Raw genomic sequence first — 54,676 nt, forward strand, 5'->3', positions numbered from 1 at the left:
CTGGCATCCGCTTCGACGTTAGGAAGATCGCCGGCATGCGGCCCCTTCTCATTCATTAACCCGTGATCCTTGGATAGTGGATTAAAGTGATTACCTGCTGTTTGAAAGTCCGGCGGCTCACATTTAGGAAACTCGTGAATATGTAAACCGTGCGGACCAGGTTCAAGTCCTTCTACCTTCAAAGTCACTTGAACACCCTCCGGCGTTTCCTTTAATGTGGCCGTACCAATTTTGTCGCTCTCTGCATTATAGATCGACGTATCAAGCGGCGACCTCTCTTCTCCTGTGCACCCGGCCATTAATATTAGCAATAAAGCTGTTCCTATCCATTTGTTTACCATCTATATCCGCCCTTCCAACATAGTTATGGATAGTATCTCCCTATACACACAAAATATGAGGAAGGAACGGGATCATAAAAAAAAGCCGCTCAGGATTTCCCTTCCCGCGGCTTTTGATCTTCACGATTCATGGTATCGGGTGTTTGTTCTAGCTTGTCCCACTTCTTCTCTTCTTTCTGAGAGGCCCTGATAATCCAAATCATAGCGAGCGATGCCAACACGATGAAAAGCAACAGCATGAATACAGCCGGGATGTATTCCGACTTGTCCTCTGGAAAGTACAAAAATTCCATCATAGCAAAACCACTTCCTTCCATTTCATTATAACAAAGACACAAACCCTGTTCTTACCTCCCCGTCATTTTTTCCAACGAATAGGACCTTTGCTATAATGGTGTAAAAGATATATGGAGGTCTAATAATGACGGAGATAAAACAGGGAAGCACCGTTAAAGCCCATTATAAATCAGGAATCTACATAGGCGAAGTCGTAGAGGACCGAAATCGATTTTTCCTGGTGAAAGTGTTGGCCGTGGCAAAGCACCCCATGCAGGGAGACCTGCACAATCCAGGGAAGACCGAGGACGTCTTCTTTCACCAAAGGAAGGCCTTGAGCTATACGGAAAAAGCAAACGTTCAGAAAGAAGCCGTCCATCTGTACGAAGGGGATATCCCGGAGTACAAGCAGTCATTAAAAGACTCCGTTGAAGCATTAAAGGAAAAGTTAATGCGCAGGGAAACGACGTTTAACCAAAGCGCAAAAGATAGACTCGAAGATCTTGAGCGCCAGTATTTCGAATGAGGGAAAACCACCCTTCAAAGCCAATGAAAGCGCATTTGTTTTCTCTTATGCGGTGTGGTAATTTAAAGTAGTCTTAATTTATGAGGAGGTCATACCTATGACAACACACATCGGAGCCAATCCTGGCGATATCGCTGAAAAGATCCTGCTGCCCGGGGATCCACTGCGAGCTAAATATATTGCAGAAAATTTCCTGGAAGATGCAACGTGCTACAATGAAGTTCGCGGGATGTACGGATACACTGGTACATACAAAGGCGAACGCATTTCTGTACAAGGTACAGGCATGGGTGTCCCTTCTATATCCATCTATGTCAATGAGCTGATGGAAAGCTACGGCGTACAGAAGTTGATTCGAGTAGGTTCCTGCGGCGCACTGCAAAGCGACGTAAAGGTAAGAGATGTCATCCTTGCTTCGACATCAACGACCGATTCCCAAATGAACCGGATGGTATTCGGCGGCATCGATTATGCGCCGACTGCTGACTTCGAACTTTTGAAAAACGCCTATGATGCCGGGACGGAAAAAGGTCTGAAACTTCGTGTAGGGAACGTCTTCACAAGTGACAGCTTCTATAGGGAAAACGCAATGGAAACGTTCGAGCTGCTCGCTAAGTACAATGTACTTGCCGTCGAGATGGAAACAACCGCGTTATATACACTGGCAGCCAAATATGACCGTCAGGCCCTGTCTGTTCTTACAGTCAGCGATCATATTCTGACAGGAGAAGAAACAACTGCTGAAGAGCGCCAGACAACGTTCAACGAAATGATTGAAGTAGCATTGGAAGCTGCTATTAAAGAATAAATGCAAACGCACCCGTTCCGGGTGCGTTTTTTATAGAACGGACCGGACATCATTTCGTCGTATTTCATGGAGATCCTCTCCTGTTCGAATAAACAGCATACTACCCGTCACTGCCTCCAATTTTCCTGTGTACCATTCTGTAATAGTAACAATACTGCATATGGTACCTACTTTTTGATGCGTGGGGACCCCGAATAAAAAGGAAGTAAGATTATTGGATTTCTCCTTCATCAGCCTGCCTCCTGTCGACTGTTATCTTTTATCTTATCTTCCTGGAAGAGCATCGGGCAGGGCTGATGCCCAGATATCCATCTTTAAAATACAGAACACGGCATGTAGGACGGAGACCGTGCTCCTATGGTATAATGCTTAATAATTCATTGGTACACATTCCCATCACATACCGCAGGAAGAAAGGATGTCACCATGCTGTTAGATCTATTGCATAACTTCCCCTTATGGGCGGCCATCGCCTCCATCGTATTCGCACAAATCGTCAAAATACCCATCCAATTCATCGCATCCAGAAAGCTGAACGCAAGCCTTGCTTTCAGCACCGGCGGTATGCCCTCGAGCCACTCAGCTGCTGTTACCGCACTTGCGACCGGTGTCGGAATCGAACAGGGATTCGGCTCCTCGATTTTTGCGGTCGCCTGCGTTTTTGCCATCATCGTTATGTTTGACAGCACTGGTGTAAGACGCCAGACCGGTGAACAGGCGATTATGTTAAACATCCTCTTAAAAGACTTTAATCGTTTCGTAAGTGAAGCGAAGAGCTGGCAGGCGAAGGAAGAATACCAGAAAAAAGAAGAATTGAAGGAACTGCTGGGTCATCAGCCGATCGAAGTATTCTTTGGCGGTTTGACCGGCGTGCTGCTCACCTTTTTGTTCCACACACTCCTTTATTAATGACTGTAAAGATAGAAAAACTAAAAAGAACCCTTCTCCAACGTGTGGAGCAAGGGTTCTTTTTCATCGTATCATTTGGGAACGGAATACCTGCATGGACTCCTGTTCATTCATCTTGTTCAAGTCTTCTTCTGACAATTCTCCATTACCTTCTTTAATGACATAGACGTGAAGTGTTTGTTTCCCCCACTGTTTGTACACGTCCTCAACCGAGGGATAATAAAGATCCAATCGGTCCCCTTTAATGGCACCGCCTGTATCTGCGACCACTCCATAGCCATAGCCCGGAATGAAGAGAATCGTACCAAGCGGAAACAGCTCAAGGTCTGCTGCGATGGTGGAATACAAGTCCCTCTTCACCGTCACTCCTGAATACGTAACTCCGTAGGCCGGATGACTTTCGTCCTTTCCCGTCGACTCTACTCCTGCCGTATAACCCGTAGCCGTCACCTCATATCGGTCGTACTGAGCAAGATCCAGAGAAGCTTCCAATTTCTCGAGTGCCTCCGCATTGGCAGCGCTCGCTACGTGTTTCGGGCGCAGCATGGAACCGGACACTTCTTCTGCCGGCTCTTCCCCGTCCATTTTTATTTTCAGCCAATCATCCACATCTTTGATCGATAGATTCGTTATATTTGTGACCGTACTGTACCATGCAAATAGAAACAAAACGGAAAAAAATATATAGGTCGTCCACTTTTTCATGAAATCACCTCTAGGTGTCATCATGTCCAAGCTGGTAATAATTATACAAAAAACAGCTGCCTCCAATGGGGGCAGCTGTCCGTTCAAAACATCTGATATCCGCTTCGTCGCAGAAGACGAATGACGACTCCGGCAAGGATGGTACCTGCAAAGCCGCTGGTAAGAATAACAATATCGACAACCTTAAGGTTCATCAAGTGCTCCCATACCGCAGGAAATGCCGTACCGGCATCTGTGAAATACTGCGTCCACGGATGATCATCCACAATTAACAGGACAATAGCCGGATACACGACTGCCATGAGCCAGGATGAACGCAGGATCATGTTGAGTAGAAAGGAAATACCGAAAAACAATACGAAAAATAACAGAATGGATACGACAAACTGAACTATATTCACCGCTTCTTCCCCCTAAATCTTACAAGCCGATCAGTATGTACCATTTTATAACGCTTACATCAAATCCGCAAGCTCACCAGTCGAAGCATATAAAAAAGCGGAGAATTGTTCTCCACTTTTTTATACCTAACTATAAATTGAACCCGGCCAAGGCTTTCTTCTTAAAAATGGAAAAAGTTTAATTTCCCTTTCTTTAAGACGAGCCCGATGCCGCCAAGCTTTAAGAGGTAGCGGTTATCAATGACCTTCTTCATCGCCGTTGCCGACCAACCGTACAGCTTCTTGTCGTCGAAAACAACTCCAATGGCATCTGAATCGCCGAGCGAAGCAACCGTTCCTTTCAGATCCGGGACGAAAGGCTCCAGGTGCCGCTCCCCCTTGATAAGACGTTCCAAATTACCAGCCGTGTGCTCCGCTTCCTGAATAGCAATTTGAGCTGTTGGAGGATAGGGACGCTCTGCTTCTTCGTTCATGACCAAAGCACAGTCCCCTACAATGAAGACATCATCATATCCTTCCGGCCGAAGATCCTCACGCACAGGAATCCGCCCTCGATTGGCTTCAAAACCAGACTCTTCGACGATTGAATTCCCGCGGACACCTGCTGCCCATACAACTGTATTCGTCCCAATCTCTTCACGCTGGTCATCCTTCTCAAATACCAGCTTGTTCTCTGTCACTTCTTTGATCATAGCACTCAGTTTGAATTCTACTCCACGTGCTTCCAGTGAATTCATGGCGTACTCTACGAGCTGGGGATCAAATCCCGGGAGTGCAGTAGGTGCAGCTTCCACACAGATGATCCGAACTTGATCGCGAGGAATATCATATTCCCTGCACAGGTCGGGAACACGGTTTGCCAACTCTCCGACAAACTCGATCCCTGTAAACCCGGCACCGCCGACGACGATATTTAAACGCTCCGGCTTTTTATCCGGCTCTGTATTATATTTGGCAAAATTATATTCGATATGCTGACGGATGAGACGGGCACTATTTATACTACCGATAGTGAAGGCATGCTCTTTCAATCCTTGAATTCCAAAAGTAGCTGCTTCAAAACCGAGCGAAATGACGAGGTAGTCGTATGTTACTTCCCCATCCTCCAGAAGTACACGCTTTTCAGATGGTTTGATTTCGAGGACTGTGTCTTGAATCAACTTAATTTTGCTTGTATCGATGACGTCTTTGATAGGGATACGAGTCCGATCATGATGCAGTGTACCTGCAGCATTTTCGTGAAGCCAGGTGGTCTGGTAGTGATAGCTGTGCTTATTAACCAACGTTACGTTCGCATCATTGACTCCTATGTTCTTCTGCAGCTTGACGGCCGTCATCATGCCGCCATAGCCGGCACCCAGAATAACGATATTCGGTTTTTTCATCTTTCATCACTCCATTCCATTCATATTCTGGATAAATCGTCACATTTTTGTCATTATTCCTTCTTCTCATTTATGATAAAACTGATTATAACTGCTTTCAACAAAAGGAAGCACATTAGAGAACATAGGAGTAACTTCAATTGGAACGGCTTACATGCCTTCAGTATTCCCACTTGAAATTTTTTTATGATAGAATATGTATTAGTGTAATTTTGAACAGGAGGGTAATTATGAGTGATAAGATATACGATATAACCGTCATCGGCGGCGGCCCGGTCGGGTTGTTTACCGCTTTTTACGGCGGTATGCGCGATGCAAGTGTAAAGATAATTGAAAGCCTTCCCCATCTGGGCGGACAGCTGACTGCACTGTATCCGGAAAAGTACATTTACGATGTTGCAGGATTCCCTAAAGTTCGGGCACAGGAACTCGTGGACAACTTGGAAGAGCAGGCGATGGCTTTTGACCCTACGATTGCGCTCAGCCAGGAAGTTCTTTCCGTGGAACGCATGGAAGATGGTTCGATCAAGCTTACCACCGATAAAGAAGTCCATTATACGAAGACAATCATTGTCACAGCCGGAAACGGCGCTTTCCAGCCAAGGAAGTTGAAGATTGACGATACAGATAAATTCGAAGGAACAAACCTTCATTACCACGTAAGTAACATGGACCGGTTCCGGGATAAGAATGTTATGATTGCCGGCGGCGGCGACTCTGCTGTCGACTGGTCACTTATGCTGGAGCCGATCGCCAAGCAGGTTACGCTAGTTCACCGCCGTGATAAGTTCCGGGCACACGAACACAGCGTGGCACAGCTGCATGAATCCAATGTAAGAGTTTTGACACCTTACAACCCGGAGAAACTGATCGGTTCTGATCGGATTGAACAAGTGGAACTTCATGAAGTTAAGGGAGACCGTGTAGAAACGATCGACGTGGATGACGTCATCGTCAACTACGGCTTCATCTCTTCTCTCGGGCCTATTAAGGACTGGGAACTGGAAATAGAAAAAAACAGCATTGTCGTCAATTCCAAAATGGAAACGAACATCGAAGGCATCTATGCTGCTGGAGATATCTGCACCTATCCCGGCAAAGTTAAATTGATTGCCTCCGGATTCGGCGAAGGACCAACGGCGGTTAACAATGCAAAAGCATATATAGATCCAGATGCACGCGTGCAGCCGAAGCACTCCACAAGCATGTTCGGATAAACAAAAAGACGCCCGATAATTGAACTATAACCCGAATAATGGACACTTATAAAAAAGTGCCCCGTTATTCGGGTTATTTCTGTTTCAAGGAAGGAAACCCGTTTATAATCAAAATAAATATATGAACGGAGTGTGACTATGAGTAAACATCTTTATTCAAATACGGAAATGAAACAATTAGAGGACAATCCGAATGTCGTAAAGGTATCGGAACGTTCTATCACATACCATCCTTTATTTAAGAAAGCTGCAATTCAGGAATATCAGAATGGAAACTTTCCATCTCAAATATTTGAAGAGCACGGATTTGATTTAGTAGTGATTGGGAAGGATCAACCCAGAAGATGCTTAAAGCGCTGGCGTAACACATTTGAAAAGTACGGAGAACTTGGTCTGGAGGGAGACCGTCGTGGAAAAGGAAGTAAAGGTCGACCTTCTTCAAAGAAGATGTCTGCGGAAGAAGAACTTGAGAAAGCGGAAGCTCGTATTAAGTACTTAGAGGCTGAAAATGATTTTTTAAAAAAGCTAGACAAACTCGAAAGGCAGGCGTTGAAGAAGAAACGAAAATAACTCCATCAGAAGTCTATCAGCTTATTTATGAAACAATCCATAATTACTCCTTAAGGAGTATGGTCTCTTATTTATGTGAATTCACAGGAGTAAGTCGAAGTGGATATTATGCGTGGATAAATAGTGATTCCAAAAGACAAGTGAAAAATCAGAAAGACGAAAAGGATATACAAATTATTCAAGTTATCTTCTCACAAAACCATGAGAAAGTAGGAGCTCTGCAAATTAAGTTGATTCTCGAAAATGATTATGGGGTCATCATGAATCATAAAAAAATTCGAAGATTAATGAAGAAATTTGATCTTTCGGCAAAGATCAGACAGGCTAAACCATACAAACAAATGTTGAAAGCCACTCAAGAGCATCGTACGTGCCCAAACCATCTTAACCGAGAGTTCACACAACTAGAACCCGGAAAAGTCTTTTTGACTGATATCACTTACACGTATTTTGGGAAAGGTCAAAAAGCATATCTTTCTTGCGTGAAAGATAGTACAACAAAGGAAATTGTAGCTCACCATATATCTACTTCCCTAGGGATGGATATTGTTTACCGAACGTTAGAGAAACTTCAAGACACCGTAAAATCTTTCCATCCAGAAGCAATGATTCATTCGGATCAAGGGTTTCATTACACTCACCCCAAATTCCAATCTAGAGTGAGAGAAGCTGGCCTTCGTCAGTCCATGTCCCGAAAAGGTAACTGTTGGGATAATGCACCTATGGAATCATTCTTTGGTCATTTAAAGGATATGGTGGATCACCAATCATGTGAAAGCTTAAGCCAACTTAAAGAAGAAATTAACCAGTATATAGCAAAATATAATAATAAAAGATATCAGTGGAATTTAAATAAGATGACCCCGGTGCAATACCGAGATCATCTCCTAGCCGCCTAAGGTTCTTTTTATAAACTGTCCGAATTATAGGTTACAGTTCAAATCGGGCGTCTTTTTTCCAATGTAAAAAAACCTCCCCACAAGGGGAGGTTTGTCGTCTATTTAACAGCTGGGATCCGGCACACCTGCATTTGTCGCCGTTTTGAAAGAAGATCCACACCCGCACGAAACAATCGCGTTCGGATTGTCGATCGTGAATCCTCCACCCATCATGTTCTGTTTGAAGTCAATCGTCGTACCTTCAATGATCGGTACATCCTGGCGGTTGATGACGACAGGAATCCCTGCCGATTCATCGATCACATCAAGTTCTTCATTGATGTCATCTTCAAACCCCATGGCATAAGACAATCCACTACAGCCTCCACCCTTTACTCCGAAGCGAAGACGGACATCTCCTTCTTCTTCCTTCATCATCTCCTTGATCTGGTGACCAGCGGCTTCCGTAATGTTCAGAATCATCCCAAGCCTCTCCTTTCTCTTCTTACAGTCAGTATACTAAACTGCCGATCGCTTTATCAAATGGCGCGACCCGCTCGCCATAAGAAAAGGCATCCCTTGAATTTGGACACCTTCCCTTAATCTGCTCTATAGGATTTCGTCCAATTGTTCATACACTTTATCCACGAGTTCTTCCGGCGTATCTGCGATTACCCGTTCCCCCTCCACCAGTGCATACAAGGTTTGAGAACATAAGCCGCAATTTCTTAAACAACCATATTCAAGAACATCCAGATCTGGATCTTTCTCAAGCTCAGCCATCGCCTGCTGGGAACCATTAGCTAAATTATTGATACAAAACTCTACAGTCGGATTCATCCGCATCACCTCTTTATATGGATGAAACCCTATATGTGCTTTAGTTTACCATAAAACAGGGATTTCGTGTCAGGTAGAGGAAGGCTCTGCAATCCCATGACTTTCCAAGGCCTTATAAATCGGCTTCAACCGGGGACTTCCCTCTCCAACGATTTCTTCTTCCACGAGGACGAGCGGATAAAAAAGTTCATCCGACTGCAGCTGTTCCAGCAGTGTGTCATCCGCATCCGGCTGGTCATCCCTGTTGATATCGAAATAAGAATAGCTGATTGCTGCTTTCTCTCCATACTTCCGTGCAATCGCTGCCTGGATCCACTCATACGTTTCCTTAGAACCGGGTGCATTCACACAACTCGCACATCTGACATCCGATCCGTACACTGTTACTTTTACCCCCATTGTATCCCACCCCTTGAAATTGATACTTTTATTTTATTTTACAAAAGAATTGAAAAAAGATAAAATGATAATAGTTCTCATTATAAAAATGGACTTAACGACGCAACCATAGATTTTTTGCTGCTTTCGTTTTATACTATTACTTAGAAAGGGGAAGATGAAGATGCATGAACAAGTACAGGAAGTACTCAATAAACTTCGCCCATTTTTACTTCGTGACGGTGGGGACGTAGAGCTTGTAGATGTGGAAGACGGCATCGTACGCCTTCGCCTGATGGGCGCCTGCGGGAACTGCCCGAGCTCAACCATCACGTTGAAAGCTGGTATCGAGCGTGCGCTTGCACAAGAAATCCCTGGCATTTACGAAGTAGAACAAGTTTTCTGATCAAACCATTAGAAAACCGCACACCTTTATGAGGGTGTGCGGTTTTTTTATTGGACAGGGCTGATCAGTGTTTCTCCCCGGAAATGGCGGCAGATATTGTCTAAACACAGCCTCATCATTGCATAGCGCGTTTCTTTAGACGCTGAGCCGATGTGTGGAAGGCAGACAACCTGCGGCAGCTGAAGGAGGGGGTGATCTTTTGAAATCGGCTCGTTTTCAAACACATCCAGTCCTGCAGCCGCAATTTCTCCTTCTTTAATTGCATGTTCCAGTGCTTTTTCATCAACGACTGCTCCACGTGAAGCATTAATGAAAATCGCATCATCCTTCATCATGGCAAAAGCTTGTTTATCAAATAATCGATGGGTTTCTTCTGTCAAAGGGGTCAGACAAACAACGAAGTCGGAACGACGCAGAAGGTCATCAAAATCCACATAAACTGCACCGAGTTCTTCTTCCGCTTTCCTGTTTCTCGAACGATTGTGGTACAAAATATCCATCTCAAAACCAGTGGCACGCTTCGCTACCGTTTCACCGATTCTCCCCATCCCGACAATTCCTATTGTCTTATGGTGAATATCGTGGCCTGCCAGCAGCAATGGGGACCAGTGCTGCCACTTCCCTTCTTTTATGTACGTATCTGCTTCGACGATCCTCCGTGCCGTAGCTGTCAGCAGGGAGAATGTCAAATCTGCGGTCGTATCAGACAGGACATCCGGAGTATTCGTTACCGCTACGCCTTGCTCCTGTGTACTTTTCAAGTCGATGTTATCATAACCGACGGCCAAGTTAGCGACAATCTTGAGACTCTCCGCCTCCTTCAAAAGTGCTTCATCAATGGACTCCGACAACATCGTCACGAGACCGTCCGATTGACGGGCCTTTTCTATTAAAAGCTCCCTGTCCACCGCTTTCTCCGCTTCCGGCCACATCTCGATATCCAGTTCATTTCGATACGGCTCCACAACTGCTTCCGGTAAAGCCCTTGTAATATAAACTTTTGGTTTCCCCATTAGTCCCACTCCTTCCCTGTTAATTATCAGTGTATCACAAAGGATTGGAAGGACTCTGCATCTCTGACTGAATTCTCTGATATAATAAGGATATAACCATCCGTTTGTGCCATATTCATGACGGGTATCGAAACAGGCAATGATATGAGGAGTAGGAGGGTTTCTTTATGACAAATAACAAGAAAATATCCAATCTCGAGAAAACAGCACGGGAATGGCTCAACGATCGCGGAGTATCCATTGATGATATCGCTGAGCTCGTCCACTACCTTCAGTCGAAATATCACGAAAAACTGACGATGGATGAATGCCGATACAACGTCAACAAAGTGTTGACGAAGCGCGAGGTTCAAAACGCGATTATTACCGGGATACAATTGGATATGTTAGCAGAAAAGAAAATGCTGGAAGAACCGCTGCAATCTACTATTGAAGTGGATGAGAGCCTGTACGGCATTGATGAAATCATCGCTTTCTCCATTGTAAACGTATACGGTTCCATAGGTTTTACGAACTACGGGTATATCGATAAACAAAAGCCTGGTATTCTTCAGAAGTTAAATGATAAATCGACTGGTGAGTGCCATACTTTCTTAGACGATATTGTCGGGGCTATAGCAGCCGCTGCTTCAAGCAGGCTCGCTCACAGCATCGCAGGCGATCCAGAAGACTAACTAATTTTCTTAAAAACTGTGCCGAGCGCACAGTTTTTTTATTATTCTGAAACTTATTAACTATTATATTCGTACATATGTTATAGTGAATTCCGTATTATGGAAAATAAAGAAAGGAGAAAGGACCAGATGAAACAGAAAATAGTATGGATTGTGCCGGCACTTCTTGTGCTGTTAGGAATCGGTTTGCTCTTTGTTCGTAATTTTGAGGATGTGACCGAACCACCGGACTCGGATTGGAGCCGACCACTGGAATTAGGGGAAACGGTGACTTCCGACTCTCCGGCTGTGTCGTCGGCGACGAATGGTGCGAAGATCGCATACTTGACGGAAGAAGGCGTGAAACAAACAGGTTATGACCAAGAGTACTCCAGCACAGAGGAAACAAACATTGATATTCCTGTTGATAAGTTCACTTCCATTGCTACACCAGGAAATCAACTCGTTTATTCCGACTATCATCAGTTATTTACCGAAAAAAAGGAAAAGATATCCGATCTGGATACCTTTCTCCCTTTACAGAACGAAGTTATATTTACAAAAGGGACAGATGTGTATGTGTATGAAGAGGATGGCAGCCTTACTTCTATATTGACACTGCCTGATGAGAAAGCGGAAGTACTTACATATGAGAACCACGATGGCACTTACCTGGCCACCCGAATAACGGAATCGTCAGGAAATCACCTGACATTCTACCACCTTAAGGATGGTACACTGGAAAAAGTGCGGGAAGCGGACATTCCCTTGCAGAGCGGGGAAGAATTGAAAGAGATGCATTTTGCAGCTGCGGAGAACGACATACGACTGATTCAGTCTACATTACAGAAACAGTCGATGACGGGTAAGAAGAAGCAGCTGCATTATTATGCTGCCTTCCCGGCAGAAGAAGAGGCGTCGGCACCGAAAATGAGCCGTGTTACTTTTTCAGATCCCGTAACAGGAAAATCATTAGAGGAATTATCAGATATAGAACTTACGGTACGCGGAGACAAATCTCTTCTTTTATTCAAAGCTCTCGGCAAAACTGACACGATGTTTAACAAGGAGACCCAATTTAATATTTATCAGGCGCAGGTGAAAGAAAAGGGTGTGAACAGAGTAACGCGTATCAGTAATACTCCCAGCCCTTCTCTCACTCCTCAATGGATCGATTCTCATTCCATCATCTGGTTGGATAAAAAGGGAGATCATTATCAGGTCCTTCTTGCTTCCGACGAGAAAGCAGTTATAAGTAAAACCGATGGAATTTCCAGCGGGAATTTGCTTCAGGCAGGAGGGAAAACCGCCGGCATGCTTTCATTTGGAATGCTTATTGTTCCTATTTCTTTAGTTTGGATCATCTGGCCTTTAGTCTTTCTAACCATTTTAATGTTTACGAAAACGAAAGCCATGGATGAAGACAGAGCATGGGTGTTTTATACAGGCGCTGTCATCTACCTCGCCGCCGTCTTCTTATTCAAGGGCCCCGTCTTTTCGGAACAATTGTTGACGCGCACCCCGGATTATTTGAATTTCTCCGGAAGTACTTATATATACCTTTTGGCATTCGCCTTAATCGCTTATGTGTTGGTCCGTGCATTCCACCGTGTCAAAGACTGGTCCCCATTTATACAACTCTCTTATTTCATCGGTGTACATGTTGCTTTTATAACCGTATTCTTTGGCCCCTACCTCCTATAAAGAAAGAGCGCTTGGATTAGTTAATCCAGGCGCTCTTTCCTGTCCATTCAACCTTTCATCCATTCATACAAGTCCCGGCACTTATAGGTCGGTGCAGGATCCGTTTGTTTCAACTCATCAAAAGAACTGACTCCTGTCTCCACCATCAATGTGTCGATCCCTGCACGAATACCTGCAAGAATATCGGTGTTATAATTGTCCCCCACCATGAGGACTTCGTCTTTCCCATATCCAATCCGCTTTAGAGCCCGATCCATGATCAATGATTCCGGTTTTCCTACAAAAACCGGGTCCACCCCTGTACTAACCGCGACAACAGATGTAAGTGCGCCGTTTCCCGGAAGCATCCCTCTTTCGGTCGGAATAGCGATATCCCCGTTGGTACTGATCAATTTCGCTCCATTTCGAACTTCCAAGCATGCCCTTGCCAGCTTTTCATATGTAATCTCCCGGTCAATGCCGATAACTACATAATCCGAGCGGCTTTCCACTCTGGTCAATCCTTCCCGATCAAGGGCATCCAGCAGCCCGTCTTCTCCGATCACAAAAACACGGGCTTGGTGATTCTCGCTTTTGATGTATTCCGCTGTGGCAATACTGCTCGTGTACACTTGATCAGGATTTGCCGGTATTCCTAAATCCGTCAATTTAGCGGCGACCTGTTCCACCCTTTTAGAAGAATTGTTGGTCAGAAAGAGGAAGGGGCGTTCCTTGTCAACCAACGCTTGAACAAATTCCCCGGCGCCGTCTATTTTGTCCGTTCCTTTGTACATCGTCCCATCCAAATCAATTAAATACGCTTTATAATCCCTGTACATGTTGATAACACCTCATCCCTGAATCAATCGTTATTCGTAAATGTGGATACAGGGCCAAGCTCTGTATCTAGATAGCTCCTGACCTTTTCAGGAAAAGAAAGAATGACTGCTTTATACTGATTCCATATTCCGCTGATCTCTTGATGATCAACAGCTGTGTATTCCTGAACAATCATTTTCCTCAAACCGATGAACGCCTTATAGGCTTCCTCTTCCCCCTTTGGAAGCACTTGTTCATCGGTCAGTATGTCAATGATATCTTCGTAACTGCCCGGATCGCGCATGATAAAGCCGTCGATCATCATATTTCCCACATCCAGAATAGCTTCAATAGTTACATGAGTGGTTCTCTCCAATAATAGACGGTCTGAGAACGTTTCATAGCGGTTCTCCGTCACCTCTTGCAGCACCGTATTCATATAATTTAAAATTTCTTCTAATTTTTTTCTGTCGACGAAATACATGTTCCTACCTCCCGTGTATTTTTCTTTGTTAAGAATAACATAAATTGCTATCCGATCCCTCGCCCAGCCATGGAAACCGCGCATATTTTCCAACATCCCGGGCATACTTATGTGGACGAATATACCAGCCGCCGACATAGGACAGGAGGTGATCATTCATGGCGGAACGGCCACTTTTAGAGGATTTCACACAAGACACCAGCACCCGGTTTGTCTCCTTCACCGCAGGCAGCCATCGTTTTGAGCTTGCCTTAATGAAAGCAGACTGCTTCGATAACCAGACTATGGTCATCAACCTGCCCAAAAACCGTCAGGCTCTGCTCGATTTAGAAAATATAAACAGGGCCGGACACTTAGAGCATATGTTTCAGCTGAGTACGATGGAAGCAGAAGAGCTTCGAACCTATCTCCCCGACTTACTATGAAAGAATAAGAAACCTCCAACGGGCGAAACTATTCCTGAAGGAGGTTTTTTAAATGCCCGAAGATAAATATTCCGACTTCGCTAACGTGGAAGCACAACGGAACTACCTTGTTCCAGAACAGCTGCCGGAAGGACCCTATGGTGCTCCAAGAAACAAATATGAGCCCGTTTCCAACGAAAAAAGCTCCCCTTGGACAGATAAGCAAAGGTACTATAGTGCGTTCAATTATGAATTTAAGGCTTTACACCAGGATCTGCCGCGCCAGGAAGCCGGCGCCCACCCTACTCATGACGAAAAGGACCAGGATGTAAAGCCGTCAGAGGAACAATAAAATATTGCCCAGGTAATAAAAAACCGGCGTGCTTTTCTTCAGCACGTCGGTTATTGTCGTATCCGCTTTAGAACAAAATAGGAACAGCCGAAATTACAGTATTCATATAGATAATCCTCTAACGTACTAATTTTGGTATCAAAGCTGGCCTTTGAATTCTGGTCATCATAAAAGCCTTTAAGGCGAAGCTGTCCGTAACCCCAGTCCCCTACGATAAAGTCATACTTATTAAGAATATCACTGTAGCGGCTTTCCACTTCTTCCTGCTGAAACCCTTCCTGATGGTCTTCAAGCAGGTCGTACGTCTTCCCGTTTAATTCAACCATATCATCACCTCTATCTTCTATAAGTGTACCACACTTCCGTATATGGACGGAATTGCCGCTTTTCAAAAACCGTATGATTCTTCTAATAAAAGTCCAACCTAACCATACCGTCACCGACTAACGAATAAGGAGGAAATACTGTGAATAAGCGATGGAGTACTGTATGTTTGACCGGCCTCCTTGCACTGACAATGGCAGGGTGCCAGGAAACAGATGAATCAGCTAAACAAAATAAACGAGCCGATGATCCCCTAAACGGAAATGCTATGGACGGCTACAATGAAGATGGATCGGACGGACAGGTAGGCTATGTCCGCTTCAATCAGACGCAGATGGAACGGGATGACGAAGAACACCATGAAATCAAAGTGAACCGCGAAGAGATGGCAGACATGATTTCCCGCATGATTTTACGATATGACAATTTTGACGATGTAGCGACTGTCGTAACCGATAATGAGGTGCTTGTCGCTTACAGTAAAGCAGACGATACGGATCGAGAGACGGCAGCAGATATGGTTCAAAAGACCGCCTATTCGCTTGTGCCGAGCTTCTACCACGTCTATGTGTCCGACAATCCAGCTTCTTTTGGAGACATTCAAAGTTTGAGCACATCGACCGTATACGACGAAAACTATAATGAGAATATCGACAGTATCATTAAAAAAATGAAAAAAGCACCCCAAGGTAAAGTGAAGCAGGATGACCCGAGACAACCGGATGTAGGTCCGAACATGAACACAAAAGAAGAAACAGGCATGGAGAACTGATATTTCCAAACATAACATTCTCCTGACTGCCTCATGCTAAAGGTATTAAAAAGTTGTAGGTGAGTATATGATATACTTCAGGCTCTTATTAAGCGTCGTTGTGGCTGGCGCCTTACTTTTTCCGTCACCGACATACGCCGATAAAGAAAGTGATGACCGGATGGCCTTGTATAAGAAGACAGCTGCCCTTACTGACATTCCTTGGGAATATTTAGCAGCTATCGATCAATACGAAAGACAGGTCAACGGGGACCCCGAGAAAGACAGGGTTACCGCTATAAAACCGGATCCAATGTTCTGGACAGGGACCAATGGAGAGATGCCTGCCGACTTGTTTCCCGAAGGCTGGGGCTCTGACGGAAATGGAGACGGTAAAGTGGAAATAGATCAGGATGATGATCTGCTCTGGTCCATTGCCGATTACGTCAAATCATATGGAACAACAGAAGAAGATATAAAAATTGCCCTATGGGATTATTACCAGCGTGATCTGACTGTGCAAACGATTATGAACACCGCCCAAGTTTTCCGAAACTTCGGAACCGTTCATTTAAAGAACAGGGATTTTCCACTTCCGTTGGAGGCAAACTTCAGCTATCGCAGTACTTGGGGGGACGCACGCGGCTTTGGTGGCCGCAGAGTTCATGAAGGTACCGATATCTTTGCCAATTACGGAGTGCCTGTGAAATCGACCACCTATGGTGTGGTTGAAATGAAAGGCTGGAACAAGTTCGGCGGTTGGAGAATCGGCATCAGGGACATTTACAATATTTACCACTATTACGCACATCTTCAAAATTTTGCAGAGGATATAAAAGTGGGAGACGTCGTAAAACCTGGTGACGTTATTGGTGCCGTGGGTGCTTCCGGCTATGGACCGCCCGGTACTTCCGGAAAATTTCCACCGCATCTCCATTATGGCATGTATCAGGATAATGGGAAAAATGAATGGTCCTTCGACCCAACTCCTTATTTAAAACGATGGGAACAGATGGTCGATTAAAAAACCGCCGCACATGATTGTGCGGCGGTTTTTCTGCTTTTTATTGTTGTTTGGATTTGCGAACTGCATTCGTTATGCTCGCTGCAAGTCCACCCCATATGACAACGATGCCGATAATCATCATAGCTATTGCACTACCTGTCATATCAGCTTACCTCCTTTTTTACTTCTTCCAATGAGTTCGTATGCCAGCGTTTGAATGTCATAAGGAAACCTGCGACTAAAGCAAACGCCGCGACGAACCAGCCGCCGTATAAAATGAAGGTATCCGTATATCCTTCATAGTTCCCTGTCGGCGTATCGAATGCACGCTCCAGGTTGGTTCTGAAAAGATCGAACATCATGTAACCAAGGACAACAGGTGTGACCAGTCCTAAACAGACTTTCCACCAGCCGCCAAGACGGATATCAGAAATGGCATTGGCATGGTTTTGGAAGTCGTTCAACTTACGAAGGAACCAGGCGATCACAACGACTTCGACAAGACCGACGAAGGCGACCCCAAACTGGTTGATGAAGTAATCTGCTGCGTCCAGGAAGAATAGTCCTCCTTGGGTAGCAAAGAGCAGCGATATGATGGCAGAGATCCCGCCACCGATTCCAACAGCAGCTTTTCTTGATATACCAAACTTCTCCTGAATACCCGCTACGTATGTTTCGGAAATGGAGATTAGAGAAGACAACCCGGCAAGAACTAAGGACAGGAAGAACAGGACTCCAAAAAGTCCATTCAAAGCGGGAAACTCATTGATGATCTGCGGGAATACGACGAATGCAAGACCAACCCCGCCGCTCACAACCTCTTCCACCGGGACATTACTTTGTGAAGCCATGAATCCTAAAGCTCCGAAAACCCCGATACCGGCTAACAACTCAAAGCTCGAGTTACTGAATCCTGTAATAAATGCGTTGTTCGTAATATCCGATTTCTTCGGAAGATAGCTGGAATAAGTAATCATAATGGCAAATGCAATGGAAAGACTGAAGAAGATCTGACCGTAAGCAGCTACCCAAACCGAACCGTTCATGATTGTTTCAAAATTCGGAGCAAAGAATGTCTGTAGACCTTCCGCGGCTCCTGGAAGTGTGACCGCGCGGATGACAATGATCAGGAAAAGAATAACAAGCGTTGGAATGAAAATCTTGTTCGCTGTTTCGATTCCTTTTTTGACACCTGCGAACAGTACACCAAGGGTAATGATCCATACAAGTACGAGCGGAATTAAAACGCCCGGGACAAGGCTGCCTGTCTGCCCTGGAGTAATGGATGATAATTGCAGGTAATCACTAAATAAGAACGTTTCTGTATCGGATCCCCAAGAAAGATTTAAGGAAAAGACACTGTAGGACATTGCCCAGGCGATGATGACAGAGTAATAAGTAGAAATGACGAATGCCACCAATACAGCCCACCAGCCGAGCCATTCTGTTTTACGGCTCATTTTGAAGAAGGATAGTGGAGCAGATCCACGGTACTTGTGACCAATGGTAAACTCCATGATCAGCAACGGTATCCCGGCTGTCAAAAGAGCGAATAGATAAGGAATGAAAAATGCTCCTCCTCCATTCTCATAAGCTACAGATGGAAACCTCCATATGTTCCCAAGACCAATAGCCGAACCGACAGCAGCCAGAATGAACCCAGCCCTCGTACCCCATTGTGCACGATTCTCCATGTGAAAGACCTCCCTGTTTTGAACACGTTTATAAATTTTATGAAAGAATAGTGTTCAAAATTTTTATTTTTTTCTGATTATTTCTGTTTAAATTATAACCACCGCGCTACGGCTTGTCAAAATAATTTTATAATTTTCAGATAATAACAGAAGAGGTAGTCTCAGGAGGATGTTCCATAGGTTAATCTTCCTACCTTTATATGGAGGTATTTACATTTTTAATAATATCCAGTCATCCTCTTATGTCTATCGGCCCTATTCATCCATCACACCAAAGGCTCAAAAAAAGAACAGGGATGGCGTCATCCCTGTTCCTCTTATACTTACTCTGGTTCAATTTTCGGATTTACTTTATGAATGACCATGGCAATGACAGCTACTATAGCCATAGCGAGTACCAGCGGAATCCAAACCTGTCCGGTAAACCCAAGGACAAGATACCCGACTGTCGCCCCTAAGGCTGCGAGCAGCGCATATGGAAGCTGGGTCATGACGTGATCGATATGATTGGAACCTGCCCCGGTAGAAGAAAGAATGGTCGTATCTGAGATCGGTGAACAGTGGTCACCGAAAACGGAGCCGGCAAGAACCGCGGACAAGGCCGGTAGAATCATGGACGGATCGGTAACAGCTGCTATTTCTCCTGCGATCGGGAGCATGATACCGAACGTTCCCCAAGATGTACCGGTAGACAGCGCCATAAAGCCGGACAATAAGAAGATGATTAAAGGCAGGTAAGCAATATCAATGCTTGCCTCTGTAAATTGATTTGCCAAAAACTCTCCTGTTTGAAGCTGGCTGATGACATCCCCGATCATCCAGGCGAAGACCAGGATATAGATAGCCGGAAGCATAGCTTTGAGTCCTTCTGTAAATACGTGGCCAAGCCCTGATTTCGGTTTAGGCTGGCTGATGTAAAGACCGCCTGCAACCAATACAGAGACCAAACCTCCGGTGAACAGGGAAATGTTTACATTCGTATTAGCAAAAGCATCAAGCAGTGTGGCGCTTCCCTCTGTTGCCTGAATACCTGTGTAGAACATCATGGCTACCGTACCGACGACAAGCGCAACAATCGGCAGAATCAAGTGCGAAATCTTCCCATTATTGTGCTCTTCGAATTCGTCATTCAGGTCTCCTGGAATGTCACCCTTTTCCGGATTCGTGAGCTCTCCTGTCTTCTGCGCACGGATTTCGTGACTGCGCATCGGCCCGAAATCAAGGCGCATATAAATTGTCAGGAATACGAGAAGTAAAGCTGCGAAAACGTATAAGTTCGCTGGTATCATCAAAACAAACGCTTCAAAAGCACCATATTCGGTAATTTCATTTGCCGCAAGGATACTACCGATGGTACCGATGATATATGCTCCCCAGCTGGATATGGGAGAAATAACCGTGATTGGTGCAGAAGTCGAATCGATATAATAGGCCAGTTTTGCTCTTGAGACGCGGTACCTGTCCGTCACCGGTTTTGCCACCTGCCCGACAGCAAGTGCATTGAAGTAATCATCAATGAAAATAACAATGCCGAGCAGAGCAGGTACGAGTGTAGCACCCTGACGTGTACGGATCCGCTTCACCGCCCACTTTCCGAATGCCTTGCTGCCTCCGGAGGCTGTCATAAATGCAGTGGTAACTCCTAGTAAAAGTAAAAAAGATAGCAGGTAAATATTACCTGAATTAAGTGCACCTTCACTGTAGAAAATAGTGGAAAAGATGGACCAAATCAAGCCGATACCGGCTCCAATGTCCATTTGTGTAAGCATGAATGCTCCGACAATGATCCCTATACCAAGGGATAGGATGACTTTCCTTGTAACAAGGACAAGGATAAGCATAAGTATAGCTGGAATTAATGAATAGATCGTTCCTTCCATGTGGTTCCCCTCCGTTAATCTAATGGTGTAACGGGATTTGGAAGGCTACTGTGGATTAAAATTGAGGAATAAAAAAAGACAATGATAGAAAATAATCTACCACTGCCTCAGCGGCAATTGGATTATCCTCCATTTCGATCAGTAGCGCTCCATGCACCCAAAAAGCATGCATGACAGTGTATCTCCTGTTCAGATGTACACCAGCGTTAAACAGCCCGACTCGCTGTCTTACACTTCGGCAGACACCCCCTTCACCAATGATCCTCGCTTGTCATACTCCCATTGACTACTCATGATGTCTGCGCCTCTACCTCACCGATCTGATAAGGTCACGCATATTCAGTTCTTAGCCATTCTACCAGTAGATATGCATTATTGCAAGGGATCCATTGGATAGGAAAAAGATGGGTCCTGACCGTCTACACCGCTGTAGAAATTGGGAACCTTTCCTAAAATAGTCGCCGTATCTATCGGAATATCGTTCTTTACGACCGTTGTCTCCGTAGAGAACGGGATAACGATTCGGAGACTTACTTCAAAATGGATGGAAATCTCAAACAAGGCGGCATTCAAACCATATTCCGTAATTTTACTTTTCACCTGAGACTGAACGTCGCCGATCACCCTGAGCTGCACGGGAACTTTCGGGCCAAGGTTTGCAAGCAGACTGTTTCCTGTGGCAAGCCCTACCGGCACTTCAATCAAAGTGGCCGGCTGCTCCCCTAACTCCTCTGCCGTCATATTCGGATCGATGGACGGCTCGAGTGAGGTATCCTCCATCGGTAACTCTCCAAGCTCCATCCGCTTCAGGAAATTCTGCACCCGAATCGTGGTGTCACGCAGAGCACGGTTTACCATGACGGAATTCCATCCCATATAAACGACGTTTCCCTGGTTATCCTGCTCCATTTTTACAAGATCATTGAACTGAAGGTCTTCGGCTATTTGTTTACTGACCGCCTCATTGATTGCATCCCTCGCCAGCTGCTGCGCCTTCGTCTCAGCAATATCTACAAGTGCGGGCGTGACTCCCCTGTTTATAAACCATAGGCTTAGGGCTGTGAATACAGCGAAAAACAGTAGACTGATGACGACCCGTTTTCCGATCGACGACCCGCCCGTCACTCTTTTCTTAGACATGAAACAACCCTCCTCACCTATCTATATGTAGGCGAGAAGGGTTTTATTTGAATAATTCTCACGGACTCCCGTATGTCTGAAGCGCTTCAGACAGCAGATCACGCAGCAGTTCCGGCATATAATACTTTTTCTCTGAGGCATAGGCGATCTCAGGAAAGAATCGACCGAAAGTAAACGTATCCGCTGTAGCGAAACGATAGACTTTATCAGGATCAAGCGGACGGCCGTCGAAAGTAACATCCGTCACCTGAAGCTCCCCGTTGGACGCCTTCCGTACATTAATGTCCACTCCGGAAAAGACCATTTTCCCGATTACCTCTCCACGGAAGCCCAGACCTTTCAATTTGGTTTCCATCAATTCTTTCGTATGGGCAGCCCGGATCACTTCCATTATTTTATCGCCCTCAAGCTCGACCCTGCAGGGATTCATCGGGTGTGGGCAGATGCGGTGGACCTCTTCGTACGTGATTTCCCCCGCCGGTAAATGATCAAGAAGGACCCCCGCATTTAACATCGCGATATCGGATGATGTCCATTCCCTTAATTGGTCCGTAAGACTTGTCATTAATTCGTTATCCTTGAACCATGTGATGTGAAGAGGCTCTCTCAACCTTGTAACAGGTGTGTTTAAGTGATCCATCGCTTCTTTTCTTATACGAAGCAGATCATCCGTTGTCTGTTTGTCCTTGCCTAAATGCTCCGTCGGAACGGCATAGGCTTCTTTATTTACAAGCGTATGGGTATCATTGTCCCATTCAATCATCACTTCACCAAGATGCGTTCCGTGCTTTCCTACGGCCGTTAATAATGATCCGTCCACGATCTCGCCTGTCTTGAACAAGTGATGGGTATGTCCGCCGATAATGACATCGATGCAGGAATAGCGCCTGGCGATCTCTTCGTCGTCATGGATGCCGAGATGCGATAACAATACAATGATATCTGCTTCCCGCTCCACTTCCGGAAGCAGGCTGTCCAGTATGTCATAAGGCGATTCGACATCCCAGCCTAACTGTTGATAAAACGGACGGAAAGGAGCTGTCAGTCCAATAACACCGATTTTCGTCCCTTGTTTAGACGTCTCAATTTTATAATTTTGGAGCCATGTAGGAGCCTCTTGATGATGACAAACGAGGTTGGCACACACGACACCGAAGTCTGCTTCGTCATACAAAGAATGAAGATCTTCCTTAGCCAAGGTAATTCCTTCGTTATTTCCCAAGGTAGCGACATCATATGCAGCGCGATTCATAAGCTCCACGTTCCCTTTACCCATTAACCCTTCCGTAATCGGGTGGAAACGGTCTACGTGATCCCCGTTGTCAAACAACCAGTAATCTTCCTTCCTTCTGTCATGCTTCTCTTTTTTTTCTTGAAAATAGCCGACGATCTGCGGCCAATTTTCAAAATGGCTGTGCAGATCGCTTGTATAGTAGAAATACAATCTCTCTTTATTCATCGTATCCTCACCCTATTCCTTGCCAGATTAAGCGGATGCCGATCAAAATCAAAAGGATCCGCAAGAACCATTCGACCGCCTGTCCACGCAGTTTACGGTTCATCCAAGCACCGAGCGTGCCACCTATATATGCCCCAGGGATGAACCACAGCGTATGAGCCCACTCAACATGCCCGAGAGCAATATGAGTCGCAGAGCTGGATATACTAGCAAAAAAGATCATGAACATGGATGTAGCCGTGGCTATATGTGCCGGCAAGCCGAGCAGCAGGATCATTGCAGGTACCATAAGCGACCCCCCGCCGATACCAAGCAGTCCGGACAATAATCCGACGGCGAACGATAAGACCAGCCCAAACATGACGGGCATCTGATACGTATAGGTTTCTCCATCCACGACTTTCTCTCTTTGAATACCTGTTGTAAATAGTGGATTATCAGGCCGTCGTCTTGGAATAAAGAACAAAAGCGAAACGGCAATCATAATCACGCCGAAAAACAGCGAGAATCCATCTGATTCAAAAAATTGATTCAGCCACGATCCGACTATACCACCGGGAATGCTTCCATAAAGGAAAATGACGCCGATTTTCTTATCGACGCGCTTGTGTTTAATATAGGAGATGGCGGATGCCATCCCGGTAAAGATCATCACGACGAGCGATATACCAACGATCGACTGCGGAGTGACCCAGTCAAAAGACGCATAGTGATCGCCGAGGAACAATAACGCGGGCACCAGAATGACGCCGCCGCCAAGTCCAGCGACGCTCCCGATAATTGCTGTCACTAAACCAATGAAGAACATAATCAGAAACATGGTAACCTTCCTTAACCTTTGATAGATACTATTATAGTATCACGTTTTGTATTCATAAAACATGACGCCTGCTTGATTCGTTATGCATGATTCCACCAGGGATATTTACCTTCTATTTATTATCCCACAAATAAAGACCGTGCAGTCATAAGCTGCACGGTCTTTTATCATTATTAACCGATGGAACCTTCCATTTCGAACTTGATCAGGCGGTTCATTTCCACGGCGTATTCCATTGGCAGTTCTTTCGTGAATGGCTCGATGAAGCCCATGACGATCATTTCTGTCGCCTCTTCTTCTGAGATCCCACGACTCATCAAGTAGAACAACTGTTCTTCAGACACTTTCGAAACTTTTGCTTCGTGCTCAAGAGAGATGTTCTCGTTCATGATTTCGTTGTAAGGAATGGTATCTGAAGTGGACTCGTTATCCATGATGAGTGTATCACACTCGACATTGGAACGGGCCCCTTCTGCTTTACGACCGAATTGAACGATACCACGATACGTTACTTTACCACCATGCTTGGAGATGGATTTAGATACGATCGTTGAAGACGTATTCGGTGCCAGGTGGTGCATCTTGGCACCGGCATCCTGGTGCTGTCCTTTTCCTGCCAGCGCGATGGAAAGTGTCATACCGCGGGCTCCTTCTCCTTTAAGAAGAACGGCTGGATATTTCATTGTCAGCTTGGAACCGAGGTTACCGTCGACCCACTCCATCGTTGCATTGGATTCAGCAACGGCACGCTTCGTTACAAGGTTGTACACGTTGTTCGCCCAGTTTTGAATCGTTGTGTAGCGGCAGTAGGCGTTATCTTTGACGAAAATTTCTACTACGGCACTATGCAGAGAACTGGATGAATAAGTCGGTGCTGTACATCCCTCGACGTAGTGTACGGAAGAACCTTCATCCGCAATGATCAAGGTACGTTCGAACTGCCCCATGTTCTCTGAGTTGATACGGAAGTATGCCTGAAGCGGCGTCTCCACCTTCGTATCTTTAGGAACATAAATGAAGGAACCTCCCGACCATACAGCAGAGTTCAGCGCTGCAAACTTGTTATCGGACGGGGGAATGACTTTACCGAAATACTCCTTGAAGAGATCTTCGTTTTCTTTGAGAGCAGAATCGGTATCCTTAAAGATAACACCGAGATCTTCCAAGTCTTTCTCCATGTTGTGGTATACCACTTCGGATTCATACTGAGCAGAGACACCTGCCAGGTATTTTTGCTCCGCTTCCGGGATACCCAGACGGTCGAACGTGTTTTTGATTTCTTCCGGTACTTCGTCCCATGAACGCTCGGAGCGTTCGGATGGTTTAACATAGTACGTGATTTCATCAAAATCAAGTTCGGATAGGTCGCCGCCCCATTGCGGCATCGGCATTTTATAGAATTGCTCTAAGGACTTAAGACGGAAGTCGAGCATCCATTCTGGTTCTTGTTTATAGTCGGAGATCTGTTTGACGACTTCTTTCGTCAGACCTTTTTGCGTACGGAAGATGGACACATCTTTTTCATGGAATCCGTATTGGTACTCTCCTACTTCTGGCGCTTTTTTAGCCATGATTATATACCTCCTTTTGGTATGAACAGACGCTTAGTCCTGCTTCTCTTCATCGACACCTTTCTCCATGGCTTTCCAAGCTAACGTGGCACATTTAATTCGAGCCGGAAACTTGGAAACTCCCTGGAGTGCTTCGATATCACCGAGGTCGATATCTTCTTCCTCAATATCGTTCCCCTGCATGATTTCTGAGAACAGCTTAGACATTTTTAATGCGTCGTCTACGGACTTTCCTTTGATCGCCTGGGTCATCATGGAAGCAGAGGAGAGGCTGATGGAACAACCCTCTCCATCGAACTTGGCATCCTTTACAAGCCCGTTATCGATCAACAACTGCAGTTGGATACGATCCCCGCATGTTGGGTTATTCATATCCACAATCATCGGATTACCTTCGATAGATCCGCGGTTACGAGGGTTCTTGTAATGGTCCATGATCACTTGGCGATAGAGTGTATCTAAGTTATTAAAAGACATCGCCAAAATACTCCTTTGTTGTTTGTAGTCCTTCAACGAGTCGGTCTATTTCTTCTTCAGTATTATACAGGTAGAAGCTGGCACGAGCCGTCGCTGATACATCGAGCCACCTCATCAGAGGCTGGGCACAATGGTGACCGGCTCGTACAGCGATTCCTTCTGCATCCAATACCGTTGCGAGGTCATGAGGGTGTACGTCGCTTAAATTGAACGTAACGAGACCTGCGCGGTGTTCCGGACCGTAGATGGTAAGTCCGTCCACTGTTTTCATGCGATCTTGAGCATAGGCAGCAAGCCTTTCCTCATGTGCAAGAATGTTATCCATGCCGATATCGGTAAGAAAATCAATGGCAGCACCCAGTCCGACAGCACCTGCGATAATCGGCGTTCCGCCTTCAAACTTCCACGGAAGCTCTTTCCACGTGGAGTCGTACAAGTTTACGAAATCGATCATTTCGCCTCCGAACTCCACAGGCTCCATAGCGTTAAGAAGCGCCTTCTTCCCGTAGAGAACACCAATACCTGTAGGGCCTCCCATTTTATGACCGGAAAAGGCATAGAAGTCAGCATCCAGATCCTGAACGTCGACACGCATGTGCGGCACACTTTGGGCACCATCAATAAGGATGACGGCTCCCTGCTCGTGGGCCATACGAGCGATCTCTTTCACTGGATTGATGGTACCAAGCACGTTGGAAACGTGTACGATGGCAACGATTTTCGTATTGGAAGTGATCGTTTGTTTCGCATCTTCCAAACGAATGGTGCCATCCGGTTGTAGCGGCATGTATTTCAAGGTCGCACCAGTTTCTTTAGCAATTTGCTGCCAAGGAATGATGTTACTGTGGTGCTCCATGGGTGTGATGACGATTTCGTCACCTTCCCCAAGGTTGCTCCTGCCGTAACTTGCGGCGACTGTATTAATGGCTGTCGTTGTTCCTCTTGTGAATATCACTTCCTGCGTACTGGAAGCATTAATGAAGCGCCTGACCTTTTCCCTTGCGCCTTCATATTCATCCGTCGCTTTTGTGCCAAGGGTATGAACGCCCCGGTGCACATTGGAATTGTAGCCTCTGTAATATTCGTTCAACTTCTCGATCACTTTCAGTGGCTTCTGAGAGGTTGCTGCAGAGTCCAAATACACGAGCGGATGACCGTTGACTTCCTGATGCAGAATAGGAAATTCCTCGCGTATGGCTTTGACATCCATGTTAATTTACTTTCCTTTCAATCACTTGCTGAAGTTGACGCTTCACAGCTTCTACAGGCAGCTGGTTTACCACCGGTGCAAGGAACCCGTGAATGATCAAACGCTCCGCTTCGAATTTGGAAATTCCGCGGCTCATCAAGTAATACAACTGCATAGGATCTACGCGGCCAACGGAAGCTGCGTGTCCTGCCGTTACATCATCTTCATCAATCAAAAGAATAGGGTTGGCATCTCCACGGGCATCTTTACTGAGCATAAGGACACGTGACTCCTGCTCTGCGTTGGATTTGCTGGCTCCGTGTTCAATCTTACCAATTCCGTTAAAAATAGCGGATGCTTTATCCTTCATCACTCCGTGCTGAAGAATGTAGCCGTCTGAACCTTTACCGAAGTGTGTGATGTTTGCTGTAAAGTTCTGCTTCTGATCTCCGCGGCCGATTGCTACCGTTTTGGCATTGGAGTGGGAGTTATCACCAATCAGGTGGGTGATATTTTCGGAGACAGTATCCCCTTCATTCATTTGACCCAACGCCCACTCAATGACGGCATCCCGATAGGCAACACCGCGGCGGTTTGCATAAACGGTTGTTCCTTTGTCGAAGTTATCCACTGCACCATACGATACTTTCGCACCGTCCTTGGCAATAACTTCCGCTACAATATTAGCAGATGTCTTCTCTTCTTTATTATGAGAGATGTAGTTCTCCACATACGTAACAGAGCTGTTTTCTTCAGCAACGACAAGAATGTGATTGATTAAGGAAGCTTTTTGGTCTTCCTGCCAGAAAATAGCTTGAATCGGTTCTTCAATCTGTACGTTTTTGGGTACATAAAGGAAGATACCGCCGTTCATTAGCGCTGCATGAAGGGCTGTCAAACGGTGCTCATCGACGTGCACCGCATCATTCATATAATACTTTTCCACGAGCTCTCCGTGTTCGCGCAGAGCTGTAGCGATGTCTGTAAAGATAACTCCCTGTTCTTTCAGGTTTTCATCAATCGCAGCATAAGCCACTGTATGATTACGCTGAATGACAAGGTTTTTAGGCGCTTTGTCCTGATCCATGAAATCTTTTATCTCCACCGGAAGTTCATCGAGCGCACCGATCGTTTCACTTGTTACGTGATGATCGAACTCGGTGAAGTTCCATTTAGAGATATTTGTCTTATCCGGCTTAGGAAGCGGAAGTGATTCTGATTTCTCCAAGGCGCTAAGGCGCAGGTTCTTCATCCATTCCGGTTCCTGAAGACCGTTAGAGAATTTTGTGACATAATCTTTGTCGTATGGTAGTGAGACTTCTACTGTCATGATTACCCTCCTATCTTGATTACGCTTTTTGACCGATTGTTTCGTCTTCGATACCAAGCTCCTGCTTGATCCAGTCGTATCCTTCTTCCTCAAGACGCTGGGAAAGTTCAGGACCACCTGATTTGACGACACGGCCTTGCATCATAACGTGTACTTTGTCTGGTGTGATATAGTTCAACAGACGCTGATAGTGGGTAATGATCAGGCAGCCGAAGGAATCATTACGCATTTCGTTAATACCTTTGGCAACAACTTTCAGTGCATCAATATCTAGACCGGAGTCAATTTCATCAAGGATGGCGATTGCCGGTTGGATCATCATAAGCTGCAGAATCTCGTTGCGCTTCTTCTCTCCGCCGGAGAATCCTTCATTCAAGTAACGCTGCGCCATGTTTTTATCCATTTCCAGCGTATCCATCTTACCGTCCATATCTTTAATGAACTTCATCAGGGAAATTTCGTCGCCCTCTTCTCGGTGTGCGTTGATTGCAGAACGAAGGAAGTCAGAGTTCGTTACACCGCTGATTTCGCTCGGATACTGCATGGCAAGGAAAAGACCTGCTTGAGCACGCTCGTCTACTTCCATCTCCAGAACGTTTTCACCGTCAAGAAGAATTTCACCTTTGGTTACTTCGTATTTAGGGTGTCCCATAATTGCGGAAGCCAATGTGGATTTACCTGTTCCGTTTGGTCCCATGACCGCGTGGAATTCACCACCGTTGATTGTTAAGTTCACACCTTTTAGGATTTCCTGACCTTCAATTTCAACATGAAGATCTTTAATTTCTAACGTTGATCCTGCCATAATGAATACCTCCAGTATCTATTATTATCGAATGTCCTGGTTGATAGGGATCAAAGAACCATTCTCATTTTATTCTCATTACAATCTTATATCATTTAGTATTTGTTATCAACATTTTCCTACTATTGATAATATAGAAGGAACGGACATCCTGAATGACATATTCCCCTCGGTTTCTACATTATTATAACATGAAAAAATCAGGTGACTAAACGGCACCTGATTCCATACTTTCTCATCTATGGAGTTGACGGTCGACCTGTGCGATTATCTTCTTGCTCTCTTCAAAATTACGCTGACGCTGCTCTTCCACCTTCATCCTTGTATCGAGCTTCCTACTGTACTCGGCATAGCTCATATTATGAGCCTGGTGCATGGCTTTTTCCATATCAGCAGTATAATGGAGCTGTAAATCGTCACTAATAATAAATCAACCCTTTCAAGTTATTTGCATTTCCAGATTATCACAAAACGATACCCGGAATAAAATCCTGCCAAACCTTATTTCCGGCCATGACAAAGCAAATGTTCCAATGAAAGCGTTTATTTTTATTTCAGATGGTCATTTATTCAACATTGGTATCCATTGTTGGATTGTCCCATCAATTGACGTTTGTGGACAAATCTTTATAGGCATCCTGGACAAGCGTAACGGCTTGACTCAGAGCAGCACCGCCACCAAAAGCCGCGGCAACCCCGCACGCTTCCAGAACCTCTTTCTCAGAAGCGCCTTGGTCGACACATCCTTTTGTATGATAAATCATGCAATATTCGTCCTGGGCCACGATGCTGATTCCGAGGGCAATCAACTGCTTCTGCTTTTGAGAAATCTCGCCCTCCTTAAAGCACTCTTCCGTAAACTGACTGAATTGATGAGCTACTTCAGGCATATGCTCCTTGAACAAGCCCATTCCTTCCTTATAATCGTGTAAGTATGTTTCTGTCCATGTTCTATTGTTTTCCTCCATGCGTATAACCTCCCAATAAAATAAGTGACTGCGGTTATTATCCCCGCAGCCACTCGTTTTATCCGTTATTCGCTGTCTTCCTTCACAGGTACGACGGCACCATCATATTCTTCTTCAATAAACGTTTGAATCTCATCAGAATGAAGCACCTCAACCAATTTCTTCAACGCTTCATTGTCTTTATCATCGCTGTTAGCTGCAATCACGTTCACATACGGGGAATCCGGACTTTCCAAGATTAGAGAATCTTCTTGTGGATCCAGGCCTGCTTCAATGGCATAGTTCGTGTTGATTGCTACAAGAACTTCTTCTTCCCGCTTATACGTTTCCGGAAGGTTGGCTGCATCTACACCGGAATCGAATTTGATATTTTTAGGGTTTTCCACGATATCATCCACCTGGGCATCGACTTTCTCCACGTTTTCGTCAAGCTTGATCAGGCCTTCACGCTCCAAGAGGGCAAGGATTCGTCCATGGTCGGATATAGAGCGGCTCATGACGAGTGTCGTTCCGTCCTCTACATCTTTGATATCATCATATTTCTGTGAATAGATCCCCATAGGCTCAATGTGGATGCCGCCAAGGTTCACGAAATCGTAGCCGTTATCTTTCTCCTGCAGTTCCATGTAGGGAATCGTCTGGAAGTAGTTCGCATCGATGTCCCCATCGTCCAAAGCTTTATTTGGAAGGATATAATCCTGGTACGTATCGATTGTCAGCGTAATGCCTTCCTCTTCAAGAAGCGGCTTAGCTTCTTCCAATATTTCTGCGTGAGGAATACTAGTAGCCCCCACCTTAATTTCATTTGAATCACCGGATTCTTCATCAGAAGAACCACAGGCGGACAGGACAGCAACGCACAATAATGCCAGTAAACCAAGTGACCATTTTTTCATAAGTATTTTCCTCCTAAGGTTGTTTTATCTTTTATCCAATCGACGGGAAATGAAATCCCCGATGAATTGGAAGATGAATACGAGCAGAATGATTAATACAGTACAGACGAATACGACGTCGAAATCACTGCGCTGGAAGCCATAAAAGTACGCGAAGTCCCCAAGACCTCCTGCACCGATCGCTCCGGCTACAGCCGTATAGCCGACAAGGGCGATGGCTGTAACAGTAATACCCGAAATCAAAGCTGGCATCGATTCCGGAAGCAGCACCTTGAAGATGATGGTGGAGTATTTCGCCCCCATCGATTTTGCCGCTTCCACCACTCCTTTATCCACTTCCTTCAATGCAATTTCTACAAGACGTGCATAGAACGGAGCACCACCGATGATCAATGCCGGAAGCGCAGCCTGCGGTCCACGGATTGTCCCGATAAGGAAGTCGGTGAAAGGGAAAAGCAACAGAATCAAAATGATGAAAGGTATGGCCCGGAATACGTTGACGACCGAAGCTGTTATACCATTTAAAATCTTGTTCTGCCATAAACCTCCCGGAGAAGTGAGGTACAACAGAAGCCCGAGCAGTAAGCCGAGGATAAACGTCCCGATCACAGATATGATAGTCATATATAATGTCTCATTCGTCGCCGTGATCATATCTTCCATTCTTACGTTTGGAAACAGTTGATTAAACATTCGGATTCACCTCCACTTCTACGGATGTAGATTGAATATAGGAGATGGCCCGCTGCCTCTCACTTTCTTCCCCTTCCAATTGCACGAACAAAGTACCATACGCCCCTTTTTGTGTTTGGGTGATCTTCCCGTGAAGGATATTGACATCCAGCGCAAATTCTCTGGAGATCTCACTGATCAATGCCTGATTCGTACTTTCTCCTACAAAGTGGAGCCGGACGATTTCACCAGACGAATAATGGTCTTTGATCAACTGGAGAGAGTTCTCTTTATCGGGATCTCCCATTACTTGATCAACAAACTTCTTCGTCACCGGTTTTTGTGGACGAAGGAAAACATCGAGCACGTCCCCATGTTCTACAATCTTCCCCTCTTCCATCACCGCTACCTGATGGCATATTTTTCGAATGACGTGCATTTCATGAGTAATCAGCACGATGGTCAACCCAAACTTTTCGTTGATATCAACGAGGAGGTCGAGAATCGAGTCCGTCGTCTCCGGGTCTAAAGCAGATGTCGCTTCATCGCACAGCAGGACCTTCGGGTTGTTGGCAAGGGCCCGGGCGATTCCGACCCGCTGCTTCTGCCCTCCACTCAATTGGGACGGATATGAATTCCCCCTGCCTGACAGGCCGACAAGATCGATGAGTTCATTGACACGCTTCTTCCTGTCTTCTTTCGGTATCCCTGCTATTTCTAATGGAAATGCGATGTTATCAAAGACGGTACGGGACCACAGGAGATTAAAGTGCTGGAAGATCATCCCGATGTCCTGTCTTGCCACCCGCAATTTATTCTTGCTTAAAGTGGTTAAGTCCTGATCATCGACGATAATACTTCCCTCCGTCGGGTCTTCCAGTCTGTTCAGCAGCCGGATAAACGTACTTTTCCCTGCACCACTGTATCCGATAACGCCATAGATTTCTCCTTTATTGATCGTGACGCTGAGGTCATCCACCGCACGTACTTCACGATCTTTGGTCTGAAAAATCTTCGATAGACCTTTGATAGTAATCATGATGTTTCCCTCCTGACAAAAAAAGCGCTTCTCTGTTCAGGAGAACAGAAAAGCGCACATCTATTGTATTCGCTCTGTTCTCTCATCTCCCAGAATTATAACTCTGCAGGATTTGGCACCTTGTCAAGCGTACGCTTGCCGGTTGCCGGGCATCATAGGGCCAGTCCCTCCGCCTCTCTGGATAAGAGATTCGCTTATTCGCATGTATAATTTTAATAGCACAAGATGGATTGTAGCATCGCACCAAAATTGTGTCAACTGGAAATATTCCGTTTTTCAGAAAAATAAGTCGTTTCCATGTGCCTCTCATTGGTCGAAGGACTCGGACAATATGTGGTAGCATGTTGCTGTAAGCTTAGTCCAATCACATAAAGGAGCCGCAGATATGAAACAAAAAGCACCCGACTTCGAATTACCGTTTATAAATAAACAAGGAACTTATCAACTAAGAGAAGATAAAGGAAAAGCCGTCGTTCTGACCTTCTGGGCATCCTGGTGCCCGGATTGCGGAAGGGATCTTCCTTTGAAGGAACAGCTATATCAGAACGCAGATAAAGAAAAAGTAAAAATGCTGACGATCAATGTCACAGGGCGGGAAAGAAGTCCGGAAGCGGGCATCGCTTACACGAAAGAATTCCTCACTCAGCCGACCCTTGCCGATAAGGACAGGACCGTATATGACCTGTTCGGATGCAGAGGAGTACCCTCAACGGTCATCATCGATCAGAACGGGTTTATCCACGAAGCGTTTGGTGATCAAGCTTCCTTTCTCGATATCGCACAGTCCTTGGGAAGAATCATTTAGCAAGAAACATCAGGGATTCCAAATAAAGCACATCAGAGAAGGAGCCGTGAATTCGGATGAGGGAGTCGTCCATCGCCGTCAGCCTTTCCCTGCCGGCAAGCAGATCCTCCATCACAGAATCTTCCACATGGATACAAAGCGTGCCATCATCCGTTCTTTGCACATCAGGACATATCCCCGCCGGAGTGATGAGGAAAGTAAATAAATTATTCTTGGACTGAAAAGCTACATGGATCTCTCTTTCCCGCCAAGATGGAATCAGATCGTTCCTATGGTTCACTTTCTCTATCCAAGTCTTCATCATTTCCACCATCCTAAAACGCCCCCTTTGCTTAGACATTCTTGCAAAGGGGGCGTTTTTCCTGTTTACCAACAAGGCTTTCCTTCGTCATTTCCCGGGAAATTAGCTTATTGTTTTACATATTCAGCTGTTTGTTCATACATATGAGGGACCGATTGAAACGCATACACCTTTTTGACGATTTGTTCGTTCTTCATGATTAAAAGGCATGGAACACTCTCAATTTGAAAACGCTCCATAGCGGAAGGGTTCAAGGAAGCATTCACTTTTATGAATACTTCCTCGTTATACAATTCTTCCAACGTCCTCAGCATCTTTTCTGCTAAATGACAGGTAGCACAAAAAGGGCTGTGAATGAACGACAACGTGTATCGGTCCTGCTTCGACTGCTCGGTCCACTCCTGTGAGTCAAGTTCCTGCACAAGCTTCCTCCTAAATCAGATAAATGGACTTCACTTGAAAATGGTGGTTCAACAATGCTCGGGCGAGCTCCTGTTCAGGCGTGGCTGCTACTTCCCGGAAGGCTTTATCGATATAAATATGCTCGGCGTGCGGAAGCTCTTCGGTCAACTGCTTCCTTAGTTTGTAGCCCGAATCGTCTTCATCCACTAAAATATATACCCTGCGATCATCCAGGTTGTGGTTGAAAATCATCTCCTCCATCCGCTCGATTCCTAAGGTGCCGTACGTGCAGATGATTTCCACTTCTTCATCCAGCACTTTCTTCAGTTTCTTCTTGTCGGTTATCCCTTCGACAATGACGATTCGCTCTCCATCCATCTGCATCACCTTCTATAAAGAAACAGACCATGCCGGAAGAGACATGGTCTGAACATGATTAAGATCCAACGCGATCATGTCAGACAAGCGCCTGTTCCCACCTGTCCGTACTGAAATAATTAATCTTCGTTGATCATTTCCTTGTATTGTTCCGGAGACATTAGTTTGTCTATTTCAGAAGAGTCATTCGGCTCTACGACAACCATCCATGCCTTTTCATAAGGAGACTCATTGACGAATTCCGGGCTGTCTTCCAGATCTTCGTTCACTTCTACTACTTTACCGCTTACCGGAGCATATAATTCAGAAACGGTTTTAACGGATTCCACACTGCCGAACGGCTCGTCCGCTTCCAGCTCATCTCCCACTTCCGGAAGTTCAACGAATACGATGTCGCCAAGCTCTGCTTGTGCAAAGTCAGTGATGCCGATACGTACTTTTTCTCCTTCGTCTTTCACCCATTCGTGTTCTTCAGAATAACGTAGTTCTTTTGGTAAGCTCATGTAAGAATACCTCCACAATCAAATTATATTTTGTTTATTTTATTACCATAAAAGCAAGAATGCCTTTATTTCCACACATCTGCTCACGGAAGCCAGTTTTCTTCAAACTCTTCCGCTTTGAAGCCGACGGTGACCCGGGTGCCGTCTGTTACAACAGGCCGTTTGATGAGCATGCCGTCAGAAGCGAGCCATTGAATCATCGTATCTTCATCTGCGTCTTTCAGCTTTTCTTTCATGTTCTGCTCTCTATACTTTTTCCCGCTCGTGTTAAAGAACTTCTTGGCAGGTTTTCCGCTTTTAGAGACCAGGTCTTTCAATTGCTCTTCTGAAGGTGGCTCTTCGACAATATGTACAGCTTTATAGTCCACCCCGTTTTCATCGAACCACTTTTTTGCCTTTTTACAGGTTCCGCAGTTCGGATACCAATAGAAGGTTACAGTCATACAAAACGCTCCTTCCTTCTTATTGTATTTTATTCTATCACATTGCCAGGTTATATTTCATGGTGATTTTTTTGCACAAATGAAAAGAACCCTGCACTTCCATCGATCAAGGAAGAACAGGGCGCCTTCTTCACGCAGTTTATACGATATATTTTTCTGCTTCGATCAGAGCTTTAGCAATTTCCCGTTTCTTGGCGATGACATTTGTAGGAGTGTAACGGGTAAGTTTTCGCAGTGCCCCAAGCATCATTCGTAAAGAATCCCCACTGTCTGCAGCGATCAGTGTTTCCTTAGCATGTGCTTCTAGACGGTTGAACGCTTCCTGCACATAAACTTGCGTGTACAACAACTTTTGTTTACTATTCTCTTCTCCTACTTTATCCATCGCTTTTTCTGTTCGGAGAACGGCAGATTCCATATTGTATACCTCTCCGACCATATCAGCAATATTCACAAGAACTTCCTGCTCACTTTCCAGCTTCTCCCCAAACTTCTGAGCAGCAACGCCGGCAGCAAGAAGACCGATTTTCTTAGCATTGGCAACCAGATATTTCTCTTGAGCAAGTGGTTCTGTGCCAGGCTCTTCCGGCATCATCGTCATGATTTCTTCCTGCAGCTTCTGTGCTTTCTGAAGCAGCGGCAGTTCACCTTTCATCGCTTTTTTCAGCAGCGTACCGGGAACAATCATCCGGTTGATCTCGTTGGTTCCTTCAAAAATACGGTTGATCCTTGAATCCCGGTAAATCCGCTCTACTTCATACTCAGCCATAAAGCCATACCCGCCGTGAATTTGTACCGCTTCATCAACGGCAAAGTCCAGCAGTTCCGTCGCGAACACTTTGTTCAAGGAGCATTCAATAGCATACTCTGCAATGACCTTCGCTACAGCGGCACCATCCTTCAATTCCTCATCTGATAGTTTGCCCATGCTTTGTTCAAAGAGTCCAACCGTCCTGTACACAGAGCTTTCATTTGCATACGTATTCGCAGCGACGGAGGCGATTTTTTCCTGGATCAACGGGAAACTTGAGATCGGCGTTTTAAACTGCTTCCGCTGTTTAGCGTAAGTGACAGATAACTCGACGGCCCGTTTCGCTCCTCCTACCCCTCCGATTGCCAGTTTGTAGCGACCGACGTTAAGGATGTTGAAAGCGATGACGTGTCCGCGCCCTACTTCTCCGAGAACATTCTCTACCGGGACCTCTGCATCCTCAAGAATCAGTGTTCGTGTAGAAGAACTCTTGATTCCCATCTTTTTCTCTTCCGCCCCCGTTGAGACACCTTTGTAATCTCTTTCGACGATAAACGCAGTAAATTTATCTCCATCGATCTTGGCATAGACAACAAACACATCGGCAAAGGCCGAGTTTGTGATCCATTGCTTCTCTCCATTTAAAATATAATGCGTTCCTGCTTCATTCAACTTGGCCGTCGTTTTCGCTCCGAGGGCGTCGGATCCGGAGCCCGGCTCCGTCAAAGCATATGCTGCAATTTTATCGCCTACAGCCAGTGCAGGAAGGTACTTTTGCTTCTGGTCGTCGTTACCGAAGAACACGATTGGAAGGGATCCAATCCCCACGTGAGCCCCGTGTGTAATGGAAAAGCCGCCGGCTCTTGCAAACTTTTCTGTAATAAGGGAGGAACTGATTTTATCAAGCTGTAACCCTCCGTATTCTTCCGGGACATCGGCACCAAGCAAACCGAGTTCACCGGCCTTCTTCAATAGAGCTACGGAATGTTCAAACTCGTGATTTTCAAGTTGATCAATTTTCGGAACGACTTCTCCTACTACAAAATCTTCCGTCGTCTTAGCAATCATCAAATGTTCATCCGTAAAATCCTCCGGCGTGATGATATCTTCCGCTTTCAAGTCCTCTACTACAAATCCGCCACCTTTAATCATCTCTTTCAAATCGCTCATTTTTAAAGCCTCCCTGATTATATTAATTCGAATACGCCGGCAGCACCCATACCTCCACCGATACACATCGTGACAACACCGAACTGTTCGTTTCTCCTTTTCATTTCATGTATCAGACTGAGCGTCAGTTTCGTTCCGGTACATCCGAGTGGGTGACCGAGAGCGATCGCTCCTCCGTTTACATTCACCTTCTCCGGATCGAGGTCGAGTGCGCGAATCACACGAAGAGATTGCGAAGCAAACGCTTCATTCAATTCAAACAATCCAATATCAGCTATGGATAAGCCTGCCATCTTCAAAGCCTTCGGTACCGCTTCCACCGGTCCTACCCCCATAATTTCAGGTTCGACCCCGGCAACGGCAAAAGACCGGAACTTCACTAATGGCTGCAACCCTTCGCTTTCTGCTTTTTCTCTATCCATCAGCAGCACGGAAGCCGCACCATCACTCATTTGTGAGGAATTCCCTGCCGTGACGGACCTTTTGACAGAGAAAGCGGGCTTCAGTTTTCCGAGTACTTCGGCGGTCGTGCCTGGACGAACTCCTTCATCCACCGAGAAAGTTCTAGTCGTTTCCTTAACTTTGAAATCACTGCCGAGCTCACGATTCATCACCTCTACAGGCACGATCTCATCCGTAAATTTACCTTCTTCTACTGCCTTAGCCGCTCTTGCATGACTTTGGACGGCGAAAGCGTCCTGATCTTCCCTGGAAATATCGAAACGGTTCGCCACTTCTTCTGCGGTATGACCCATGGACATGTAATATTCCGGTGCGTTTTCCACAAGTTTGACGTTCGGTTTAATGACATGGCCGCCCATCGGAATGAGACTCATGGACTCTGCACCACCAGCAAGTGCAGTGTCGTGATGACCGAGCATGATTTTTTCGGCTGCATAGGCGACACTTTGAAGCCCTGAAGAGCAGTAACGATTTATGGTAATTGCCGGCACTTCATGGGAGAGACCGGCAAGGCCCGCTATGTTTCGCGCCATATTCATCCCCTGTTCTGCTTCCGGCATGGCGCATCCGATAATCAAATCATCGATGTTGCCCTCATAGTTGTTGGCACGCCTTAATGTTTCTTTAATGGTAAGTGCAGCAAGATCGTCAGGACGTGTAAAGGCAAGCGAGCCTTTTTTTGCAAGGCCGACAGGTGTTCGTGCACCTGCAACAATAACAGCTTCTCTCACGGTTCCTTCCCCCTTTTTAAACGATTAGTTACGCAGTGGTTTACCTTTCATAAGCATATGCTGCATTCTTGCCTGCGATTTCGGTTCTCCGACGAGGCTTAGGAATGCTTCTCTTTCAAGGTCCAATAAATATTGCTCATCTACAAGTGTGCCTTCTTTCAGCCGGCCGCCGGCCAGGACGTTCGCCAGTTTTTCCGCAATCTTCAAATCATGTTCACTTGCATAGCCGCTTAACAACAGCGACTTTGCACCAAGCAGCATCGTTGCGTACCCCTGTTCACCCGCAACCGGAACCTTCGTCCGTTTTGGAGCTGTATATCCCGCCCCGGCAAGACCAAGTACTTTCTCTTTCGCATCGTGGATCAAGTGATCCCCATTTGGACTAATGGCATCCATCTGATCAAGGAATCCATTTTCCTTCGCTTCTTCTCCGGAGGTCGACACCTTCGCCATGGCGATTTTTTCAAACACACTTACAGCGACCTTCTGTAAATCGACGGCAACATCTTTCGGAATACTTCGCAGTTGTTTCATGTAAAGTTCTTTATTTCCACCACCGCCCGGAATCAGTCCGACTCCCGTTTCCACCAGTCCCATATAGGTTTCTGAAGATGCCTGGATGGCAGAAGCCGGCAGACATACTTCCGCTCCTCCTCCAAGTGTCATACCGAATGGTGCTGCAACGACCGGTTTATCGGAATACTTCAGTCTCATCATACTGTCCTGAAAATTCTTCACGACCATTTCGATTTCGAAGAAGTTAAAGTCCTGGGCTTCCATCAGGATCATTCCAAGGTTGGCACCAACGCAGAAGTTCTTCCCTTGGTTTCCAAGGACAAGACCCTCGAAATTTTTGTCAACCTCTTCCACTGCATAATTGATCATCTGGACAATATCCGGCCCGATCGAATTGCTTTGAGAGTGGAATTCGAGACCTGCCACTCCGTCTCCCAAATCAATCAGACTCGCACCGGCATTCTTTTTAATAACGTTTTTTCCCTCTTTCAGGCGCTTTAAATGAATGTTCTTCTTGTTGAAGGACTGCTGGATGTAGTTTCCTTCGTGATAAAAGTAAACGTTTCCATTTTCCTGTTTGTAAAAGCTCTCCTTACCTTCCTTAATCATGGCTTCGACCCAACCTGGAACTGCATCTCCTTCGTCCTTCATCCGCTTCACCGATGTTTCGAGTCCGATGGCGTCCCAAAGTTCAAACGGTCCCAATTCCCATCCGAATCCCCACTTCATCGCTTTATCAATCGCAACGATATCATCTGCAATTTCACCAGCCAATTGAGCAGAATAGATAAGCACCGGCTTCAAGACAGACCAAACAAGATCTCCAGCCCGGTCATCATTGGCTGCTACCAGTGTCTTTAACTTTCTGCGGGTGCCTTTTTCCTGTTTGGCAGCCTCCGTTGCTCTCGTTTTCAATTTCGCCCTCGGTTCGTAATCCATCGTCTGAGGATTGAGCTGCAGGATTTCTCCTTTTTGCTTTAAAAAGAATCCTTGGCCACTCTTAGATCCGAGCCAGCCTTTGTCAAGCATCTGTTTCATAAAGGCCGGTATTTCAAACGCCTGCTTCTCTTCTCCATCCACTTGATCGTAAACATTCTTCGCCACATGAGCGAACGTATCAAGACCGACGACATCCAACGTTCGGAACGTTGCGCTTTTCGGACGACCGATCAGCGGGCCCGTGACCGAGTCCACTTCCCCGACACTGTACCCTTTTTCAAGCATCTGCTGGACGGTGATCAAAAGTCCGTATGTTCCGATGCGGTTGGCGATGAAGTTCGGTGTATCTTTCGCTTCCACTACGCCTTTACCAAGCACATCTTCTCCAAACGTTTTCATGAACTGTAGAACTTCCGGATCCGTATCCTTTGTCGGGATGACTTCGAGCAGCTTTAAATAACGAGGCGGATTGAAGAAATGCGTTCCTAAAAAGTGGCTTCGAAAATCTTCACTGCAGTCTTCCGCCATGGCTTCAATGGATATTCCCGAAGTGTTTGAACTGACAATTGCCCCCTGTTTTCTAAACCGGTCCACATCAGCAAGGACCTTCTTCTTGATATCCAGATTTTCAACGACGACTTCAACTACCCAGTCCACGTCAGCAATCCTATTTAAATCGTCTTCAAAATTACCTATTTCAATTAAATCCATGTTACGCTTACTCGTCAGTGGTGCCGGTTTATGCTTCAACAGTTTCTGTTTATTATCAGATGAAATCCGATTGCGGACCGTACGATCTTCCAACGTCAACCCACGATTTTTCTCCGCTTCTGTCAGTTCCTTAGGAGCCATATCGAGCATAAGTGTCGGGATACCTATGTTAGCCAGATGAGCGGCAATACCTGCCCCCATTACTCCTGAACCGAGCACGGCTGCTCGTTTGATTTTATGAGCCATTCCTAATCCCCCTGTCATTTTGAATGAACAGTCATTCATTTTAGAATCAAAAAAATAAGTACGACAAAATCGTATCTATGTATAATATAAAATATTTTCAGATATTTCGCAATCCTTTTGTCGTAAAAAAGGACAAGATCTTCCAATTGAGGACAAGGGCGGCTCCAGTCTCCCCATCAAACCGGCATCTCGCCCCTTGACAAACCCCTCTTTATTTACCAAAAACGCCTTTTAAAACGAATGCAACATTGGCTGGACGCTCTGCAAGTCTGCGCATGAAGTACCCATACCAATCATTTCCATACGGCACATAAACTCTCACCTTGTATCCCTCTTTGACAAGCTCTTCCTGACGGTCCACGCGGATTCCATAAAGCATCTGAAATTCAAAGCGATCGTTTGGTATATTCTTTTCCGCTACCAGCTGTTTCGTATAATCAATGATCGCATCATCGTGACTCGCTACAGCCGTATAGTTTCCATTCATGAGATGTATACGGATGATATTCTTTAAATTTTCGTCTACGTCTTTCTTTTCAGGGAAAGCGACTTTTGCTGATTCTTTATAGGCTCCCTTCACAAGGCGAAGGTTCGGACTATAAGCATTCAGCGCTTTTATATCCTCCTCGGTACGGTACAAATAAGACTGCAGAACAGTACCAATATGATCATAATCCTCTCTCAGCTTTTTGAAAATCTCAAGCGTCTTCTCACACCGCTCGAAGTCCTCCATATCAATAGTTACAAATACATCTTTTTCTTCAGCCACATCCAATATCCGGCGCATATTATCCATAACCAGATCATCGGCTATATCCATCCCCATGGAAGTAAGCTTCAGGGATAGTTGGGAATCAAGCTTGTTATCAGCAATTGCACGGATCGCTTCCATGCACTCTTCCGCTGCTGCTACAGCTTCCGATCTGCTGTCGATAAACTCCCCCAAGTGATCGATTGTGACGGACATTCCCTTGTCATTCAGTTCCTTGATCGTTTGAACAGCTGCTTCAATGGTTTCTCCGGCAACAAATCTTCCAGCTCCGAAGCGAAGTCCGTATCGTTTTGCCAGCTTTGTAAAGAACCGGTTTTTGGATAGAAATAAAAAGAAATTCTTAAGGATCTTTTCCATGCCATTACCCCCTGCCAGCAAAAATATCAAAATATTTATATATTTCCGTCTTGTAATCGCTAGCAATTATATTTTATCACTTACACAGAAAAAAAGGGATAAAAAGAACCTTCATTTCGACAACGTCATCCTTATATTCCCATAAAAACCCACCCTAAATAGAACTATTATTTCCGGTCATACTAAACAAAACAGCCAAAGGAGGATGATGTAGATGCAACAGCAGCAACAGAATCAATCCATTCAACAGGCGCAGCCGATGACGCAGGTACCTGATATTGTCTCTACGAAGGATCAGCTGTATTTAGCGGACATGCTTTCCTGGAATTTAAACGCAAGTAAGAAAGCACACTTCTTCGCCCAAAATTGTCAGACACCTGAAGTTCAGGCTGCCCTTGAAGCTGCAGGTCAAATGCACCAACGACATTACGATAAATTATTAAACCATCTGAATGCCCCTAAACAAAACTTGAACTAAGGAGGACCAAGATGAACCAGTCTCAAAAGATTCAAAACCCGGAAACAAATGTCCCAAAGACGCCGCAGATGAATGAAAGAGATTTCCTGAACGATCAATTAACCACCGAAAAGTATATGACTTCTTCTTATAATGTCGCTTTGAACGAAGCAAGCAATCAAAACCTTTATCAGGACTTAGCTACGATTTTCAAAGAGACACAGGACTGCCAGCGCAACTTGTATAACCTGATGTTTCAAAATGGCTGGTATGCTGTCGAACAGGCGGAACAACAAAAAGTTCAGCAGACCTATCAACAGTTCAATGGATACAAAAATCAACTTCCTTACAATGTACAGTAAATGAGAAAGCCCGGCGGTATAACGCCGGGCTTTCTTTATCCTACTGCTTCATATCCTTGCGCTCTCACAGCTTCTTTCATCAGTCCTTTTGAAACATATGCTTCGTCGTAAGCGATATGAACTTTTCCACTCTCAAGAAGCACCTCGACACCGTGCACCCCCTCTAACGTCTGAAGAGCGTCTTTTACCGATTCCCTGCACTTCTCACAAGACATTCCATTCACTTCCAAAGTCAATTCCATGAAAACTCCTCCTTCACTTTCTCTATGCTGGTCCATTCCACAAGGAAGGAAAAATATAACATAAAAAAAGCATTCCTATCTTAGGAACGCTCATTTCACACAGTATTTTTGTACAGCTTGCTGCAGGGAGTTCATATATTTGATACTCGAAGGGAAGTGCTGCATCTGAAAACTTTGTGCCTGGACAGGCTGCATCCCTATAATCATAACTTCTGCCCCCATATAAAGAAGGGATATCATGATGTTCTTCAGTAGACCCGCGCCCTCCAGCTCCATTTCTCCAACAGCTGTAAAATCAAACAAAACACGATCGATATCAGACTTTTGCGCAGCCTTTAATATAGACGTTTCCACCGAATACATTTTCTCTGCGGTGATATCTCCGAATAACGGCACTAGTGCGGTGTCCGCTGTAAGGCGGATGAAAGGGGCTGACAATTGGTTGCTGTTTTCAATAGCATCTTCTAACTTTTCTTTCTCTTCCAACAGCTCGAAGTTGGTATCGTTTAAACGTGACCGGAGCTGATCCAGTGTTTTGGTCACCTTGGACAACTGTTCATCTTTCGTCAGAATAAGTACTTCCGCATACATGTCATTCTCCCATTTCACATGCATGTCACATGTTTGCGGATTCCCTTGACCATCCTCCGGCTTTAAGTGGACTTCCAAGGATAATTTCTGAACTTCCGGAGTTACCCAGTTCTTCACCTTTGGTACACTTGCCTCATCTAATAATTCAAGCAGGTTTTCCTGTCTCCCAAAAGCCTGTTCCGCTTCTTTGGAATACGATTGGACGAAGTAGTTTTTATTAATAATGAAATAAGGGAGTGGGAATGTACGTTCAACTTGTTTCATTTATTGCTTCATCCCTTCCCTCTTTAAACCATTGGTTCAAGTGATTCAAGTCTTTGATTACCATAGACTGATCCGACTCCAGCTGGCTCAGGTCATATTTGCCGGCCATCCGTCCACCGATCATAATAAATGGTTTCCAATCCAACATAGTGAAATGGTTGACCAGATCCTTAATGGCTGGCAGACGATAAGACAAGGCTGCAGATATACCGATTACATCCGGGCGATACTTTTCTATTTGGACTAGAGCGTGCTGCAGAGACAAATTCGGCCCAAGATACCGGACACGCCAACCATGTTCCTTAAACGTCTCAGCGACCATTTTCAAACCTATGTAATGATGTTCTTCTTCCACACCAAATAACAGGGCTTTATATTTCTTATTTCTATATTTCTTATCGGTCTTCTTTTCCTGTTCCAATTTAGATAAGACGAAATCACAAATAGCCGTTGCCAAATGTTCATCCGCAACAGATATTTCATTTCGCTCCCATAGTTCACCGATATAGTACATAGCGGGTGTCAAAATGTCTTCATACAAATATGCCCGGGGGTGTTCCTCTAACAATTGCCTTATATATTGCAACGCTCCCTCTTCATCTCCATCAAGGAAATAATGGGCCAGTCGCTCATGATGCAGTTCCAAACTGTTCACCTCTCCGTAAGGATATCCAAATGCTGTAAAGCCTGCTGCAAATATTCTATATAGTGCTCTTTCTGCTCCTTATCATCTACTTCCATTGCTTCAAGGAGCCGTATCAGTCTCTCAAAATTATCTATGATCAACGCTGTAGGGACCTGTCTGGATGTGAGGACGTTATTTAACCAGGAGGTATAGTCAAGGAAGAAATGGACACTATCCATTTCATACGCTGCTTGGAGGTGATCCAAATGATGATGGTTGTCCTCTTCTGTTCTTTCCCGGCCGTTCTGGCCGAACTTCTCCCACAAATAAGGATAAGCTTCATAAATTTCATCGGTAACTTTTCGAGCAAGCCGGTTCTGCTCTTCCGGATTCATGTCGCAACCACCTCATATTTCGTGACTTTAGGTACAATCCCCTGCAGTTCTTCGTCCGGGTATTTCTTCTCCAGCTCGTGGATTTTTCTGAACTGCTCGCTGCGCACCCATTCCAAATATGCCGCTTTTGATTCCCATTCCATGTGTACCGTTAACTCACCAGGCTTGCGGTCATTCTGAAGGAGTTGAAAAGACAAAAATCCTTCCGCTTCATCTACAAGCCTCGAGCGCTTTCGGTATATATTAATTAAATCTTCCGCCTTATGTTCTGGAACTACAACCATGGAATCCACTACATACATTTAAAAATTCCCCATTCTCAATTATTTTCTCTGAATAATATTTTATCATATTGATTTTACCTATGTATAATGTAAAGATTTACTTCCACCTTTGCCCTTAAATCCCCTGCTTTCTTCATCACAAGCAAAAAAAAGTGCCTGGGTTCAACCAGGCACTTTTACTATTCAGGATGGAACGACTTCTTTAATGACATGCGTCTCTTCATGATCAAGAAGATTCTTGTTTACCATATCATCGGCCGATTTGTTCATATTGTCCTGCAGATCTTTCAATTCTTCTTTATGGCCGACTAAATACAATCGTTCCCATTCATAATCTTTTGCGAGTTTATCAAGCTTGGGTGCTACACTCTTATACCATCGGTAGCGATTTGCTTCAAACCGCTCCTGGAACTCATCCTTCTTGGATGATTTCGCTCCGCCTTTACCCATGGAAGGCTGAGCCTGGTGCGGCCCCTGGTGCTGGCGCCAATCTTCCGTATCGAGATCCAGTTCAAACAGCTGGGTATCTTTCAACATTCCAAGCTCTGCATCGATTAATTTGATCTGATTCTTTTGAGTCAAAACGATTCCTGTTTTCGGGAATTTATCCTTCATTTCCTTCAACTGTTCCAGACGCGGCGTTTCCTCCCAATAGAACTCTGTCTTTACGGGCATTTGAAAGCGTTCAGCGAACCATATCGTATCATCACCTGTAGCGAAAAGAACGACGCTTTTTGCGAAATTTTGTTCGTTTTCCTCGATAAATTGTTGGACTTTCTCTTTGACCGCCCAAAAATTCCTTTTCTCATCAGAATCCCCGTCTTCCTGAAGATAGGATTCGAAGTTGTTCAGACCGTTCTTAAGATGGATCTTCCACTCTCCACCTTGCTGCTCGGGATCGGAAGGATCGGTGTTTAAGTACATCGTAAAAACTTTTTCCGGTTTTTCTAAATGAATAGCTTCTAATTTTTTTAGTTCTTTATTCAAATTCATGCAAAAGACCCCTTTCGATATGTTTATTTGAGCTTATGGTACGTATGTTTCCAAATTAAAAAGGGGTTAAACTTCATTTGAAATACTTCATAAAAAAACGGACATCCGAGGATGTCCGTTTCCAATTTATTTCTGTCGATGTGCTCTGCGGTCGGCGGCCTTGCTTCGTTCTTGAGCAATTTTATCTTCCCGATCCGCTAGTTCCTCTGAGAACTCAACATCAATATTAGGATGTTTTTCGTTCTTAGGAGTTTGAGGTAATTTATATTTCTGTTTCCCTTTACCTTTTCGGTGATCGTCTCTACCCATGACTAACCCCTCCTTAAATTAGGAACAATGTTAGTATGAGCCCGGGGCGACGGATTTATTCGATTCCTTTAAAAATCAAGAAGATCGAAGGAGCTGTTTCCTTTTCGCCGGTTTCACCCTTGTAATCGAGAAAATAGCCGTTCCAAGGGCAATAAGTACGAACACACCACCGACAGAGGCATTATAAATGACCGAGGTCTGCTCAATAACTACACTCCCCACGGAAGAACCGAAAGCAATTCCGAAATGAAGGGCGGAGTTGTTCAGGCTTTGCTGAATATCTGACGTTTCCGGAGCGGTAGAAACGAGATAGTTTTGCTGAGCAGGAGTAACGGCCCAACTGAGTGCGCTCCAAATGACAAGCACGATAAGGAAAAGCGGCAAGGAAAATGTGACGTGTGGAATGACGAAAAGAGCCACAGCAAATAGAGCAATGATTCCAATGATGCTTTTCTCAGGTCCGAACTTGTCGGATAAATATCCTCCTACTCCGCCTCCCAGGACGGCAGCTACACCGAATACGAAATATACGATACTGACCCAAGTACCGTTCATGCCAAGCTCCGATTTCAAGAATGGTGTCAAATACGCATACAAAGTTAAATGTCCGCTCAAAAACAGAAAAGAAGTGAATTGGGCGGTCCATATTTTATTGTCTTTCAAAGTACGGATCTGATCTTTCAGAGAAATGATCGGCTTCGGCGCTATCGTACCTAAGGATACCGCGACCGCCACCATTGATAATAATGTGAGAACACTGATCAACAGGAACGGTGCCCTCCAACCGAATGCATTCCCAATCGTAAGGCCGATGGGTACGCCCAATACAAGCGAACCGCTGATTCCCATGAAAATTGTTCCGATCGCCCTTCCTCTATAGGCAGGTTCTGAAATGGAAGAGGCGATGGTAATAGCCAGTACAACCAACAGGGAGCCGCTTGCAGCCGTTACGATCCGCGACAACATCAATATCGTATAGTTTGGACTCCAAAAGGCGATCAAGTTCCCCAGGAAGAAAATGAATAATGTAACGATCATCAGCTTCTTCCGTTCCATATTGGCAGTCACAGTCAACAAGATCGGTGAAGCGACAGCGAATACTATAGAAAACAAGGAAATGAGCAAACCGGCTCTTCCGACTGACACCTGTAAATCAGCCGCAACAAGATCCAGAATTCCTCCGATAATTAATTCAACCGTTCCTACTACGAAGGCAACAATTGTCAGCAAGTAAATTTTTTTGTTCATAGTTTCGACCCTCTCATTTTAGTTACCACTATGATGGTAACTAAAACGAGAGACAATTACAATAGGTCATGTTTACGTTAGTCGGATGTTCGGTGTATCATTTATGTAACAGCAAAATAAAGGAGACATTCATGCTACAGAAATTCGGTTTCACCCAATATGAAAGCAATGTATTTGAAGTATTAACATCCAGCCGTGAACCACTTGATGCAACGAGCATTGTAAAGTATTCACAAGTTCCTAAGTCCAAAGTGTACGAAGTCCTTCAACGCCTTCAAGAGAAAGGCCTAATCCTCACATCGTTCCACGGAAAAAGAAAATTATATACAGCACTTGCTCTTGAAACGACCATTGAAAAGCTGACGTCAGACTTCGAAGCTAACTTGGAAGAATTGAAAACGAAGGAGTACACGCTCCCTGTCTCCGATGAGCGCGTTTGGACAATGGAAAATGAACAATCCATTACAGCGCTTTTGAAGGCATGTATTGATCGAGCCACTAACAGCATTCTTCTTACGGGCTGGAATGATGAATTGGCCTCTTTGGTCACAGATTTAGAGCGGAAAGCGGAGCAAGGCGTAATGGTGGAGCTTCTTTCTATAGGGGACCTTGATGCACCCATGTTCCAATCGCATATTCTGCACCCGAACGAGACGCACGAAGCATTAGAACGGCACAAGCTTGTCATTATTGACGGCGAGGAGATGGTGTTCGCCGGTTCCGAATCGGGAGTATCTCAAGGGATACACACGCTTTCCAAGCCACTGGTCAAATTTTTCACGGAATATTTTTACCACGATGTCGCCCTGGCAGAAATCACCGAAAAATATAAAGACATCTTGATGGAAGATGAAGAGGTCAAAAATATTTTGATGAAGCTTCGATATTAAGTACTTCATCCCCGTTCATAAAGTAAAACCGCACACCCGTTGGGATGTGCGGTTTTTTGTGATCCTTTTATCCATTAAATCGGCAACAATCTCCTGCGATATAGGCGAATGATGCACTCGATAAAGAACCTGGGCAGCTTTTTAGGCATGTAAGGCTTCACATAATACGTCTCATACGCTTTCTTCAAATCACGCCAATGCGGGCAGTCCTGCTCCTGTTTAAAGCGGACGACATCGATGACTTTCACTTTCCCCGATGATGTGAGCAGCATGTTTTTTAAATGAATATCAGAAGGGTTCAGACCTAAGCTGCAGGCGAACAGAAGCGCTTCTTCCACCTGCTTGACCATCTCTGCAGTGATGGGTACACCGCTCACAAGACAGTCATAAAAGGTCATTCCTTCCAGATATTCCATAACGAGATACCCTTTTCCCTGAGAAATAAAAAGAGGAAACATCTCACTGTTATTTAAACTTTCATAAACCTCCGCTTCCACTTCTGCAAGTTCAGCGAACTCCGGATAAAAAACTTTGACAGCTGTATTAGAATCCTGAACATGGAATACGGCAGCACTTCTTCCCTGCCCAACACACCGGAATCCTTCCGGTATATTTGTGATCCTGCCATTTTCAAAGACAACTTCTCTCACTTTATCCTCTATCTTCATCACAAGGAATCACCTCTATGAAAAAGCATCTTTATTACCTCCATTATACCAAAATGAAGAATAAAACATGTTACTTTTACTCAAAACTATTTGACATTGATAATCATTATCAATTATATTGAATATAACTTCTCGAAGGGAGACCTAATTATGGAAGGCACATTGTTTGTTTATAAACCTTTTCGTTACGAGAAAGGAAATACTGACTGTTCCTGTCACGAAATTATCCGGTTCCAGCACGGTGATCTGTTACATATTGCCGGGGACCCGTTCTATGTTGATTCATTAGGATGGTACATCGCCGTTCAGAAGAACGATTCTTCTCCTTTCTATATGGCCGCACATTTTATTGATGATTTATACGAGAAACAAGCGTTATATACGAAGATGGACCTGACACTCGCTATGAACTACCACAAATATAAAGTGAATGAAGCGCTGGACAGGAAAGAGAAAGAAGTATTCCTGCAACATTCCAAAGCTTTCGACCGTTTCAAAGCTCTGCACCCGGAATTCACACCAGTGCTGAAGGAGTGATAGAGTGGCGCGTATCTTGATCTGTTATGCAAGTATGTCTGGAAATACGGAAGAAATTGCGGACATCATCCATTCCCATCTTAAAAATGACTATGAAGTGATTATGAAGGAAATTGAAGAAACCGAAATTACCGAACTCCGTGATTTTGATTGTGTATTAATCGGTTCCTACACTTGGAACGACGGGGATCTACCATATGAGGTGGAGGATTTTTATGAGGAGTTGTCAGAGAATGACCTGAGAGAGGTGCACGGAGCAGTCTTCGGTTCCGGTGACAGGATCTATCCACAGTTCTGTGAAGCCGTTCACTTGCTGCAGGCACAGTTGAAAGCAAACGGAGCAGCCATTATTCAAGACGGCCTGGAAATCGAAATGACTCCCGACTCGGAAGAAGATGTCAACAAATGCAAGGTATTTGCAGAACGCGTCTCTCACTATCTCATGAAAGTCGGCGTATAACAAAAACGGAAGAGGTCCGCACCTCTTCCGTTCGCTGTTTTATTTTTATTCTTCTGTATTCTTATGCTGAAGCTCCATTTGTGCCCGGCGGATCATCTCTTTAACCATTCCTCCACCTATTCTCCCGCCTATACGACCGGCATCTTTTGTAGACAAATCACCGTTCCCTTTTTCTCTCAAAGGAATACCCAATTCTTCCGCCACTTCAAACTTCGCTCGGTCTGCGGTGCTGCTTCTTGTTACTTCTTTCTTCAGTTGATCCAGTCCAGCTCTCGCTTCTGGAACTAATATCCGCTTTCTGTTTGGCATATTCTCACCTGTGATTCTTTCCGCGGATTTTCTCTCCATGGTGGCTGATTAAATGACCTTGATCATCGACTTGGTCTATTTCCGCTTCTATCGTGCCTTCCGTCAACGTATCGGAAACCTGCTCCTCTGTCACAGCCAAACCGCTGCTGTCTTCTTCCTGTGAAGGACGTTCTTTTCTCTTGTTTGTCATCCCTTTTCCCTCCTTGTTTTCCATAGCTTCCGCTAAAAGTTCAGAAAACATTCCATGGTTCCTCCCCCTGATTTCTCCTCTTATAAAAATTCTGCAAACCCTCATACTAATTACGGAGGTGTATAGAAATGAGTAACAAAAGTAACGCTCACAAAGGAGTCCGAAAAAAGACCGTGAACCCTCAAGGCATGTCAGAGGATGCAGCAGATCAACGTCCTGACTCCCAACTGGAACAAAAAGCGAAAAAAGCAAATACAAAACGATAAAAAGCTGACCCTTACAGGTCAGCTTTCTTCAGGAAGAAACTTCGAAACAAGTTCCTGGGAGTTTTCATCATCGTAAAGCGCGTAGATGGATTGTGACAATCGAATCGGATCCCCGAAAAAGAAACGCTCGTAAAGCGTCTGTCTTGCTCCAAAGCTGCTCATTGTCATATCCCACGCCAGACGGAATAACGCGACGCGTTCCTTCCCTTTTACGTCCACACCCTGTAAATAATGGTTTAAACGTTCGCCTGTTTCAGAAAGGAATTCTTTCTCCTTTGGAATCGACATTAGACCGCTTGCTCCCAACAACTGCACAATTTCAGAGAACCTGGGATAGAATTCCTGAAAGTTGTTGATCGCTACGTACAACGGCTGGCGGGAAGGAACCATGATACCCGTAGCATCTACTTCTGCTTCCTGTTCCGACAGCAGCAGGAGCGCCTTCTGTGTCTGTACTCCTTTTACAATTTCCACTACTTTGCTCTGCACGTGCTGGTATTCTTCGATGTTGATTGTATCAACAATCCGCTGAGCAATGCCAAGCATGAATTCTGATTTCACCACCTGCCTCGAAACAATTTGGTGCAAGGTAAACGGTACAAACTTTCCTTTCACGTACATCTGGGTCGCAGCTCTTAGATTGTCATGAAAGAAAACACGCTCCCATGGTACGATGACGTCGTCGAACAAAACGATGGTATCCATTTCTGCATATTTGGAAGAGAGCGGGTAATCGAAGGCAGAACCTTCGCTGGTAAAGGATTCCCTGCATATGAACGTCAGTCCCTTTGTGTCACTAGGTATAGAAAAACCATAGGCGTGAGAATTATCCACGGCGCCGGGAGCAGAGAAAACAATCAATTCATCTGTCATCCCGCCCTGTGTAGCCAACAGCTTCGCTCCTTTCATTACTAATCCTGCTTCCGTACGGTCCACAATTCTGGCATTCGTGACATCTTCTTCAAGGAAAGCAAGTTTTCCTCTGTTGCTCTGAGGATTCACAAACGTATGAGTGAATGATAAATCGTTCTCCCGAGCATATTCATAAAAACGAAGCAGACGTTCCGGATAACAGTTTTCTTCTCCGTCCAGAAGATCGACCGAAGCGGCGAAGGCTGCAAGCACAGTGTTCATATAATCAGGGCTTCTGCCCAATACGCCACCGGTGTGCCTCGCCCAATGCTGGACCATCGTCCGCCTTCTCTCCAAATCCCCCCGCGATTTCGGTATTAAATAGGAAAGTCCGATCGCATTTCCCGAAGTTTCTGATGTATAGGTTAATGTATCCTTCCAATCAGGATGGTGTTGTAAATCGTATAGTTCGGACTGCGTTTGGATGACGCCCCGGAAAGCCGGATGTTCCGAAATCTTACCTTTCAAGCGTCCGCCTTCCATCCGTACGTCCGTCTTCATAGCATCCAACCGCCGTTTATACTCCTCGCCTGTTATTACCGGCATGATATCACTCCATGTCTTTGCACAGATTAAATATGTTGATACCCTACCATATTAAATAAACGAGGAGATGTGCCTATGTAAATAAGAAAGAACACAAACATCTGCTTAACCAAGCAGATGTTTGTGTTTCATACTCACCTTTTCGCTATCGGCTCTTCTGTGAATTGCTCTGCCTCTGTGGAACCTTTCCAAGCGGTTGTCGAAGAAGTGCCTCCTGTTATTACCTGAGCGACTTCATCAAAATAGCCGGTTCCCACCTCCCGCTGATGCCTTGTAGCAGAATAACCGTGAACTTCACTGGCGAATTCCGCCTGCTGCAGTTCAGAATAAGCCGCCATTCCTCGATCTTTATATTGCCTGGCAAGCTCGAACATTCCATGATTTAAAGAATGGAAACCGGCAAGGGTAACAAACTGGAACTTATACCCCATTTCGCCAAGCTGTTCTTGAAAGTGTTCTATCGTCTCGTCTTTCAGCTTTTTCTTCCAATTAAACGAAGGAGAGCAGTTATAAGCAAGCAGCTTTCCGGGATACTGCTCATGAATCGCATTCGCAAACCTTCGCGCTTCCTCCAAGTTCGGTTCCGATGTTTCGCACCAGATCAAGTCCGCGTAAGGAGCATAAGCAAGCCCCCTGGCAATGGCCTGGTCAATACCTGCTTTTGTTTTAAAGAATCCTTCCGGCGTCCGTTCTCCTGTCAGGAAGGCTGCGTCTTCTCCGTCGATATCGCTGGTAATCAACTCTGCTGCATTCGCATCCGTTCGAGCAATAATGATGGTTGGGACCCCCATCACGTCCGCGGCAAGCCTTGCAGAGATAAGGTTTTTCACAGCCGTCTGCGTCGGTAAGAGCACCTTTCCACCGAGATGACCACATTTTTTCTCGGAAGAAAGCTGATCTTCAAAATGGACAGCCGATGCTCCCGCTTCAATCATGCCTTTCATTAGCTCAAAAACGTTCAGCTGCCCTCCAAATCCCGCTTCCGCATCAGCGACAATCGGAGCAAACCAATCAATAGAGTTATCTCCCTCCATATGGTGGATCTGATCAGCCCGTTGAAGCGCCTGATTGATTCTCTTCACCACTTGCGGAACGCTGTTCGCAGGATACAGGCTTTGATCCGGATACATATGCCCGGAAAGATTTGCGTCCGCTGCTACCTGCCATCCACTAAGATAGATCGCTTTTAAACCTGCTTTTACCTGCTGCATAGCTTGATTTCCTGTCAAGGCTCCAAGAGCATGAACATATCCATCTTCCTTTAACATCCCCCAAAGCTTATCAGCACCTCTTGCTGCAAGGGTATGTTGAATATCCAAGGACCCGCGCAGTTTGATAACCTCTTCTGCTGTATACGGTCTATTGACACCCTTCCACCTATCCTCATTTTCCCATGTCCGCTGCAAACGCTCCGCTCTTTCCTTCATAACCTCTCATCCCCCTTATAATTTTTCATAAGCTTTCCAAGTCAGAAACTCTTCCAGTTCCTCCTGCTCTGCCCACTCATCAAACAAATCCCCGGCTTCTTCAAACCGCCCTTTCTTAAATACATCTTCGCCCACTTCCCTGCGA

At 45.2% G+C, this 54,676-nt stretch carries 69 protein-coding genes, 1 pseudogene and 2 riboswitches (2 of these 72 only partly in view); of the genes and pseudogenes, 19 read left to right on the plus strand and 51 right to left on the minus strand.

Annotated elements, in window-relative coordinates; translation table 11 throughout:
• Both M662_RS13795 and M662_RS13800 read right to left on the minus strand, forming a co-directional pair.
• Positions 1 to 341, minus strand: partial view of a superoxide dismutase family protein gene (locus M662_RS13795; protein ID WP_026578273.1) — the 5' portion only. Its footprint begins 229 nt before the window's first position; the window shows 341 of its 570 coding nt (coding positions 1-341); the start codon lies at positions 339 to 341; the stop codon falls past the left edge of the window.
• An 89-nt stretch (positions 342 to 430) separates the two neighbouring features.
• Entirely contained in the window at positions 431 to 637 is a 207-nt protein-coding gene (locus M662_RS13800; RefSeq protein ID WP_008635681.1) for a hypothetical protein, read from the minus strand.
• 125 nt (positions 638 to 762) lie between these two features.
• On the opposite strand from M662_RS13800, the gene M662_RS13805 reads away from it, so the two are divergent.
• On the plus strand, positions 763 to 1,143 hold the full coding sequence (locus tag M662_RS13805) for a kinase-associated lipoprotein KapB (protein ID WP_008635689.1): 381 nt from the start codon (positions 763 to 765) through the stop codon (positions 1,141 to 1,143).
• Between the two features lie 97 nt (positions 1,144 to 1,240).
• Positions 1,241 to 1,951 (plus strand): purine-nucleoside phosphorylase, encoded by a 711-nt coding sequence (deoD, locus tag M662_RS13810; protein WP_026578272.1) that lies wholly within the window; start codon positions 1,241 to 1,243, stop codon positions 1,949 to 1,951.
• A 30-nt stretch (positions 1,952 to 1,981) separates the two neighbouring features.
• Here deoD and M662_RS13815 read toward each other — a convergent pair whose 3' ends face one another.
• Positions 1,982 to 2,182, minus strand: coding sequence for a hypothetical protein (locus tag M662_RS13815; RefSeq protein WP_026578271.1), 201 nt, complete (start codon positions 2,180 to 2,182; stop codon positions 1,982 to 1,984).
• 195 nt (positions 2,183 to 2,377) lie between these two features.
• Between M662_RS13815 and M662_RS13820 the strand changes: the two genes are divergently transcribed.
• Positions 2,378 to 2,860: a divergent PAP2 family protein gene (locus tag M662_RS13820; RefSeq protein ID WP_008635699.1), complete on the plus strand. Its 483-nt coding sequence runs from the start codon at positions 2,378 to 2,380 to the stop codon at positions 2,858 to 2,860.
• Positions 2,861 to 2,923: 63 nt separating this feature from the next.
• Here M662_RS13820 and M662_RS13825 read toward each other — a convergent pair whose 3' ends face one another.
• The 3 genes from M662_RS13825 to M662_RS13835 all read right to left on the minus strand — a co-directional run bounded on the left by M662_RS13825 (position 2,924) and on the right by M662_RS13835 (position 5,351).
• The gene (locus M662_RS13825; protein ID WP_008635700.1) at positions 2,924 to 3,565 is read right to left on the minus strand and encodes a 3D domain-containing protein; all 642 of its coding nucleotides are present in this window, start codon (positions 3,563 to 3,565) and stop codon (positions 2,924 to 2,926) included.
• An 83-nt stretch (positions 3,566 to 3,648) separates the two neighbouring features.
• Positions 3,649 to 3,966: a YuiB family protein gene (locus tag M662_RS13830; protein ID WP_008635702.1), complete on the minus strand. Its 318-nt coding sequence runs from the start codon at positions 3,964 to 3,966 to the stop codon at positions 3,649 to 3,651.
• Positions 3,967 to 4,127: 161 nt separating this feature from the next.
• Positions 4,128 to 5,351 carry an NAD(P)/FAD-dependent oxidoreductase gene (locus tag M662_RS13835; RefSeq protein WP_008635704.1) on the minus strand — a complete coding sequence of 408 codons (1,224 nt, stop codon included), beginning with the start codon at positions 5,349 to 5,351 and terminating at the stop codon, positions 4,128 to 4,130.
• A 230-nt stretch (positions 5,352 to 5,581) separates the two neighbouring features.
• On the opposite strand from M662_RS13835, the gene M662_RS13840 reads away from it, so the two are divergent.
• Both M662_RS13840 and M662_RS13845 read left to right on the plus strand, forming a co-directional pair.
• A complete protein-coding gene (locus M662_RS13840) occupies positions 5,582 to 6,568 on the plus strand; it encodes an NAD(P)/FAD-dependent oxidoreductase (RefSeq protein WP_008635706.1) in 987 nt (328 codons plus the stop codon).
• 138 nt (positions 6,569 to 6,706) lie between these two features.
• Positions 6,707 to 8,037 (plus strand): IS3 family transposase gene (locus M662_RS13845; protein ID WP_162129301.1). Its coding sequence is split into 2 segments (ribosomal slippage): positions 6,707 to 7,079 and positions 7,079 to 8,037, totalling 1,332 coding nucleotides; the frame shifts between segments, so codons are not numbered across the junction.
• 102 nt (positions 8,038 to 8,139) lie between these two features.
• Here M662_RS13845 and M662_RS13850 read toward each other — a convergent pair.
• The 3 genes from M662_RS13850 to M662_RS13860 form a co-directional block, all read right to left on the minus strand.
• A complete protein-coding gene (locus tag M662_RS13850) occupies positions 8,140 to 8,499 on the minus strand; it encodes a HesB/IscA family protein (protein WP_008635707.1) in 360 nt (119 codons plus the stop codon).
• Between the two features lie 126 nt (positions 8,500 to 8,625).
• Positions 8,626 to 8,856 carry a YuzB family protein gene (locus tag M662_RS13855; RefSeq protein ID WP_008635708.1) on the minus strand — a complete coding sequence of 77 codons (231 nt, stop codon included), beginning with the start codon at positions 8,854 to 8,856 and terminating at the stop codon, positions 8,626 to 8,628.
• Between the two features lie 69 nt (positions 8,857 to 8,925).
• A complete protein-coding gene (locus M662_RS13860) occupies positions 8,926 to 9,255 on the minus strand; it encodes a YuzD family protein (protein ID WP_008635709.1) in 330 nt (109 codons plus the stop codon).
• A gap of 154 nt (positions 9,256 to 9,409) precedes the next feature.
• Here M662_RS13860 and M662_RS13865 point away from each other — a divergent pair.
• Positions 9,410 to 9,640, plus strand: a pseudogene (locus tag M662_RS13865) (NifU family protein); the annotation flags it as partial.
• 47 nt (positions 9,641 to 9,687) lie between these two features.
• On the opposite strand, the gene M662_RS13870 reads toward M662_RS13865, so the two are convergent.
• Positions 9,688 to 10,653, minus strand: coding sequence for a 2-hydroxyacid dehydrogenase (locus M662_RS13870; RefSeq protein ID WP_026578270.1), 966 nt, complete (start codon positions 10,651 to 10,653; stop codon positions 9,688 to 9,690).
• A gap of 167 nt (positions 10,654 to 10,820) precedes the next feature.
• On the opposite strand from M662_RS13870, the gene M662_RS13875 reads away from it, so the two are divergent.
• Together M662_RS13875 and M662_RS13880 are read left to right on the plus strand one after the other, a co-directional pair.
• Positions 10,821 to 11,327, plus strand: a complete 507-nt coding sequence (locus tag M662_RS13875; protein ID WP_008635712.1) for a phosphatidylglycerophosphatase A family protein — start codon at positions 10,821 to 10,823, stop codon at positions 11,325 to 11,327.
• A gap of 129 nt (positions 11,328 to 11,456) precedes the next feature.
• Positions 11,457 to 13,010 (plus strand): hypothetical protein, encoded by a 1,554-nt coding sequence (locus M662_RS13880; protein ID WP_026578269.1) that lies wholly within the window; start codon positions 11,457 to 11,459, stop codon positions 13,008 to 13,010.
• A gap of 47 nt (positions 13,011 to 13,057) precedes the next feature.
• On the opposite strand, the gene M662_RS13885 is transcribed toward M662_RS13880, so the two are convergent.
• Positions 13,058 to 13,828: a TIGR01457 family HAD-type hydrolase gene (locus M662_RS13885; protein WP_008635717.1), complete on the minus strand. Its 771-nt coding sequence runs from the start codon at positions 13,826 to 13,828 to the stop codon at positions 13,058 to 13,060.
• 23 nt (positions 13,829 to 13,851) lie between these two features.
• The gene (locus tag M662_RS13890; RefSeq protein ID WP_026578268.1) at positions 13,852 to 14,292 is read right to left on the minus strand and encodes a DUF86 domain-containing protein; all 441 of its coding nucleotides are present in this window, start codon (positions 14,290 to 14,292) and stop codon (positions 13,852 to 13,854) included.
• A 158-nt stretch (positions 14,293 to 14,450) separates the two neighbouring features.
• Between M662_RS13890 and M662_RS13895 the strand changes: the two genes are divergently transcribed.
• A complete protein-coding gene (locus tag M662_RS13895) occupies positions 14,451 to 14,717 on the plus strand; it encodes a DUF3055 domain-containing protein (RefSeq protein WP_026578267.1) in 267 nt (88 codons plus the stop codon).
• A gap of 52 nt (positions 14,718 to 14,769) precedes the next feature.
• On the plus strand, positions 14,770 to 15,048 hold the full coding sequence (locus M662_RS13900; protein ID WP_008635722.1) for a hypothetical protein: 279 nt from the start codon (positions 14,770 to 14,772) through the stop codon (positions 15,046 to 15,048).
• Positions 15,049 to 15,098: 50 nt separating this feature from the next.
• Here the strand turns inward: M662_RS13900 and M662_RS13905 are convergent, their stop codons facing one another.
• A complete protein-coding gene (locus M662_RS13905) occupies positions 15,099 to 15,374 on the minus strand; it encodes a YutD family protein (protein WP_008635726.1) in 276 nt (91 codons plus the stop codon).
• Positions 15,375 to 15,514: 140 nt separating this feature from the next.
• Here M662_RS13905 and M662_RS13910 point away from each other — a divergent pair, with 140 nt between their 5' ends.
• Positions 15,515 to 16,144 (plus strand): YhcN/YlaJ family sporulation lipoprotein, encoded by a 630-nt coding sequence (locus M662_RS13910; protein ID WP_008635728.1) that lies wholly within the window; start codon positions 15,515 to 15,517, stop codon positions 16,142 to 16,144.
• Between the two features lie 67 nt (positions 16,145 to 16,211).
• Positions 16,212 to 17,147, plus strand: coding sequence for a M23 family metallopeptidase (locus M662_RS13915; protein WP_008635729.1), 936 nt, complete (start codon positions 16,212 to 16,214; stop codon positions 17,145 to 17,147).
• Positions 17,148 to 17,187: 40 nt separating this feature from the next.
• Here M662_RS13915 and M662_RS13920 read toward each other — a convergent pair whose 3' ends face one another.
• The 15 genes from M662_RS13920 to M662_RS13990 form a co-directional block, all read right to left on the minus strand.
• A complete protein-coding gene (locus M662_RS13920) occupies positions 17,188 to 17,292 on the minus strand; it encodes a methionine/alanine import family NSS transporter small subunit (RefSeq protein WP_008635730.1) in 105 nt (34 codons plus the stop codon).
• Position 17,293: 1 nt separating this feature from the next.
• Complete coding sequence (locus M662_RS13925; RefSeq protein WP_008635731.1) at positions 17,294 to 18,823, minus strand: sodium-dependent transporter; 1,530 nt, start codon at positions 18,821 to 18,823, stop codon at positions 17,294 to 17,296.
• 323 nt (positions 18,824 to 19,146) lie between these two features.
• Positions 19,147 to 20,703, minus strand: a complete 1,557-nt coding sequence (locus M662_RS13930; RefSeq protein WP_026578265.1) for a Na+/H+ antiporter NhaC family protein — start codon at positions 20,701 to 20,703, stop codon at positions 19,147 to 19,149.
• A gap of 134 nt (positions 20,704 to 20,837) precedes the next feature.
• Positions 20,838 to 21,021, minus strand: a riboswitch (Lysine riboswitch).
• A 54-nt stretch (positions 21,022 to 21,075) separates the two neighbouring features.
• On the minus strand, positions 21,076 to 21,843 hold the full coding sequence (gene yunB, locus M662_RS13935; RefSeq protein WP_008635733.1) for a sporulation protein YunB: 768 nt from the start codon (positions 21,841 to 21,843) through the stop codon (positions 21,076 to 21,078).
• A gap of 58 nt (positions 21,844 to 21,901) precedes the next feature.
• Positions 21,902 to 23,302 carry a bifunctional metallophosphatase/5'-nucleotidase gene (locus M662_RS13940; protein ID WP_026578264.1) on the minus strand — a complete coding sequence of 467 codons (1,401 nt, stop codon included), beginning with the start codon at positions 23,300 to 23,302 and terminating at the stop codon, positions 21,902 to 21,904.
• A gap of 7 nt (positions 23,303 to 23,309) precedes the next feature.
• Entirely contained in the window at positions 23,310 to 24,122 is an 813-nt protein-coding gene (locus M662_RS13945) for a sulfite exporter TauE/SafE family protein (protein WP_008635734.1), read from the minus strand.
• Positions 24,123 to 24,295: 173 nt separating this feature from the next.
• The gene (sufB, locus tag M662_RS13950; RefSeq protein WP_008635736.1) at positions 24,296 to 25,693 is read right to left on the minus strand and encodes a Fe-S cluster assembly protein SufB; all 1,398 of its coding nucleotides are present in this window, start codon (positions 25,691 to 25,693) and stop codon (positions 24,296 to 24,298) included.
• A gap of 33 nt (positions 25,694 to 25,726) precedes the next feature.
• Positions 25,727 to 26,170 carry a Fe-S cluster assembly sulfur transfer protein SufU gene (gene sufU / locus M662_RS13955; RefSeq protein ID WP_008635737.1) on the minus strand — a complete coding sequence of 148 codons (444 nt, stop codon included), beginning with the start codon at positions 26,168 to 26,170 and terminating at the stop codon, positions 25,727 to 25,729.
• The gene (locus M662_RS13960; protein ID WP_008635738.1) at positions 26,160 to 27,380 is read right to left on the minus strand and encodes a cysteine desulfurase; all 1,221 of its coding nucleotides are present in this window, start codon (positions 27,378 to 27,380) and stop codon (positions 26,160 to 26,162) included. Before M662_RS13960 ends, sufU begins: the two co-directional genes overlap by 11 nt.
• Before the next feature lies 1 nt (position 27,381).
• On the minus strand, positions 27,382 to 28,689 hold the full coding sequence (gene sufD / locus M662_RS13965; RefSeq protein ID WP_008635741.1) for a Fe-S cluster assembly protein SufD: 1,308 nt from the start codon (positions 28,687 to 28,689) through the stop codon (positions 27,382 to 27,384).
• Positions 28,690 to 28,708: 19 nt separating this feature from the next.
• Positions 28,709 to 29,494, minus strand: a complete 786-nt coding sequence (gene sufC / locus M662_RS13970; protein WP_008635743.1) for a Fe-S cluster assembly ATPase SufC — start codon at positions 29,492 to 29,494, stop codon at positions 28,709 to 28,711.
• Positions 29,495 to 30,096: 602 nt separating this feature from the next.
• A complete protein-coding gene (locus M662_RS13975; protein ID WP_008635747.1) occupies positions 30,097 to 30,462 on the minus strand; it encodes a carboxymuconolactone decarboxylase family protein in 366 nt (121 codons plus the stop codon).
• A gap of 65 nt (positions 30,463 to 30,527) precedes the next feature.
• The gene (locus tag M662_RS13980; RefSeq protein WP_026578263.1) at positions 30,528 to 31,358 is read right to left on the minus strand and encodes a MetQ/NlpA family ABC transporter substrate-binding protein; all 831 of its coding nucleotides are present in this window, start codon (positions 31,356 to 31,358) and stop codon (positions 30,528 to 30,530) included.
• Between the two features lie 24 nt (positions 31,359 to 31,382).
• Positions 31,383 to 32,051, minus strand: coding sequence for a methionine ABC transporter permease (locus M662_RS13985; protein ID WP_008635749.1), 669 nt, complete (start codon positions 32,049 to 32,051; stop codon positions 31,383 to 31,385).
• Positions 32,044 to 33,069 (minus strand): methionine ABC transporter ATP-binding protein, encoded by a 1,026-nt coding sequence (locus tag M662_RS13990; protein WP_026578262.1) that lies wholly within the window; start codon positions 33,067 to 33,069, stop codon positions 32,044 to 32,046. The genes M662_RS13985 and M662_RS13990 overlap by 8 nt, the downstream gene beginning before the upstream one ends.
• Positions 33,070 to 33,148: 79 nt before the next feature.
• Positions 33,149 to 33,257, minus strand: a riboswitch (SAM riboswitch).
• Positions 33,258 to 33,454: 197 nt separating this feature from the next.
• Between M662_RS13990 and M662_RS13995 the strand changes: the two genes are divergently transcribed.
• A complete protein-coding gene (locus tag M662_RS13995; protein WP_026578261.1) occupies positions 33,455 to 33,874 on the plus strand; it encodes a TlpA family protein disulfide reductase in 420 nt (139 codons plus the stop codon).
• Here M662_RS13995 and M662_RS14000 read toward each other — a convergent pair.
• The 9 genes from M662_RS14000 to M662_RS14040 all read right to left on the minus strand — a co-directional run bounded on the left by M662_RS14000 (position 33,867) and on the right by M662_RS14040 (position 42,556).
• On the minus strand, positions 33,867 to 34,178 hold the full coding sequence (locus M662_RS14000) for a hypothetical protein (RefSeq protein WP_152522219.1): 312 nt from the start codon (positions 34,176 to 34,178) through the stop codon (positions 33,867 to 33,869). The genes M662_RS13995 and M662_RS14000 overlap by 8 nt on opposite strands.
• 104 nt (positions 34,179 to 34,282) lie before the next feature.
• Positions 34,283 to 34,597, minus strand: coding sequence for a thioredoxin family protein (locus M662_RS14005; protein WP_008635753.1), 315 nt, complete (start codon positions 34,595 to 34,597; stop codon positions 34,283 to 34,285).
• 10 nt (positions 34,598 to 34,607) lie between these two features.
• Complete coding sequence (locus tag M662_RS14010; protein ID WP_008635754.1) at positions 34,608 to 34,955, minus strand: toprim domain-containing protein; 348 nt, start codon at positions 34,953 to 34,955, stop codon at positions 34,608 to 34,610.
• A gap of 119 nt (positions 34,956 to 35,074) precedes the next feature.
• A complete protein-coding gene (gcvH, locus tag M662_RS14015) occupies positions 35,075 to 35,458 on the minus strand; it encodes a glycine cleavage system protein GcvH (protein ID WP_008635756.1) in 384 nt (127 codons plus the stop codon).
• An 83-nt stretch (positions 35,459 to 35,541) separates the two neighbouring features.
• Entirely contained in the window at positions 35,542 to 35,901 is a 360-nt protein-coding gene (locus tag M662_RS14020; RefSeq protein WP_008635757.1) for an arsenate reductase family protein, read from the minus strand.
• A gap of 139 nt (positions 35,902 to 36,040) precedes the next feature.
• A complete protein-coding gene (locus M662_RS14025; protein WP_008635758.1) occupies positions 36,041 to 37,822 on the minus strand; it encodes an acyl-CoA dehydrogenase family protein in 1,782 nt (593 codons plus the stop codon).
• Positions 37,823 to 37,839: 17 nt separating this feature from the next.
• Entirely contained in the window at positions 37,840 to 39,015 is a 1,176-nt protein-coding gene (locus M662_RS14030) for an acetyl-CoA C-acetyltransferase (RefSeq protein ID WP_026578259.1), read from the minus strand.
• Between the two features lie 24 nt (positions 39,016 to 39,039).
• Complete coding sequence (locus tag M662_RS14035; protein WP_026578258.1) at positions 39,040 to 41,427, minus strand: 3-hydroxyacyl-CoA dehydrogenase/enoyl-CoA hydratase family protein; 2,388 nt, start codon at positions 41,425 to 41,427, stop codon at positions 39,040 to 39,042.
• Between the two features lie 211 nt (positions 41,428 to 41,638).
• Positions 41,639 to 42,556 carry a proline dehydrogenase family protein gene (locus M662_RS14040; RefSeq protein ID WP_026578257.1) on the minus strand — a complete coding sequence of 306 codons (918 nt, stop codon included), beginning with the start codon at positions 42,554 to 42,556 and terminating at the stop codon, positions 41,639 to 41,641.
• A gap of 214 nt (positions 42,557 to 42,770) precedes the next feature.
• On the opposite strand from M662_RS14040, the gene M662_RS14045 reads away from it, so the two are divergent.
• Both M662_RS14045 and M662_RS14050 read left to right on the plus strand, forming a co-directional pair.
• Positions 42,771 to 43,034: a hypothetical protein gene (locus M662_RS14045; protein WP_008635762.1), complete on the plus strand. Its 264-nt coding sequence runs from the start codon at positions 42,771 to 42,773 to the stop codon at positions 43,032 to 43,034.
• 11 nt (positions 43,035 to 43,045) lie between these two features.
• Entirely contained in the window at positions 43,046 to 43,375 is a 330-nt protein-coding gene (locus M662_RS14050; protein ID WP_008635763.1) for a spore coat protein, read from the plus strand.
• Between the two features lie 35 nt (positions 43,376 to 43,410).
• Here M662_RS14050 and M662_RS14055 read toward each other — a convergent pair whose 3' ends face one another.
• From M662_RS14055 to M662_RS14090, 8 genes are all read right to left on the minus strand, one after another.
• Positions 43,411 to 43,617: a cation transporter gene (locus M662_RS14055; RefSeq protein WP_008635764.1), complete on the minus strand. Its 207-nt coding sequence runs from the start codon at positions 43,615 to 43,617 to the stop codon at positions 43,411 to 43,413.
• Positions 43,618 to 43,707: 90 nt separating this feature from the next.
• Positions 43,708 to 44,472, minus strand: coding sequence for an STAS domain-containing protein (locus M662_RS14060; protein WP_008635765.1), 765 nt, complete (start codon positions 44,470 to 44,472; stop codon positions 43,708 to 43,710).
• Positions 44,459 to 45,118 (minus strand): cobalamin B12-binding domain-containing protein, encoded by a 660-nt coding sequence (locus tag M662_RS14065; protein WP_026578256.1) that lies wholly within the window; start codon positions 45,116 to 45,118, stop codon positions 44,459 to 44,461. Before M662_RS14065 ends, M662_RS14060 begins: the two co-directional genes overlap by 14 nt.
• A gap of 5 nt (positions 45,119 to 45,123) precedes the next feature.
• A complete protein-coding gene (locus M662_RS14070; protein WP_008635771.1) occupies positions 45,124 to 45,492 on the minus strand; it encodes a hypothetical protein in 369 nt (122 codons plus the stop codon).
• The gene (locus M662_RS14075; RefSeq protein ID WP_008635772.1) at positions 45,489 to 45,794 is read right to left on the minus strand and encodes an antibiotic biosynthesis monooxygenase family protein; all 306 of its coding nucleotides are present in this window, start codon (positions 45,792 to 45,794) and stop codon (positions 45,489 to 45,491) included. The genes M662_RS14070 and M662_RS14075 overlap by 4 nt, the downstream gene beginning before the upstream one ends.
• Positions 45,795 to 45,959: 165 nt before the next feature.
• A complete protein-coding gene (locus tag M662_RS14080; protein ID WP_008635773.1) occupies positions 45,960 to 46,769 on the minus strand; it encodes a VLRF1 family aeRF1-type release factor in 810 nt (269 codons plus the stop codon).
• A 126-nt stretch (positions 46,770 to 46,895) separates the two neighbouring features.
• On the minus strand, positions 46,896 to 47,078 hold the full coding sequence (locus M662_RS14085) for a YfhD family protein (protein ID WP_008635774.1): 183 nt from the start codon (positions 47,076 to 47,078) through the stop codon (positions 46,896 to 46,898).
• A 75-nt stretch (positions 47,079 to 47,153) separates the two neighbouring features.
• Complete coding sequence (locus tag M662_RS14090) at positions 47,154 to 48,326, minus strand: MFS transporter (RefSeq protein ID WP_026578255.1); 1,173 nt, start codon at positions 48,324 to 48,326, stop codon at positions 47,154 to 47,156.
• A gap of 131 nt (positions 48,327 to 48,457) precedes the next feature.
• Between M662_RS14090 and M662_RS14095 the strand changes: the two genes are divergently transcribed.
• Positions 48,458 to 49,216, plus strand: a complete 759-nt coding sequence (locus tag M662_RS14095; protein WP_026578254.1) for a TrmB family transcriptional regulator — start codon at positions 48,458 to 48,460, stop codon at positions 49,214 to 49,216.
• Positions 49,217 to 49,290: 74 nt separating this feature from the next.
• Here M662_RS14095 and M662_RS14100 read toward each other — a convergent pair whose 3' ends face one another.
• Positions 49,291 to 49,884 (minus strand): hypothetical protein, encoded by a 594-nt coding sequence (locus M662_RS14100; RefSeq protein ID WP_008635778.1) that lies wholly within the window; start codon positions 49,882 to 49,884, stop codon positions 49,291 to 49,293.
• A gap of 150 nt (positions 49,885 to 50,034) precedes the next feature.
• Between M662_RS14100 and M662_RS14105 the strand changes: the two genes are divergently transcribed.
• Both M662_RS14105 and M662_RS14110 read left to right on the plus strand, forming a co-directional pair.
• Positions 50,035 to 50,421 carry a hypothetical protein gene (locus M662_RS14105; RefSeq protein WP_008635780.1) on the plus strand — a complete coding sequence of 129 codons (387 nt, stop codon included), beginning with the start codon at positions 50,035 to 50,037 and terminating at the stop codon, positions 50,419 to 50,421.
• 4 nt (positions 50,422 to 50,425) lie between these two features.
• Positions 50,426 to 50,881, plus strand: a complete 456-nt coding sequence (locus M662_RS14110; RefSeq protein ID WP_026578252.1) for a flavodoxin — start codon at positions 50,426 to 50,428, stop codon at positions 50,879 to 50,881.
• A 45-nt stretch (positions 50,882 to 50,926) separates the two neighbouring features.
• On the opposite strand, the gene M662_RS14115 is transcribed toward M662_RS14110, so the two are convergent.
• Together M662_RS14115 and M662_RS14120 are read right to left on the minus strand one after the other, a co-directional pair.
• A complete protein-coding gene (locus M662_RS14115; protein ID WP_026578251.1) occupies positions 50,927 to 51,190 on the minus strand; it encodes an alpha/beta-type small acid-soluble spore protein in 264 nt (87 codons plus the stop codon).
• A gap of 4 nt (positions 51,191 to 51,194) precedes the next feature.
• Positions 51,195 to 51,380, minus strand: a complete 186-nt coding sequence (locus M662_RS14120; RefSeq protein WP_235601492.1) for a YozQ family protein — start codon at positions 51,378 to 51,380, stop codon at positions 51,195 to 51,197.
• Between the two features lie 128 nt (positions 51,381 to 51,508).
• On the opposite strand from M662_RS14120, the gene M662_RS19485 reads away from it, so the two are divergent.
• Positions 51,509 to 51,646: a hypothetical protein gene (locus tag M662_RS19485; protein ID WP_201029310.1), complete on the plus strand. Its 138-nt coding sequence runs from the start codon at positions 51,509 to 51,511 to the stop codon at positions 51,644 to 51,646.
• Between the two features lie 18 nt (positions 51,647 to 51,664).
• Here M662_RS19485 and hpaB read toward each other — a convergent pair whose 3' ends face one another.
• The 3 genes from hpaB to aceB all read right to left on the minus strand — a co-directional run.
• Positions 51,665 to 53,104 (minus strand): 4-hydroxyphenylacetate 3-monooxygenase, oxygenase component, encoded by a 1,440-nt coding sequence (gene hpaB / locus M662_RS14125; RefSeq protein WP_008635790.1) that lies wholly within the window; start codon positions 53,102 to 53,104, stop codon positions 51,665 to 51,667.
• 134 nt (positions 53,105 to 53,238) lie between these two features.
• Positions 53,239 to 54,531, minus strand: coding sequence for an isocitrate lyase (aceA, locus tag M662_RS14130; protein WP_008635792.1), 1,293 nt, complete (start codon positions 54,529 to 54,531; stop codon positions 53,239 to 53,241).
• 15 nt (positions 54,532 to 54,546) lie between these two features.
• Positions 54,547 to 54,676, minus strand: the final stretch of a protein-coding gene (aceB, locus tag M662_RS14135) for a malate synthase A (RefSeq protein WP_026578250.1). The gene runs 1,457 nt beyond the window's last position; the window shows 130 of its 1,587 coding nt (coding positions 1,458-1,587); the start codon falls outside the window, past its right edge — the gene reads right to left on this strand; its stop codon occupies positions 54,547 to 54,549.

The organism is Bacillus sp. SB49, from assembly GCF_000469135.2.
Taxonomy (GTDB): domain Bacteria; phylum Bacillota; class Bacilli; order Bacillales; family Halobacillaceae; genus Halobacillus.

Excerpts from the sequence above, each read along its gene's own strand:
- M662_RS13800 (WP_008635681.1), bottom strand. The coding sequence starts at position 637 with ATGATGGAATTTTTGTACTTTCCAGAGGACAAGTCGGAATACATCCCG.
- M662_RS13805 (WP_008635689.1), top strand. The coding sequence starts at position 763 with ATGACGGAGATAAAACAGGGAAGCACCGTTAAAGCCCATTATAAATCA.
- deoD (WP_026578272.1), top strand. The coding sequence starts at position 1,241 with ATGACAACACACATCGGAGCCAATCCTGGCGATATCGCTGAAAAGATC.
- M662_RS13815 (WP_026578271.1), bottom strand. The coding sequence starts at position 2,182 with ATGAAGGAGAAATCCAATAATCTTACTTCCTTTTTATTCGGGGTCCCC.
- M662_RS13820 (WP_008635699.1), top strand. The coding sequence starts at position 2,378 with ATGCTGTTAGATCTATTGCATAACTTCCCCTTATGGGCGGCCATCGCC.
- M662_RS13825 (WP_008635700.1), bottom strand. The coding sequence starts at position 3,565 with ATGAAAAAGTGGACGACCTATATATTTTTTTCCGTTTTGTTTCTATTT.
- M662_RS13835 (WP_008635704.1), bottom strand. The coding sequence starts at position 5,351 with ATGAAAAAACCGAATATCGTTATTCTGGGTGCCGGCTATGGCGGCATG.
- M662_RS13840 (WP_008635706.1), top strand. The coding sequence starts at position 5,582 with ATGAGTGATAAGATATACGATATAACCGTCATCGGCGGCGGCCCGGTC.
- M662_RS13850 (WP_008635707.1), bottom strand. The coding sequence starts at position 8,499 with ATGATTCTGAACATTACGGAAGCCGCTGGTCACCAGATCAAGGAGATG.
- M662_RS13855 (WP_008635708.1), bottom strand. The coding sequence starts at position 8,856 with ATGAATCCGACTGTAGAGTTTTGTATCAATAATTTAGCTAATGGTTCC.
- M662_RS13860 (WP_008635709.1), bottom strand. The coding sequence starts at position 9,255 with ATGGGGGTAAAAGTAACAGTGTACGGATCGGATGTCAGATGTGCGAGT.
- M662_RS13870 (WP_026578270.1), bottom strand. The coding sequence starts at position 10,653 with ATGGGGAAACCAAAAGTTTATATTACAAGGGCTTTACCGGAAGCAGTT.
- M662_RS13875 (WP_008635712.1), top strand. The coding sequence starts at position 10,821 with ATGACAAATAACAAGAAAATATCCAATCTCGAGAAAACAGCACGGGAA.
- M662_RS13880 (WP_026578269.1), top strand. The coding sequence starts at position 11,457 with ATGAAACAGAAAATAGTATGGATTGTGCCGGCACTTCTTGTGCTGTTA.
- M662_RS13885 (WP_008635717.1), bottom strand. The coding sequence starts at position 13,828 with ATGTACAGGGATTATAAAGCGTATTTAATTGATTTGGATGGGACGATG.
- M662_RS13890 (WP_026578268.1), bottom strand. The coding sequence starts at position 14,292 with ATGTATTTCGTCGACAGAAAAAAATTAGAAGAAATTTTAAATTATATG.
- M662_RS13895 (WP_026578267.1), top strand. The coding sequence starts at position 14,451 with ATGGCGGAACGGCCACTTTTAGAGGATTTCACACAAGACACCAGCACC.
- M662_RS13900 (WP_008635722.1), top strand. The coding sequence starts at position 14,770 with ATGCCCGAAGATAAATATTCCGACTTCGCTAACGTGGAAGCACAACGG.
- M662_RS13905 (WP_008635726.1), bottom strand. The coding sequence starts at position 15,374 with ATGGTTGAATTAAACGGGAAGACGTACGACCTGCTTGAAGACCATCAG.
- M662_RS13915 (WP_008635729.1), top strand. The coding sequence starts at position 16,212 with ATGATATACTTCAGGCTCTTATTAAGCGTCGTTGTGGCTGGCGCCTTA.
- M662_RS13920 (WP_008635730.1), bottom strand. The coding sequence starts at position 17,292 with ATGACAGGTAGTGCAATAGCTATGATGATTATCGGCATCGTTGTCATA.
- M662_RS13925 (WP_008635731.1), bottom strand. The coding sequence starts at position 18,823 with ATGGAGAATCGTGCACAATGGGGTACGAGGGCTGGGTTCATTCTGGCT.
- M662_RS13930 (WP_026578265.1), bottom strand. The coding sequence starts at position 20,703 with ATGGAAGGAACGATCTATTCATTAATTCCAGCTATACTTATGCTTATC.
- yunB (WP_008635733.1), bottom strand. The coding sequence starts at position 21,843 with ATGTCTAAGAAAAGAGTGACGGGCGGGTCGTCGATCGGAAAACGGGTC.
- M662_RS13940 (WP_026578264.1), bottom strand. The coding sequence starts at position 23,302 with ATGAATAAAGAGAGATTGTATTTCTACTATACAAGCGATCTGCACAGC.
- M662_RS13945 (WP_008635734.1), bottom strand. The coding sequence starts at position 24,122 with ATGTTTCTGATTATGTTCTTCATTGGTTTAGTGACAGCAATTATCGGG.
- sufB (WP_008635736.1), bottom strand. The coding sequence starts at position 25,693 with ATGGCTAAAAAAGCGCCAGAAGTAGGAGAGTACCAATACGGATTCCAT.
- sufU (WP_008635737.1), bottom strand. The coding sequence starts at position 26,170 with ATGTCTTTTAATAACTTAGATACACTCTATCGCCAAGTGATCATGGAC.
- M662_RS13960 (WP_008635738.1), bottom strand. The coding sequence starts at position 27,380 with ATGGATGTCAAAGCCATACGCGAGGAATTTCCTATTCTGCATCAGGAA.
- sufD (WP_008635741.1), bottom strand. The coding sequence starts at position 28,689 with ATGACAGTAGAAGTCTCACTACCATACGACAAAGATTATGTCACAAAA.
- sufC (WP_008635743.1), bottom strand. The coding sequence starts at position 29,494 with ATGGCAGGATCAACGTTAGAAATTAAAGATCTTCATGTTGAAATTGAA.
- M662_RS13975 (WP_008635747.1), bottom strand. The coding sequence starts at position 30,462 with ATGGAGGAAAACAATAGAACATGGACAGAAACATACTTACACGATTAT.
- M662_RS13980 (WP_026578263.1), bottom strand. The coding sequence starts at position 31,358 with ATGAAAAAATGGTCACTTGGTTTACTGGCATTATTGTGCGTTGCTGTC.
- M662_RS13985 (WP_008635749.1), bottom strand. The coding sequence starts at position 32,051 with ATGTTTAATCAACTGTTTCCAAACGTAAGAATGGAAGATATGATCACG.
- M662_RS13990 (WP_026578262.1), bottom strand. The coding sequence starts at position 33,069 with ATGATTACTATCAAAGGTCTATCGAAGATTTTTCAGACCAAAGATCGT.
- M662_RS13995 (WP_026578261.1), top strand. The coding sequence starts at position 33,455 with ATGAAACAAAAAGCACCCGACTTCGAATTACCGTTTATAAATAAACAA.
- M662_RS14000 (WP_152522219.1), bottom strand. The coding sequence starts at position 34,178 with ATGATGAAGACTTGGATAGAGAAAGTGAACCATAGGAACGATCTGATT.
- M662_RS14010 (WP_008635754.1), bottom strand. The coding sequence starts at position 34,955 with ATGGATGGAGAGCGAATCGTCATTGTCGAAGGGATAACCGACAAGAAG.
- gcvH (WP_008635756.1), bottom strand. The coding sequence starts at position 35,458 with ATGAGCTTACCAAAAGAACTACGTTATTCTGAAGAACACGAATGGGTG.
- M662_RS14020 (WP_008635757.1), bottom strand. The coding sequence starts at position 35,901 with ATGACTGTAACCTTCTATTGGTATCCGAACTGCGGAACCTGTAAAAAG.
- M662_RS14025 (WP_008635758.1), bottom strand. The coding sequence starts at position 37,822 with ATGAGCGATTTGAAAGAGATGATTAAAGGTGGCGGATTTGTAGTAGAG.
- M662_RS14035 (WP_026578258.1), bottom strand. The coding sequence starts at position 41,427 with ATGGCTCATAAAATCAAACGAGCAGCCGTGCTCGGTTCAGGAGTAATG.
- M662_RS14040 (WP_026578257.1), bottom strand. The coding sequence starts at position 42,556 with ATGGAAAAGATCCTTAAGAATTTCTTTTTATTTCTATCCAAAAACCGG.
- M662_RS14045 (WP_008635762.1), top strand. The coding sequence starts at position 42,771 with ATGCAACAGCAGCAACAGAATCAATCCATTCAACAGGCGCAGCCGATG.
- M662_RS14050 (WP_008635763.1), top strand. The coding sequence starts at position 43,046 with ATGAACCAGTCTCAAAAGATTCAAAACCCGGAAACAAATGTCCCAAAG.
- M662_RS14055 (WP_008635764.1), bottom strand. The coding sequence starts at position 43,617 with ATGGAATTGACTTTGGAAGTGAATGGAATGTCTTGTGAGAAGTGCAGG.
- M662_RS14060 (WP_008635765.1), bottom strand. The coding sequence starts at position 44,472 with ATGAAACAAGTTGAACGTACATTCCCACTCCCTTATTTCATTATTAAT.
- M662_RS14070 (WP_008635771.1), bottom strand. The coding sequence starts at position 45,492 with ATGAATCCGGAAGAGCAGAACCGGCTTGCTCGAAAAGTTACCGATGAA.
- M662_RS14075 (WP_008635772.1), bottom strand. The coding sequence starts at position 45,794 with ATGTATGTAGTGGATTCCATGGTTGTAGTTCCAGAACATAAGGCGGAA.
- M662_RS14080 (WP_008635773.1), bottom strand. The coding sequence starts at position 46,769 with ATGAATTTGAATAAAGAACTAAAAAAATTAGAAGCTATTCATTTAGAA.
- M662_RS14085 (WP_008635774.1), bottom strand. The coding sequence starts at position 47,078 with ATGGGTAGAGACGATCACCGAAAAGGTAAAGGGAAACAGAAATATAAA.
- M662_RS14090 (WP_026578255.1), bottom strand. The coding sequence starts at position 48,326 with ATGAACAAAAAAATTTACTTGCTGACAATTGTTGCCTTCGTAGTAGGA.
- M662_RS14095 (WP_026578254.1), top strand. The coding sequence starts at position 48,458 with ATGCTACAGAAATTCGGTTTCACCCAATATGAAAGCAATGTATTTGAA.
- M662_RS14100 (WP_008635778.1), bottom strand. The coding sequence starts at position 49,884 with ATGAAGATAGAGGATAAAGTGAGAGAAGTTGTCTTTGAAAATGGCAGG.
- M662_RS14105 (WP_008635780.1), top strand. The coding sequence starts at position 50,035 with ATGGAAGGCACATTGTTTGTTTATAAACCTTTTCGTTACGAGAAAGGA.
- M662_RS14115 (WP_026578251.1), bottom strand. The coding sequence starts at position 51,190 with ATGCCAAACAGAAAGCGGATATTAGTTCCAGAAGCGAGAGCTGGACTG.
- M662_RS14120 (WP_235601492.1), bottom strand. The coding sequence starts at position 51,380 with ATGACAAACAAGAGAAAAGAACGTCCTTCACAGGAAGAAGACAGCAGC.
- M662_RS19485 (WP_201029310.1), top strand. The coding sequence starts at position 51,509 with ATGAGTAACAAAAGTAACGCTCACAAAGGAGTCCGAAAAAAGACCGTG.
- hpaB (WP_008635790.1), bottom strand. The coding sequence starts at position 53,104 with ATGCCGGTAATAACAGGCGAGGAGTATAAACGGCGGTTGGATGCTATG.
- aceA (WP_008635792.1), bottom strand. The coding sequence starts at position 54,531 with ATGAAGGAAAGAGCGGAGCGTTTGCAGCGGACATGGGAAAATGAGGAT.